Source organism: Shewanella sp. GD04112, from assembly GCF_029835735.1.
Lineage (GTDB): Bacteria > Pseudomonadota > Gammaproteobacteria > Enterobacterales > Shewanellaceae > Shewanella.
Genome location: NZ_JAOEAL010000001.1, coordinates 3,226,648 through 3,284,318, shown reverse-complemented (window position 1 = coordinate 3,284,318; position 57,671 = coordinate 3,226,648). Strand labels below are relative to the sequence as shown.

48 protein-coding genes and 1 pseudogene (2 of these 49 only partly in view) are annotated in these 57,671 nt (G+C 49.1%); 31 read left to right on the top strand and 18 right to left on the bottom strand.

Annotation, left to right across the window (positions count from 1 at the left end; genetic code table 11):
• A protein-coding gene (locus N7386_RS14600; protein WP_279769330.1) for a YdcF family protein crosses the window boundary here: on the top strand, positions 1 to 635 show its 3' portion. It extends 64 nt beyond the left edge of the window; only the last 635 of its 699 coding nucleotides appear in the window; its start codon lies beyond the left edge, outside the window; the stop codon is at positions 633 to 635.
• A gap of 4 nt (positions 636 to 639) precedes the next feature.
• Positions 640 to 1,335 (top strand): DUF2982 domain-containing protein, encoded by a 696-nt coding sequence (locus tag N7386_RS14595; RefSeq protein WP_279769328.1) that lies wholly within the window; start codon positions 640 to 642, stop codon positions 1,333 to 1,335.
• Between the two features lie 92 nt (positions 1,336 to 1,427).
• On the opposite strand, the gene N7386_RS14590 is transcribed toward N7386_RS14595, so the two are convergent.
• The 6 genes from N7386_RS14590 to galU form a co-directional block, all read right to left on the bottom strand.
• Entirely contained in the window at positions 1,428 to 3,716 is a 2,289-nt protein-coding gene (locus N7386_RS14590; RefSeq protein WP_089067430.1) for an OmcA/MtrC family decaheme c-type cytochrome, read from the bottom strand.
• Between the two features lie 490 nt (positions 3,717 to 4,206).
• On the bottom strand, positions 4,207 to 5,211 hold the full coding sequence (locus N7386_RS14585) for a LysR family transcriptional regulator (protein ID WP_279769325.1): 1,005 nt from the start codon (positions 5,209 to 5,211) through the stop codon (positions 4,207 to 4,209).
• Positions 5,212 to 5,515: 304 nt separating this feature from the next.
• The gene (locus N7386_RS14580; RefSeq protein WP_086902391.1) at positions 5,516 to 5,956 is read right to left on the bottom strand and encodes a polymer-forming cytoskeletal protein; all 441 of its coding nucleotides are present in this window, start codon (positions 5,954 to 5,956) and stop codon (positions 5,516 to 5,518) included.
• 93 nt (positions 5,957 to 6,049) lie between these two features.
• The gene (napF, locus tag N7386_RS14575; RefSeq protein ID WP_086902392.1) at positions 6,050 to 6,535 is read right to left on the bottom strand and encodes a ferredoxin-type protein NapF; all 486 of its coding nucleotides are present in this window, start codon (positions 6,533 to 6,535) and stop codon (positions 6,050 to 6,052) included.
• Between the two features lie 73 nt (positions 6,536 to 6,608).
• Positions 6,609 to 7,622 carry a UDP-glucose 4-epimerase GalE gene (gene galE / locus N7386_RS14570; protein WP_086902393.1) on the bottom strand — a complete coding sequence of 338 codons (1,014 nt, stop codon included), beginning with the start codon at positions 7,620 to 7,622 and terminating at the stop codon, positions 6,609 to 6,611.
• A complete protein-coding gene (gene galU, locus N7386_RS14565; RefSeq protein ID WP_011717661.1) occupies positions 7,622 to 8,530 on the bottom strand; it encodes a UTP--glucose-1-phosphate uridylyltransferase GalU in 909 nt (302 codons plus the stop codon). Before galU ends, galE begins: the two co-directional genes overlap by 1 nt.
• 322 nt (positions 8,531 to 8,852) lie before the next feature.
• Here galU and phhA point away from each other — a divergent pair, with 322 nt between their 5' ends.
• From phhA to ompW, 7 genes are all read left to right on the top strand, one after another.
• Positions 8,853 to 9,668: a phenylalanine 4-monooxygenase gene (gene phhA / locus N7386_RS14560; RefSeq protein ID WP_126511617.1), complete on the top strand. Its 816-nt coding sequence runs from the start codon at positions 8,853 to 8,855 to the stop codon at positions 9,666 to 9,668.
• Positions 9,669 to 9,749: 81 nt separating this feature from the next.
• Positions 9,750 to 10,088, top strand: coding sequence for a 4a-hydroxytetrahydrobiopterin dehydratase (locus N7386_RS14555; protein WP_069454624.1), 339 nt, complete (start codon positions 9,750 to 9,752; stop codon positions 10,086 to 10,088).
• Positions 10,089 to 10,363: 275 nt separating this feature from the next.
• Positions 10,364 to 11,902, top strand: coding sequence for a transcriptional regulator TyrR (gene tyrR / locus N7386_RS14550; RefSeq protein ID WP_011717658.1), 1,539 nt, complete (start codon positions 10,364 to 10,366; stop codon positions 11,900 to 11,902).
• A gap of 337 nt (positions 11,903 to 12,239) precedes the next feature.
• Positions 12,240 to 13,226: a fumarylacetoacetate hydrolase family protein gene (locus N7386_RS14545; RefSeq protein ID WP_011717657.1), complete on the top strand. Its 987-nt coding sequence runs from the start codon at positions 12,240 to 12,242 to the stop codon at positions 13,224 to 13,226.
• 84 nt (positions 13,227 to 13,310) lie between these two features.
• Entirely contained in the window at positions 13,311 to 13,961 is a 651-nt protein-coding gene (gene maiA / locus N7386_RS14540; protein WP_086902396.1) for a maleylacetoacetate isomerase, read from the top strand.
• 300 nt (positions 13,962 to 14,261) lie between these two features.
• Positions 14,262 to 14,849, top strand: a complete 588-nt coding sequence (locus N7386_RS14535) for a nucleotidyltransferase family protein (protein ID WP_126511614.1) — start codon at positions 14,262 to 14,264, stop codon at positions 14,847 to 14,849.
• A gap of 458 nt (positions 14,850 to 15,307) precedes the next feature.
• Positions 15,308 to 15,964: an outer membrane protein OmpW gene (gene ompW, locus N7386_RS14530; RefSeq protein WP_164717871.1), complete on the top strand. Its 657-nt coding sequence runs from the start codon at positions 15,308 to 15,310 to the stop codon at positions 15,962 to 15,964.
• Between the two features lie 84 nt (positions 15,965 to 16,048).
• Here the strand turns inward: ompW and N7386_RS14525 are convergent, their stop codons facing one another.
• Positions 16,049 to 16,792: an SDR family NAD(P)-dependent oxidoreductase gene (locus N7386_RS14525; RefSeq protein WP_086902424.1), complete on the bottom strand. Its 744-nt coding sequence runs from the start codon at positions 16,790 to 16,792 to the stop codon at positions 16,049 to 16,051.
• A 117-nt stretch (positions 16,793 to 16,909) separates the two neighbouring features.
• On the opposite strand from N7386_RS14525, the gene N7386_RS14520 reads away from it, so the two are divergent.
• The 11 genes from N7386_RS14520 to N7386_RS14470 all read left to right on the top strand — a co-directional run bounded on the left by N7386_RS14520 (position 16,910) and on the right by N7386_RS14470 (position 29,203).
• Positions 16,910 to 17,344, top strand: a complete 435-nt coding sequence (locus N7386_RS14520; RefSeq protein WP_086902399.1) for a YbaY family lipoprotein — start codon at positions 16,910 to 16,912, stop codon at positions 17,342 to 17,344.
• A gap of 69 nt (positions 17,345 to 17,413) precedes the next feature.
• Positions 17,414 to 18,355, top strand: a complete 942-nt coding sequence (metA, locus tag N7386_RS14515) for a homoserine O-succinyltransferase (RefSeq protein WP_086902400.1) — start codon at positions 17,414 to 17,416, stop codon at positions 18,353 to 18,355.
• A 391-nt stretch (positions 18,356 to 18,746) separates the two neighbouring features.
• Complete coding sequence (locus tag N7386_RS14510; protein ID WP_086902401.1) at positions 18,747 to 19,937, top strand: acetyl-CoA C-acyltransferase; 1,191 nt, start codon at positions 18,747 to 18,749, stop codon at positions 19,935 to 19,937.
• 135 nt (positions 19,938 to 20,072) lie between these two features.
• Positions 20,073 to 21,572, top strand: a complete 1,500-nt coding sequence (locus tag N7386_RS14505) for a CoA-acylating methylmalonate-semialdehyde dehydrogenase (protein ID WP_086902402.1) — start codon at positions 20,073 to 20,075, stop codon at positions 21,570 to 21,572.
• A 162-nt stretch (positions 21,573 to 21,734) separates the two neighbouring features.
• Positions 21,735 to 22,892: an acyl-CoA dehydrogenase family protein gene (locus N7386_RS14500; RefSeq protein ID WP_279769313.1), complete on the top strand. Its 1,158-nt coding sequence runs from the start codon at positions 21,735 to 21,737 to the stop codon at positions 22,890 to 22,892.
• 64 nt (positions 22,893 to 22,956) lie between these two features.
• Positions 22,957 to 23,730: an enoyl-CoA hydratase gene (locus tag N7386_RS14495; RefSeq protein WP_279769311.1), complete on the top strand. Its 774-nt coding sequence runs from the start codon at positions 22,957 to 22,959 to the stop codon at positions 23,728 to 23,730.
• Entirely contained in the window at positions 23,730 to 24,881 is a 1,152-nt protein-coding gene (locus N7386_RS14490) for an enoyl-CoA hydratase/isomerase family protein (RefSeq protein WP_279769309.1), read from the top strand. The genes N7386_RS14495 and N7386_RS14490 overlap by 1 nt, the downstream gene beginning before the upstream one ends.
• A 100-nt stretch (positions 24,882 to 24,981) precedes the next feature.
• A complete protein-coding gene (gene mmsB / locus N7386_RS14485) occupies positions 24,982 to 25,884 on the top strand; it encodes a 3-hydroxyisobutyrate dehydrogenase (RefSeq protein ID WP_086902405.1) in 903 nt (300 codons plus the stop codon).
• Between the two features lie 19 nt (positions 25,885 to 25,903).
• Complete coding sequence (locus N7386_RS14480) at positions 25,904 to 26,662, top strand: SDR family oxidoreductase (RefSeq protein ID WP_011717645.1); 759 nt, start codon at positions 25,904 to 25,906, stop codon at positions 26,660 to 26,662.
• A gap of 207 nt (positions 26,663 to 26,869) precedes the next feature.
• Complete coding sequence (locus N7386_RS14475) at positions 26,870 to 27,112, top strand: hypothetical protein (protein ID WP_086902407.1); 243 nt, start codon at positions 26,870 to 26,872, stop codon at positions 27,110 to 27,112.
• A gap of 57 nt (positions 27,113 to 27,169) precedes the next feature.
• On the top strand, positions 27,170 to 29,203 hold the full coding sequence (locus N7386_RS14470; protein WP_279769306.1) for a prolyl oligopeptidase family serine peptidase: 2,034 nt from the start codon (positions 27,170 to 27,172) through the stop codon (positions 29,201 to 29,203).
• A gap of 100 nt (positions 29,204 to 29,303) precedes the next feature.
• Here N7386_RS14470 and N7386_RS14465 read toward each other — a convergent pair whose 3' ends face one another.
• Complete coding sequence (locus N7386_RS14465; protein WP_086902409.1) at positions 29,304 to 29,693, bottom strand: Cu(I)-responsive transcriptional regulator; 390 nt, start codon at positions 29,691 to 29,693, stop codon at positions 29,304 to 29,306.
• A gap of 137 nt (positions 29,694 to 29,830) precedes the next feature.
• Here N7386_RS14465 and N7386_RS14460 point away from each other — a divergent pair, with 137 nt between their 5' ends.
• Positions 29,831 to 32,107, top strand: a complete 2,277-nt coding sequence (locus N7386_RS14460) for a heavy metal translocating P-type ATPase (RefSeq protein ID WP_279769303.1) — start codon at positions 29,831 to 29,833, stop codon at positions 32,105 to 32,107.
• Positions 32,108 to 32,590: 483 nt separating this feature from the next.
• Positions 32,591 to 34,183 (top strand): ABC-F family ATPase, encoded by a 1,593-nt coding sequence (locus tag N7386_RS14455; RefSeq protein ID WP_083757913.1) that lies wholly within the window; start codon positions 32,591 to 32,593, stop codon positions 34,181 to 34,183.
• Between the two features lie 134 nt (positions 34,184 to 34,317).
• Here the strand turns inward: N7386_RS14455 and N7386_RS14450 are convergent, their stop codons facing one another.
• The 7 genes and pseudogenes from N7386_RS14450 to N7386_RS14420 all read right to left on the bottom strand — a co-directional run bounded on the left by N7386_RS14450 (position 34,318) and on the right by N7386_RS14420 (position 45,756).
• Positions 34,318 to 35,214 carry a DMT family transporter gene (locus N7386_RS14450; RefSeq protein ID WP_279769301.1) on the bottom strand — a complete coding sequence of 299 codons (897 nt, stop codon included), beginning with the start codon at positions 35,212 to 35,214 and terminating at the stop codon, positions 34,318 to 34,320.
• 176 nt (positions 35,215 to 35,390) lie between these two features.
• Positions 35,391 to 38,081, bottom strand: coding sequence for an FAD-binding protein (locus N7386_RS14445; protein ID WP_249555856.1), 2,691 nt, complete (start codon positions 38,079 to 38,081; stop codon positions 35,391 to 35,393).
• A gap of 60 nt (positions 38,082 to 38,141) precedes the next feature.
• Positions 38,142 to 39,161, bottom strand: a complete 1,020-nt coding sequence (locus tag N7386_RS14440) for a diguanylate cyclase (RefSeq protein ID WP_249555855.1) — start codon at positions 39,159 to 39,161, stop codon at positions 38,142 to 38,144.
• 335 nt (positions 39,162 to 39,496) lie between these two features.
• Positions 39,497 to 39,874, bottom strand: coding sequence for a DP-EP family protein (locus N7386_RS14435; RefSeq protein ID WP_249555854.1), 378 nt, complete (start codon positions 39,872 to 39,874; stop codon positions 39,497 to 39,499).
• A 17-nt stretch (positions 39,875 to 39,891) separates the two neighbouring features.
• A pseudogene (locus N7386_RS14430) lies at positions 39,892 to 43,142 on the bottom strand (winged helix-turn-helix domain-containing protein).
• A 417-nt stretch (positions 43,143 to 43,559) separates the two neighbouring features.
• Positions 43,560 to 44,888 (bottom strand): DUF4785 domain-containing protein, encoded by a 1,329-nt coding sequence (locus tag N7386_RS14425; protein WP_249555852.1) that lies wholly within the window; start codon positions 44,886 to 44,888, stop codon positions 43,560 to 43,562.
• A 10-nt stretch (positions 44,889 to 44,898) separates the two neighbouring features.
• Positions 44,899 to 45,756 (bottom strand): hypothetical protein, encoded by an 858-nt coding sequence (locus N7386_RS14420; protein WP_088210687.1) that lies wholly within the window; start codon positions 45,754 to 45,756, stop codon positions 44,899 to 44,901.
• Positions 45,757 to 46,255: 499 nt separating this feature from the next.
• Here N7386_RS14420 and N7386_RS14415 point away from each other — a divergent pair, with 499 nt between their 5' ends.
• The 7 genes from N7386_RS14415 (at position 46,256) to N7386_RS14385 (ending at position 53,223) form a co-directional block, all read left to right on the top strand.
• The gene (locus N7386_RS14415; RefSeq protein ID WP_023267442.1) at positions 46,256 to 46,603 is read left to right on the top strand and encodes a hypothetical protein; all 348 of its coding nucleotides are present in this window, start codon (positions 46,256 to 46,258) and stop codon (positions 46,601 to 46,603) included.
• A gap of 175 nt (positions 46,604 to 46,778) precedes the next feature.
• Complete coding sequence (locus tag N7386_RS14410) at positions 46,779 to 47,477, top strand: TetR/AcrR family transcriptional regulator (RefSeq protein WP_055646968.1); 699 nt, start codon at positions 46,779 to 46,781, stop codon at positions 47,475 to 47,477.
• Complete coding sequence (locus N7386_RS14405; protein WP_279771039.1) at positions 47,477 to 48,490, top strand: HlyD family efflux transporter periplasmic adaptor subunit; 1,014 nt, start codon at positions 47,477 to 47,479, stop codon at positions 48,488 to 48,490. The genes N7386_RS14410 and N7386_RS14405 overlap by 1 nt, the downstream gene beginning before the upstream one ends.
• Before the next feature lie 95 nt (positions 48,491 to 48,585).
• Entirely contained in the window at positions 48,586 to 49,527 is a 942-nt protein-coding gene (locus N7386_RS14400; RefSeq protein WP_279771037.1) for an ABC transporter ATP-binding protein, read from the top strand.
• Positions 49,517 to 50,638: an ABC transporter permease gene (locus tag N7386_RS14395; protein WP_011626661.1), complete on the top strand. Its 1,122-nt coding sequence runs from the start codon at positions 49,517 to 49,519 to the stop codon at positions 50,636 to 50,638. The genes N7386_RS14400 and N7386_RS14395 overlap by 11 nt, the downstream gene beginning before the upstream one ends.
• A gap of 237 nt (positions 50,639 to 50,875) precedes the next feature.
• Positions 50,876 to 52,162: an acetyl-CoA hydrolase/transferase C-terminal domain-containing protein gene (locus tag N7386_RS14390; protein WP_279769292.1), complete on the top strand. Its 1,287-nt coding sequence runs from the start codon at positions 50,876 to 50,878 to the stop codon at positions 52,160 to 52,162.
• A 230-nt stretch (positions 52,163 to 52,392) separates the two neighbouring features.
• Complete coding sequence (locus N7386_RS14385) at positions 52,393 to 53,223, top strand: SseB family protein (protein ID WP_279769290.1); 831 nt, start codon at positions 52,393 to 52,395, stop codon at positions 53,221 to 53,223.
• Positions 53,224 to 53,291: 68 nt separating this feature from the next.
• On the opposite strand, the gene N7386_RS14380 is transcribed toward N7386_RS14385, so the two are convergent.
• Positions 53,292 to 54,857 carry a S8 family serine peptidase gene (locus N7386_RS14380; RefSeq protein WP_279769285.1) on the bottom strand — a complete coding sequence of 522 codons (1,566 nt, stop codon included), beginning with the start codon at positions 54,855 to 54,857 and terminating at the stop codon, positions 53,292 to 53,294.
• 369 nt (positions 54,858 to 55,226) lie between these two features.
• On the opposite strand from N7386_RS14380, the gene N7386_RS14375 reads away from it, so the two are divergent.
• A complete protein-coding gene (locus N7386_RS14375; RefSeq protein WP_279769283.1) occupies positions 55,227 to 55,700 on the top strand; it encodes an NTF2 fold immunity protein in 474 nt (157 codons plus the stop codon).
• Between the two features lie 165 nt (positions 55,701 to 55,865).
• On the top strand, positions 55,866 to 56,342 hold the full coding sequence (locus tag N7386_RS14370) for a DUF4303 domain-containing protein (RefSeq protein WP_279769281.1): 477 nt from the start codon (positions 55,866 to 55,868) through the stop codon (positions 56,340 to 56,342).
• Positions 56,343 to 56,388: 46 nt separating this feature from the next.
• Here N7386_RS14370 and N7386_RS14365 read toward each other — a convergent pair whose 3' ends face one another.
• Both N7386_RS14365 and N7386_RS14360 read right to left on the bottom strand, forming a co-directional pair.
• Positions 56,389 to 56,880: a hypothetical protein gene (locus tag N7386_RS14365; RefSeq protein WP_279769279.1), complete on the bottom strand. Its 492-nt coding sequence runs from the start codon at positions 56,878 to 56,880 to the stop codon at positions 56,389 to 56,391.
• A 395-nt stretch (positions 56,881 to 57,275) separates the two neighbouring features.
• Positions 57,276 to 57,671, bottom strand: partial view of a DUF1415 domain-containing protein gene (locus N7386_RS14360; protein ID WP_279769277.1) — the 3' portion only. The gene runs 153 nt beyond the window's last position; 396 of the gene's 549 nt are visible here — the last part of the coding sequence; the start codon falls outside the window, past its right edge; the stop codon is at positions 57,276 to 57,278.

Sequence of the window (57,671 nt, the reverse complement as noted above, 5' to 3'; positions counted from 1 at the left end):
TAGCAAAGTGGGCGATTGGCGGTGCGTTTTCGCTGCTCTTAGTGCTCAGCAGTCAATTGAGTGTCGACTATCTCGTTAAACCGCTCGAGACTCAATATCCCATTAATTCCACGCCTATTGCGGGTACCTGTGTGGTCATGGTGTTGGGGTCAGCACACTCGGATATCCCAGGTGCTACTGCGGTACAATCTTTGTCTGCGGTCGCCTTAGCGCGGTTAACGGAAGGGCTAAGGCAACTCCAATTAGGTCAAGATTGCATTTTAGTGGTCAGTGGTTGGGAGGGTGAGCTAACGCAGCATCCCCATGCCGAAGTGATGGCCAAGGCGGCGGTTGAACTCGGCGTTGATGCGTCACGTATCGTTCAATTGCCTCTGCCGCGCGACACAATTGAAGAGGCGCACTATTTTAAAGAACACTTCGGTAATCAAGCTGTACGATTAGTGACCTCGGCTTCCCATATGCCAAGGTCGATGGCGATTTTTAGCGGTCAAGGATTAACGGCGAGCGCCGCACCGACGGATTTTAGAGCCAGAGACGGTTTCTACTGGCGCTTGACTGCGGATAACTTGCTCGCTTCGCAACGGGCGATACATGAATACATAGGCCGTTTATGGCTCTGGATTAAACAGGAATAAAAATATGACGCTAGAGTCCGATGTTGTCTCGGTTCGCCCGCTCTCAAAACGTAATGGTGTAACCTTAACGATTGTGGGCGCCAGTGCCTTTGTCTTAGGCTTTGGCCTATTTGTACTACTTCCTGAGCTATTTGCCGTGGGCTTAGTGTTTTTCAGCCTAGGTGCGATTGCGTTGATATTGGGCTTGGCGAAGGTCTATGAACCTGAGACCACCTTGAGCATGGATGAGCTGGGACTGATCTATTTTCATCGCCGCGGTAAAGTTGCAATAAACTGGAGCAACATTCAACGGGTAGATATTCCTCGAGTTACTCAGGGTGTTGATACTATTGAGCTTTCCTATATTGGCATTAAGCTCAAGCAGCTAAATCCGATCCTCGATAATATTTCATTGCGCCTTGCGGCGGGTTTATTGACTGAGCAGCGGCCGTTATTGGTGACTGCAGCCTCACAGCAGGAAGATTTGGCGACCTTAGAAACCTATCTTGGCGCCGAATTTAGCCCGCTCGTTATCGAGGGAGACCGTTACCGCGGCGTGTTGGCGATGTTTGGTCATCGCTGCGTGATGCTCAATACTCATCTTGGCTACCATCTCTATATTCCCCACGACAGTTTAGACCGTGACCCGAGAGAATTTATTAAGCTCTTAAGGCAACGTATCGCACAAAGTGCGACTCAAGTTGATGCCACAACTCATTAAAAGTACCGATAAAAAAGGGGCTCCGAAGGAGCCCCAATAAGTTGCAGAGAGGAAGTTCGGGTTGTGCAGGGGGCAACCCGGAGGTACTAGTACTAGTGTGCTACCTCTGCGTGTACCTTATCTATGCCATAGGTTTTACCTTCAGCATGGCAGGTCGCGCATGATTCTACTGGTAGGTTAGGATCAGTTACTGCATCCGCTTCTACAATCGCACCATTACTTCTAAAGTGAGCCACTGCTGCTGCATCTGAGTGAGCGTGACAGGTGCGGCAGGATTCAGCCACAGGGCTAATGTAGTTGCTGCCCACTTTGATAGAACGTTTGCCAGAAGTTAAGCCACCATCAGCTGCGAACAGCGTTGCACCATCTTTGTGACAGGCTGAACATGCGGTTTCAGGTGATGGATAACCTTCAAGTTCGCCAGCTGCATTGCGGAAGATGCCTTCGACAACACCAAAGTTACCACTGTGGAAACGGTGAGCCACGGTGAACAGATCTTTGTTGTTGAAGGTTACATCAGGGTTAACGACTAACTTACCATCTTCGCCTTTGTAGCCTGTTGCACCATGGCCAGAAGCGCCAGTGGTATCGTTGTGACAGTTCATACATTGATCGAAGGTGTAAACCCCGTGTCTGTAGCCTTTCGCATAGTCCAAGCTGCCATGACAAGCGTTACATTTTGCTTCTTCAACGGTAATCCGTGCTGGATCCTTCATACGAGCTACGGCTGGAGTGCCACCGCTTAAGTTGAAGAATTTAACCGCAGAAATGTTACCTACAGGGCTAGTTGGGCCATATTCAAGTCCGTCGGTATTACAGCTCACCGCTTTACCTGCTTTCGCACAGAAGTTGGCTTCAGAACCAACATAGATAGTGCCAGTTGCTTGTGCATCTGGAATATCTTTCACGAAGGTTAATACACCACCTGATAGGGTACCGTTTTCCAGTTTCAGACTGATGGCTGTAGGTTTAACATCGCGCCATGAGTACACAGTACCATCTGTAGCGACATTACCTAGCAGCAGACCGTTTGCCGCAAACATACCTGTTGGGTTGCTGGTGGCATTGTAGGTTTTTAGGCTAGTACCATCGGCAATAGGTGCGCCATTGAGTGTGACATTGGCTTTCAATGTCAGAGTTTGCATACCTAATGTTGCTGAAGTACCTAGCGTTGCACTGGTAAAGTCGACCGTCATTAATGGGCCGTATTCAGCACGTTTACCGACACTGTGAACCGCTTCTGGCGTTAAGCTACCGCTGCCATGGCAGGATTTACATTGAGTGTCATCGGCTTGAGCTAAACCAAATTCTGAGTGGTTTTCACCGGTTGCGAAGTTGACATTGATATGACAACCCACGCAAGCCTGAGCATAGATATTGGTGTTATAGCTTGGTGCACCATCGTGACAGGATTTGCATTCTTTCAAGTCTGATGGGAAACCAATTTCACCGAAGTATTCTTTCGCTTCGCCAGACAGGTAGTCTGCATTGTGTTCACCGGCATGGATACGGTGGATCATCGGCGCGAAATCGAATACCCAACCTTCTGCGAGTTGCGCATCGCTTGGGACTTGGTCTGGGTTATGGCAGGTTACGCAGTTTTTAACGTCTTGGTAGTTGTGGTGGGCTTCAATCTTAGCGATATGGCCGTCCACTTCACCGTGACAGTTTTTACATGCAGCGCTCGATACTGTGTCTTTGCCTGATGCGGCAAGCTCATCGGTGGCAGGGATAAAATCAACAGGTACCGAGAGCACTTTATCTGACAAGGCTACGCCAGCCGTGTTGACAATGTTGTAAGCGCGAACGAAGACTCTGTGCACCGCATTTGGATTATCGTTTGGATTGATGATGGGCGCAGCGCCATCATAGGTCCAAGTGGCAGTGTAAGTGCCTGGGTTTTCGGTATCTTCGGTTAAGGTACACGCATTCTTAGTGCCGTTTAGGCCATTGAGTGTACAAGTTAATGAGCTGCCCGCATTGTTTGCCATGGCATTGTTTTGCCACTGAATGGGAGCGCCTGTACCCGAGGTGTTTTCATTCGCCGTTAATGAATAAAGAGCAATTTTGTCGAGTCCCATAAAGGGCACATCTTTGCCAGAGCTTTTTCCGGTTAAGGTGAATTTGACACTAAAGCCTTCGCTGCTAGTGACTTTAATGTCTGCAGGGCTGAGGGTAAATTTCAGATCGGTTATAGATTCAGCGGTTTTAGCAAACGAGCCAGCGGGTAAACCAGGTGTGCCAGGCGTACCTGGCGTTCCAGGAGTACCTGGTGTGCCGGGGGCACCATCTTGCCCGTCTTTGCCGTCCCCGCAGGCGGTTAAACATAAGGCACTAGTGAGTGCTAGTGCCAGTAGAGATTTATTGTAGTTTTTCATCATCGCGTCCCTTTTTCTTTCTATAAGACTGCGTGTGCAGTGACTCTACTATAGGTCGATTCACCTACTTATAAAGTGGTATTTATAAGTTTGTATCCGATATGTGAACGATGATTTAACACAGCAAAACGGCAATTCTATATTGTGAAATTGAATATTTCTCAATTTAGAATTCGATGCTAAAAACATGAGCTGCGCAGCAAAATTTTGTTTTTATTTTGAGTGATTTAATCGGATTAATTTTCGATTAATTTTCACGGAGGAGACTGTTGAAACTTGTATGTATGGCTTTTTATGACTCTCGGTAAGAAGTACAAAAGAGTCAAGAACACCGCATTTTTCGAGCTGGGCGATTAGGGCATGTGGGGTAAAATCCGGCTCGAAATGCCGTTAGTTAACAGTCGATGCATTTGGTTAACATCGAATGGTTAACAGTAAAAAGCGTCCATGCTTTAGGGTGTTGGGTTCTATCTGAATTGCTATTTTGTAAGCGCTATTGAGCCGCGTGTGGGCTAGCAGCTTGTGGTGCCTGTGCGGTCAGTGCGGTTAATAATGAACTGACCACTAATTCACATTGATTTTGACTATAGCGCCTGTGGCTGCGGGGCTTTTCGATGAGAAAATACTGCGGCGGCATAAGAGTGTCATGCAGGCGCTGCTGCTCAGAAACGGGCAGCGGCGCCAACTTCAATCCAGGCATATGTTTGGCGGTATGCATATCGATACTCGAGCAGAAGGCGACGCTCTGCATGGTGAGTAAATGGGCGTACCATTCTTCCCGATCGATCACCCTTTCAATCGATGGCAACAGCAGCCCTTGGCGTTGGCAAAACAGTTCGAGTGGGTCAATTCGGCTATTGAATCCTTTAAGTTCGAGGCACAAAAAGGCATAGCGGCAGATTTGTTCTAAGCTGATTTCCAGTTGGCTTTCCCACAGGGGATGCTGCTTTGAGGCCACCACATAGACATTGGAAATACAGCCTAAGCGGGAGACGCTGAGCTCCTTAGTGTCGGTCTGCTCTATGGTGATGCCAAAGTCTAATTCTCCTGCGTGGATTAACTCAGGACTGTTTTCCTGCCATTTATGTAACCTAACTTGGCCTAGTTCACTTATCGCCTCGGGTGTACTGAGCTGCGGCGCTAAAAAGCTTAATAATCCATTACTTGCGGCGATATGTAGCGGCCGCTCAACATGATTAGCCGCATTTTGAATTTGTAGTGCCGATTGCTCTAGGTAGTACACCGAATCAGTAAATTGGCAAATGGCGACATACAAACTTTCGGCGAGGGGCGTCGGTTTCAAGCCCTGTTGACGGCGATAAAACAGCTCATCGTTAAAGGTGAGACGAAGCGCATTCAGGCAGCGGCTAATTTTAGGCGCCGACACATTGAGCGCCTTGGCGGCACTATTTGCGTGTCCGTTATAAAAAATGCTTTTAAATACCAATAAGGTGAAGACATCCAGTTCGCAGATTTGTTTTAGTAATGGGTTGCTCATTTGGTCTCGCCTTGTATGAGTCTTAGTCTGCAATGGCCCTGTGCTCCTATTCGCAAGACACATGGGGACACTTTGTTAAGCGGCAGAAATCATGCACGAAATGCATTGCTGGTAGGCTAGGTTAGCAGTTGCCGTACGGCGTAACTGTGATCTTACTCGTTAAATTAACAATTACTTAACGATTGTTTGCTCAAGTGGACAATGATGGCGGTGCTGACCGCGCTGACTTGCCAGTAAAAGTCTTTACTTGGTTAAAGGGTCATCATCTCGATTGGCTGTGAGCACTCATTAGCGAAGGAGAGCGTTATTCCTGCTCGGGCGACAATGTCGGCACAGGGGTGATTCGCGTGCTGCTTGAGGCTGCAGACGGCAGGCTATGGGCATGGATAGTCTGATGGTCTTCTTTAATCCTTAATCCAATAAACTGACCCCCTTCACTGATCTGCATCGAGGTGCAAGCCACATCGCCATCGACAATACCATGGGCTTGGATGACTAAGCGCTCGCAAATCAGGCGACCTTTAAAATAGCCATCGATAATCAGCTCGCGGCATTTGACCTCGCAGTGGAGGTTTCCTGTGCGCTCAACAATGACATTGGCCTGCGATAAGATTTGCCCTTGTACGTCACCGCCTATCAATACATCTCCGGCAAATTCGATATTGCCCGTAAGCTTAGTCCCTTCGGCGATAAAACTCAGTGCTGGGGAAGCGCTTCGGGTAAAGGTAAATTTTTTGCCAAACATGGTAATAGGAAACCTAGGTAATTGGAGAAGGGTTAGAGCGCGAGATAGTAACCTAAATACGCCGTGAAGCCCAGTAACACTCACGGCATAAGGTTATTCTACAGGCTTAATACTGATGGCTTGGCTCGGGCAGGGGGCGACACAGGCTCCACAGCCCGTGCAGAGTGCTGTATCAATTTTCGGCATTGGGGCATTACCCACGCTTAAGGTAAAACCAATGGCGCGAGGCTCACAGGCATCTTTACAACTTTGGCACCAAATACCCTGATATGTTAAGCAGTTATCTTGTACTACGGCTTTGTGTTGCCATGGGGATTGGTTCAGATCAAAGAGCTGTTCTTCCGGACAGACGCTGGCACATTGGCGACAAAAAGTGCACTCATTGTCCTTAAAGGAGACTTCGGGAAAGCCGCCATCTCCCTTGAAGATAATCTTAGTTTCACAGGCGTTGATACAGGCTGAGCATCGGGTACAGATGTCAGTAAACTCAATGCCTTCACGTACCCAAGGCGGTCGAATTGCCGAGGATTTACGGCGGCTAAAGAGATTACGGCGGCTGTGATTGATGCTTTCTGTCATAGGTATTACTGAGTTTAATTGTGATAAGGGATAATAAAAATGGCTTGGGAGTTACCACAAGCCATTTAGATGATTAGCCTTTATAACCATTTGGATTGGTAGATTGCCAATGCCAACTGCTGTTCGCCATATCCTCTAGGCTGTGAGTCGCCTGCCAGCCCAGATCGGTTTTAGCATGATCTGGGTTTGCATAACAGGCGGCAATGTCACCCGGACGGCGCGGAGCAATTTGATAGGCAATCGACTTACCACAAGCCTTTTCAAAGGCCTTGACCATATCGAGCACACTGTAGCCTTGGCCTGTGCCTAGGTTATAGGTGACAAGTCCTGGTTTGGTGGCCAGTTTTTCAAGGGCCTTGAGGTGTCCAAGGGCTAAATCCACCACATGGATATAGTCGCGAACGCCTGTACCATCGTGGGTTGGGTAATCATTACCAAACACACTTAACGCTTCGCGTTTACCGACCGCAACCTGCGCGATAAATGGCATCAAGTTATTTGGAATATCGTTAGGATCTTCGCCAATCAAGCCGCTGGCATGGGCGCCAACAGGGTTGAAGTAACGTAAACGGGCGATATTCCAACTCGGATCGCTATGGTGTAAATCCGCCAGTATATGCTCCACCATCAATTTAGACTGACCGTATGGGTTAGTGGCACCCGTTGGAAAATCTTCGGTAATCGGCAGGCTGGCAGGGTCGCCATACACAGTAGCAGAAGAACTAAAGACGAGATTTTTCACCTTAAACTCTGCCATCACTTGGCAAAGAATTAAGGTGCCAGTCACGTTATTCTCATAGTATTTCAGCGGTTTAGTAACTGACTCGCCAACGGCTTTTAATCCTGCAAAATGGATAACGGCATCGATGTTATGGTCGCTAAAGACTTTCTGCAGTAAGGCCTTATTGAGAATATCGCCTTGGTAAAAGGTGACCGATTTACCGGTAATGCGCTCGACACGGTTAAGGGCTTCGATGCTTGAATTAGACAGATTGTCTAAAACAATCACTTCGTTCCCCGCATTGAGTAATTCCACTACGGTATGAGTGCCGATATAACCGGCGCCTCCGGTCACTAAAATCGTCATTATTTAATTCCTTTTACTACTGTTTTTAAATATTGAGCAAAATCTTCACCGATTTCGCTGTGGCGCAGGGCGTATTCTACGTTAGCGCGCATATAGCCTTGCTTGTTACCGCAATCATGACTCTTACCTTGCATGTAGTAAGCGTTTACGGTTTCTTGCTTCATTAACATTGCAATGGCGTCAGTTAATTGGATTTCATCACCCGCGCCTGCTGGGGTTTTAGCGAGCAGTGGCCAAATGGCTGCGGGCAATACGTAACGACCCACTACGGCTAAGTTAGACGGTGCTTCGTCAACCGGTGGTTTTTCAACGAGTTCGACCAATGGCTCTGATTCGCCAGGCTGTAGATCGTGGCCATTCACATCCGCAATACCGTATTGGTTCACTAGATGATGTGGCACGCCTTCAACCATGATTTGGCCCACTTGGGTTTCATCAAACAGGCTCACCATGGCGGCCAAGTTGTCGGTTTTCAGGTTGCAGCTGGCATCATCGATAATCACATCCGGCAGTAACACGGCGAAAGGCGCATCACCGACGACGGATTTCGCACATAAAATCGCATGACCTAAGCCTTTGGCTTGGGATTGGCGCACGCTGATCACAGTCACGTCTTTCGGGCAAATGGATTGTACCGCTTCGAGTAATTGACGCTTCACGCGGCGCTCTAATTGCGCCTCTAATTCAAAACTGGTGTCGAAATGGTTTTCGATAGAGTTTTTACTGGCGTGGGTCACGAGGACAATTTCTTTGATCCCCGCATCAATGGCTTCACTAACCACATATTGGATCAATGGTTTATCAACAACAGGCAGCATTTCCTTAGGAATTGCTTTGGTCGCAGGAAGCATACGAGTGCCAAGTCCAGCGACGGGAATAACGGCTTTACGAATTTGATGTTGTTTCATTGCGAACCTTCAGATTAAGGAGAGGCGGTTATTGGGCAATATTGTAAATGACCCACGCAGAAAAGCCATTTGCAAACACCGAAATTTGTCGGTTTTTCTGCATATTATCAGTCTATCGTCGTCATTTTTGAGCGGCAGTGTCAAGGTTTGCTACCGGTCTAACTCAGATCCGGTTTGGAATGACCAAGGATTTAATCGCCTTGTAATATTTGCTTTACGTTTGCGTCACATTGTCGCATGAACAATAAACTGTGAGGGAGTTAACAAAAATCGAGGCTTAGATCACTATGGAGGCATTAGCGTCAGCCATGAAGTGAATTTTATGACTAAAGAGATAGCGCACACTGCGCCCTATGTTGCGCGAAGTGCAGATGATTCTGGGTTTATCCATTACCCGCAGGAAGAACATGATATTTGGAGCCAATTGTATGCTCGCCAAGCGGTAAACCTACCGGGGCGTGCCTGTAAGGAATATCTCCAAGGGCTCGATGCCTTGGCGATGCCGAAGGACCGCATTCCACAATTGGCTGAGATTGATAAAGTCTTGCAGGCCACGACTGGATGGAAAACCGCGGCCGTACCAGCTTTGATTTCCTTTGGCCGCTTCTTTGAGCTATTGGCCAACAAGGAATTTCCAGTTGCGACCTTTATTCGTCGCAAGGAAGAGTTTGATTATCTGCAAGAGCCGGATATTTTCCATGAGATCTTTGGCCATTGCCCCTTGCTGACCAATCCTTCTTTCGCCCATTTTTCCCATATCTATGGTCAATTGGGCTTAAATGCCAGCAAGGAAGACCGCGTCTTTTTGGCGCGCCTGTATTGGTTTACCGTCGAGTTTGGCTTGCTCAAACCTCAAGATGGCGCATTGTGTATCTACGGCGGCGGTATTTTAAGCTCTCCCGGCGAAACCTTGTATGCCATGGAAAGCCAAGTGCCGGAGCGTAAGCCCTTCGATCTCTTAGATGTGCTACGCACGCCTTACCGTATCGATATTATGCAGCCGATTTATTATGTGATTGAACATATTGATATGCTGGATGAAATAGCCAAGATGGACATCATGGCCTATGTGGCTAAGGCGCGTCAGTTAGGCTTATTTGCCCCTAAGTATCCGCCCAAGACCAAGAAAGCCAGCTAATGGCTGACCACTAAAAACGAATTGAATAAAGCGTAATAATTGCAACGGATTGATCCCCTAATGTTGCCAAGAGGAGTATGTATGACAGCGTTAACCCAAATGAAATGTGAAGCTTGCCAAGCCGATGCGCCGAAAGTGACCGATGCAGAATTGGCCGAACTTATCCGCATGATCCCCGATTGGGGCGTGCAAGTGCGTGATGGCATCATGCAACTGGAACGGGTTTACAAGTTTAAAAACTTTAAGTTAGCGATGGCGTTTACCAATAAGTTAGCGGATCTGGCCGAAGAAGAATTCCACCACCCAGGCATTTTAACCGAGTGGGGCAAGGTGACTGTGACTTGGTGGTCACACTCAATCAAGGGGCTGCATAAGAATGACTTCATCATGGCAGCCAAGACCGACCAGTTGTTAGATTAAAAAATTCAATTTTAAAATCAGCGCTTTAATTGTATTTAGGCGCTGATTTTTTCTTCCTGTTACAAATACGCTGTAAACTAGACTTGCCACTTTGAGCGTAACCTTCTAACGTATACACGCCCAGCTACTTATCCTGCCTTTTACGTTTGCGTAAACTATAGAGGCATCATCAAACGAATGTCTTACGAGGCCAAGCCTAAGGGCATTAACCTCGAGATAATAGCTCTGCACGGTTTATCCCAAAATTCGAATCAAAATAGGGAATATCAGTCATTATGCGCTTGGAAGTTAGCTGTCAAGATCGCGTGGGTTTAGCGAAAGACATCTTAGTCGTGTTAGAACGTTATGGCATTAATCTCATCGCCATCGATGCCAGTAACCAGGGCTTTCTCTACCTGCAATTTGCCGAGGTCAGTTTTGATACCTTAAGTGCCTTGATGCCGCAGATCCGCAAAGTGGAGAGTGTTCACGATGTGCGAACTGTGTCGTTTATGCCTTCGGAGCAGGAACACTACGCCTTAAAAACCCTACTCAAAACCCTCCCTGACTCAGTGTTCTCCATCGACGTGAAGGCGCGCATTCGTATCGTCAACGAGTCGGCGCTACTCAACATGGGCATGGGGGAGCACGAAGTGCTCGATGAGTCCTTAAACCATTGGGTGCAAGGGTTTAACTTCAGCCGTTGGCTCAGTGAGAGCCAAGTGTTGCCGCAGGCGGCGCGGGTCAATATCGGCCAAAACGAATATTTGGCCGAAATGTTACCGATTTACTTACCCGATGAGGATGATAAGACCATCCTTGTGGGCGCTGTGGTCTCGCTTAAATCGCCGGCGCGGGTCGGTAAACAATTCAATGCACTGCAAAATCAAACCGCGGGCTTTGAAAATGTGTTAGCCAGCAGTGACAAGATGAAAGAAGTGCTGAAACAAGCTCGCCGTATGGCGCAGCTCGACGCGCCGCTATTAATCACTGGCGAGACTGGCACGGGAAAAGAGCTGATGGCCAGAGCCAGCCATGATGCCAGCATGCGCCGCGAAAAACCCTTTATCGCCATTAACTGTGCGGCACTGCCCGATAGCGCCGCCGAAGAGGAACTCTTTGGTTACGTCAGCCAAGGCAAAGTGATTAAGCGCGGCTTTTTTGAAGAAGCGAAGGGCGGCACTGTGTTCCTCGATGAAGTGGCCGAAATGTCAAAGGCGGCACAGGTTAAACTGCTGCGGTTATTACAGGATGGCACCTTTAGACGCATTGGTGGCGACGAAGAAGTTCGCGCCGATGTGCGGATCATCTGCTCGACCCAGAAAAACTTAGCCGAGTTGTGTCAAACCGGTGAGTTTAGGGAAGATTTGTACTATCGCATCCATGTGCTGAGCTACCATATTCCATCACTGCGTGAGCGCAAAGTCGATATCATTCCGCTGACGGAGATGTTCCTCGAGCACTACAGTCAGCAACTCTCTAGTCCAGTGAGACGAATTTCGGCCCAATGCCGCGATCATCTCTTAACCTACGCTTGGCCGGGTAACGTGCGTCAGCTTAAGAATGCGGTCTTCAGGGCGGTATCTATGTGGGACGGTTCGGGCGAGTTGACCGTTGAGCAGCTTAAGTTGCCATCCTACGCCGAAGGTTTTGGCTATTTCGATAATGCTTTTGAAGGCAATCTCGATGACGCGATGAAACAATTTGAGGCCAGCTTGCTGCGCCGCTTATATCCAGCTTACCCCAGTACTCGCCAATTGGCGAAAAAATTAGGGGTGTCCCACACGGCCATCGCCAACAAACTCAGGGAATACAAGATAGCCAAGCCAAAGTAATCTTGCTTTAAGCTTAGGATGTAACAGTATCGTTCCACTTTGTTGCCGACTTTTTCACCATATCGTTCTGCGAAATAGTGACAAGCGGCAGCAGGGTATGAAACGTAATGATTAGTTTACAAAATGTGAAATGATAGGGTGAAATGTGATTTTGCTCACGCTATAGGAATCCGCCGTCGCTTCGGGTATTTCTACGCGCAGCAAACCCTAACGCCGAGTCAAAAAAGGCTAGATTGCCCGCACTCGTTGTCACCCATTCCCGTTAGCTGAGCGTATCGGCTAACCATAAATAGATAAAAAGCGCAGTACGCCGAGCCGTAGAAGCACAGGAGCAGATATGAAACTTGCCAGTTATAACAATGGTCGCCGTGATGGCCAGCTGATGTTAGTGAGCCGCGATCTTACTCAAACGGTTGCCGTACCCGCGATTGCCCACACGATGCAACAATTACTCGATGGTTGGGATCTGCTCAAGCCACAATTGCAAGAGCTGTATGATGCGCTGAACGAAGGCAAATTACCGAACGCGCAAGCCTTCGATGAAGCCAAATGTTTATCACCTTTGCCACGTGCGTACCAGTGGGCTGATGGTAGCGCCTATGTCAACCATGTGGAATTAGTCCGTAAGGCGCGCGGTGCTGAAATGCCTGAAACCTTCTGGACCGATCCGCTGTTTTACCAAGGCGGCTCTGACAGCTTTATCGCGCCAAAGGCGGATATCCCGCTGGCGAGTGAAGACTGGGGCATCGATTTCGAATCAGAAATCGCTGTGATCACCGATGATGTGCCTATGGGGGTGAGCGTTGAAAATGCTACCGCGCACATTAAGCTGTTGATGTTAGTGAACGATGTGTCACTGCGTAACCTGATCCCCGCAGAGCTGGCCAAAGGGTTTGGTTTCTTCCAATCCAAACCTTCGAGCAGCTTCTCTCCTGTCGCCATCACGCCAGATGAATTAGGCCACCGCTGGGAAGATTCAAAGGTGCATTTACCGCTTATCACCCATTTGAATGGCGAACTATTCGGCCGCCCGAATGCGGGTGTGGATATGACCTTTAACTTCAGTCAGTTAGTTTCTCATGTTGCTAAAACCCGTCCATTAGGCGCGGGCGCGATTATCGGTTCGGGTACGATTTCTAACTATGACCGTAGTGCCGGCTCAAGCTGTTTGGCCGAGAAACGTATGCTCGAAGTGATCGCCGACGGCAAAGCAAGCACGCCGTTTATGCGTTTTGGTGACACAGTGCGCATCGAAATGCTTGATGATAATGGCGCCTCTATTTTTGGTTCTATCGATCAAAAAGTGGTTGAGTACAAGGCGTAAGGCTTTTGTGTTTACACAGTGACAGATAATATTGACGGGGCTTTTAGCCCCGTTTTTTTCAGGATGACATAAGGACAGAGTGAGATGAAACTATACGGTTATTGGCGCTCTAGCGCCGCCTATCGTGTGCGTATTGCCCTCAATCTTAAAGGCGTGAGCGCCGAGCAGTTGTCGGTGCATTTAGTGCGTGATGGTGGCGAGCAGCACAAGGCGGATTATATCGCCCTAAACCCACAGGAGCTGGTGCCGACCTTAGTGGTCGATGATGAGCAGGATGGTGATGCCTTATCTCAATCCCTCGCCATTATCGAGTATTTGGACGAGCTTTATCCGAAGACGCCGCTACTGCCTGCATCGGCACTTGAACGTGCCCATGTGCGCGCCATGGCGTTAACCATCGCCTGTGAAATTCATCCACTCAATAACCTGCGGGTATTGCAGTATTTAACTCAGAAGCTGAACGTCGACGAAGAAGCCAAAACCGCTTGGTATCACCATTGGGTGGCGAGTGGGTTCGCGGCGCTCGAAACTCAACTTGCGCGCCATAGTGGCCGTTATTGTTTTGGTGACAAAGTGACGCTGGCGGATCTGTGTTTAGTGCCACAGGTGTACAACGCCCAGCGTTTCAATGTGGATTTAACGCCGTACCCCAATATCATGCGGGTATGGGCTGAATGTAATCTGTTGCCAGCCTTTGCGGATGCGGCGCCAGAGCGCCAAGCCGACGCGGTTTAAGCCATTTTGTGGTGAGTATCGTTTGTCCAAGATAAGGTTAAGCTTATCGCCATACTAACCTAGATGATAAGACTCATTTTATGAGTCTTATCATAGCGATGGCGTTGATATGGTGGTTATTGGAAGATGATTTTCAATAAATGAATAGGTGATTGGCTTTTTTGTCATTAAGTGGTTAAGTGCAGTATTGCTAATAACGATCTCTAATAGCGATTTCAATAACGATGACAAATGGCATAAATCGACGGCCAGTGATCGTCCATTCTTATGTGCTAGCCAAGATAGCCGCGGATTTTAGGCATGACTGAAACGGAATTAGCTGCAGTATTACGCACATGGCTAAGCCAAGATAAGCATCGGATGAGAGTACTTGAATTGGCGCAGCAATGCGCCCAAGTGCATAGCTTGCCGCAGTGGTGCTTGGCGGCGGGGTTTGTCCGCAATTTGGTGTGGGACAAATTGCATGATATTCAGCAGCGTCCGTTAAACGATATCGATCTGATTTACTATTGCCCCTTGGATACTCGTCCCGAGCGGGATAGGGCGATAGAAGCATACCTGCAAACTCTGGCGCCAGAGTTACCTTGGTCGGTAAAAAATCAGGCGCGCATGCACCTTAAGAATCACGACAACCCCTATCAATCGACACAGGATGCGATGTCTTATTGGCCAGAACAGGAAACTGCCGTCGCCGTGTACCTTGCACCAATGCCTAGCCCATCCACTTCCGTCATCGATAGCTTACAGCTTATCGCTCCCTTCGGTTTAACCTCATTATTTGCCTTGCAGTTAACCCATAATCCCAAGCGCGCGTTGGCGGTGTTTGAGCAGCGCCTTGCCGCAAAGGGTTGGTTTTCGCAATATCCGCGGCTGACTTTGGCCGAGTAAGAGCATCAGTCGTTAACGTCAGACTCCTTCACCCGTTAGTGACTCAAACCTATATCAAGCTCACCAGATAAACGAGTTTGAGTGTGATGACTCCTGGCTTGATTGAAGTCTGTGTCGAGTTTTTTCCTCCCTATTTTTATGCCTGCTTGTACCTCAATAGGCTGAGTTTTTCTTAAAACCGATGTAAACATTTTGTAAGCGGCGCGATGACGCAATTACTCCTTGTGGAGGTATTTAGCTGTGGCTAATGAATGCGGTAAGTCACAAAAAATGAACTGGCATTATCAATAAATGTTTAGATAGCGTGACACGGATCCCATGGTTTATACCTCAAAATAAGTATCACCACTTAATCTTGATTTGGATCAATAAGGTAAACGAATTTATCTGGCAGTGTAGGCGTCAATTGTTAAGGATGTAATGTAAAACAAAAACCTATGTTGTACATATGGAGTATGATGATGAATAAAACTACTGTTTCTACACTGATCGCCGCCACCCTGTTAGCCGCTGGTTTCTCTGCTTCTGTTTCTGCTCATCAAGCGGGCGATATCATTGTTCGTGCTGGTGCTGTGACTGTTGCGCCAAATGAGTCAAGCGCTAACGTGTTAACTTTAGGTGAATTTTCAGTCGATAATGATACGCAGCTAGGCTTGAACTTCGGTTATATGTTGACCGACAACTTCGGTATCGAATTATTAGCGGCAACACCTTTTAGCCACTCTGTTTCATTACCTGCACCTGGCGTTGGTGAAATTGCGGAAACTAAGCAGTTACCACCGACCTTAGTGGCTCAATATTATTTTGGTGATGCTCAATCTAAATTGCGTCCATATGTAGGCGTTGGCGTAAACTACACTAACTTTTTCGACAATGATTTTAATGCACATGGTAAATCACTCGGTTTGAGTAATTTAAGTATGAGTACTTCTTGGGGCTTAGCGGCACAAGTGGGTTTAGATTACCAAGTGAATAAAAACTGGTTAGTTAACGCTTCAGTTTGGTATGCACAAATTAGTACCGACGTGAAATTCACCGCGGGCACTGATCAATACGTATTCGAAACCGATATTAACCCATGGGTTTATATGGTCAGTGTGGGTTACACTTTCTAATCATCTGATTTTAAAGTAACAAAAAAGGAGCCAGTGGCTCCTTTTTTGTTTTCGCAGTTTTATAAAGCTAAACGCGGCATTACACTACTTTTTAGCCTTTTTCGGCTTCCAGTGGCGCGTGTTGTAGATAAACTCTGGCAGCAATTTCGTGAGCCAAGCCACTAAGCGCCAACGCTTGGTCACATACACGCGGCGTTTACCCTGCTGCATGGCCTTAATGATCTGCGCCGCCACTTGCGGGAGTGGGGCAAGCCATAGCGTACTTTGCTGCATGGCGGCCTTATCCAGTAAACCGAGTTGGATGTCGGTAATGGTAATGGGCAACTTAAGCCGCTGGGCATGCATGCTTAAGCCTTCCAAATAGTTTTGCGCAAAGGCTTTAGAGGCATGGTAAGCCACACTTGGGCCGCCGCGCAGACCAGCAATCGAGTTGATGGCGGCAAGTTGGCCATAACCCTGCTCGCGAAATAATCTAAATGCCGTATTGCAGATAGCGGCAAAGCCCCGCACATTGACATCGATAATGTCCTGCTCTGGTAGCCATGGCAGCTCTGGATCGTAGCTATTGAGTCCGGTATTCACTAAGACTAAGTGGGCGCCACCTAAGTCGTGCCAAACGCTTTCGAGTTGCTTGATGATGGCGCTTGGCTGCTCAATTTGCAGTGAAAAGACCTGAACTTTAGTGGGCAGGGTCGAGGCAAATTCGCGGAGTGATTCGACATCTTGGGCAAAAAGGGCTAATTCAACCTGCTGATCGGCCAATTGTTTGGCAAGTTCGCGGCTTAAATGTGAGCTAGCGCCCACAATTATCGCAGTTGCTTGGGTCATAAATTTTTCGGCAACGAAATGGTGGCTTATCATAGGAAGATATGCCCAGCATGACAAGATTTATAGCTTGGGCGTATAGACATCCAGAAGTCTTTATGTATGATTAGGAGAAATGAAATGAGACAAGGGTTAAGGATTGGCGGACTGACATCTGCATGGCAAAAATTAGCGGCTATGGTGTTACTCGCCGTCACCACGGTGATTTCAGGTTGTGCCACACCTAATGCGATTGTCGAGATTAAAGGTGAGGCCATGTACCGCGAACGTATCGCATTGCCCGCCGATGCCAAGTTGATAGTGCAGTTGCTTGATGTCTCTAAGATGGATGTGCCCGCCGTAGTCATGGCAGAGCGCGTTTCCCAAGGGGCGAAAACCCCAACGCCGTTTAGTTTTTCGATGGGGCGTGATCAGTTTGAAGCGGGGCATACCTATGCCATTGGGGCAAGGATAATGCTCGGTGATAAGTTATTGTTTATTAATACTCAAGCCTATCATGTCGACCTCAATTCGACTGAGCCTATGACGATACTGCTTGAGAAAGTCGGTCGCTAATTTGTTTGCTCTTTGATGAGTGGCATACGCGCGCCGGAACCTTTGATTGTTGAATAGAAGAGGCGCGGTATGCCAGTTAAAATTCCAGATCATCTGCCTGCAGCAGGGATTTTAGAATCTGAAAATATTTTCGTCATGTCCGAAACCCGGGCAGCCAATCAGGATATCAGACCGATGAAGGTGCTGATCCTGAATCTGATGCCCAATAAAATCGAGACAGAAACCCAGCTTCTACGCCTATTAGGCAACACGCCATTGCAGGTGGATGTGGATTTACTGCGCATTCACGATAAAGAGTCAAAGCACACCTCAATCGATCATATGAACACCTTCTACCGTGACTTTGAGGATGTGCGCCATAAAAACTACGACGGTCTGATCATCACGGGCGCGCCCCTTGGGCAAATCGATTTCGAAGAGGTCACTTACTGGGATCATATCCGCGAGATTATCGATTGGTCACAGCAGCATGTGACCTCAGTGCTCTTCCTCTGCTGGGCAGCTCATGCGGGGCTTTACCATCTCTATGGTTTAAATCGGAAAATCCTGCAGCAAAAGCGTTCTGGGGTGTTTGTGCATCGCCGCACCTGCCAACATTTCCCATTGCTGCGCGGATTCGATGATGAGTTCTTTGCGCCGCATTCCCGCTTTGCCGAGATGGATATCGAGGAGCTTAAACAACACACTGAGCTACAAGTACTGGCGGAATCCGATGAGGCAGGGGCTTACTTAGTTCTTAGTCGTAACAATCGTAACCTGTTTGTGATGGGTCATCCCGAATACCAAAAATCTACCTTAAACGATGAATATCATCGGGATTTGGCGCAGGGATTAAATCCCAATGTGCCGCAAAACTATTATCGTAATGACGATCCTAAGGCCGATGCCATTGCTCGTTGGCACAGTCATGGCAGCCTGCTCGTCAGCAACTGGCTCAACTATTACGTTTACCAATTAACGCCCTATGACTTAAGCGATATGTCGGCCGTCACGCCGTGGGAATCGCAATAATTCCCTCTACGCATTCGGCTTAGCACTGTTTTAGCGTTTGTTTTGGCGTTTATTTTACTGCTCTCTTAAATCGAGTGGCTTTGGCTAACCTAAGGCCACTCTGCTTTTCAAACTGTGTTCGCTATATCGTTTTGTAAGCTTTTTTATCCCGCTACTTTTACCTCGGTTTAAATTGGTAATGGGCTTGGCAACTTCTGCCTCATAGCATTCACGCTGTATTTCACTCCCTTGACTGTAAATCCTGACTGACAATTTTTGTGGAATTTTCTCGACACATTAGACCAAGGAATACTTGCTTTACGTTCGCGTAAACGTCAGAGTGGTTTCATTGTCATTATTTATCCGCCGCTGGCGAGTGTTACCGCCAAGGCACATTTAGCTTGGAGTCCCCATGAGTACTGAACAATTTAACCAAGAGATCGTTATTGTTGCCGCTAAACGCACCCCAATGGGTGGCTTTCAAGGCAGTTTGTCTGGCGTAACGTCTCCGAGCTTAGCGGCCACAGCCATCAAAGCCCTGTTAGCTGACACCCAAGTAGCGCCTGATAAGGTCGATGAAGTGTTAATGGGCTGCGTATTGCCAGCGGGTCTGGGTCAAGCGCCAGCGCGTCAGGCGACCTTAGGGGCAGGTTTACCTCTGTCTGTGGGTGCTACGACCGTAAACAAAGTTTGTGGCTCTGGGATGAAAACCGTAATGCTTGCCCACGATTTACTCAAAGCGGGCAGTGCTAAGTTGGTGGTTGCTGGCGGTATGGAAAGCATGAGCCAAGCCCCTTACTTGCTAGATAAAGCGCGCTCAGGCATGCGTATGGGCCATGGCAAGGTCTTAGATCATATGTTCCTCGACGGTTTAGAAGATGCCTACACTGGCGGCGCCATGGGCACATTCGCCCAGAAAACCGCCGATGAATACGGCTTAACCCGCGAGCAAATGGATGCTTTTGCCCTAAGCTCACTGGAAAAAGCCAACGCGGCTATTAACTCTGGCGCCTTCAAGGCGGAGATTGTGCCCGTCACAGTAAGCGATCGCCGTGGTGATGTGACTATCGATACCGATGAGCAGCCAGGTAACGCTCGCCCTGAAAAAATCCCTGCACTGCGCCCAGCCTTTGCTAAAGACGGCACTATTACTGCGGCAAACTCAAGCTCAATTTCCGATGGTGCAGCGGCGCTGATGCTAACCACCCGCGCCAATGCCGAGCAGTTAGGCTTAACAGTGCTCGCCACCATCAAGGGCCACACCACCCATGCCCAGGAGCCATCACTCTTTACCACTGCGCCTGTTGGCGCTATGGCAAAACTGCTGAGCAATGTGGGCTGGTCTAAGGATGAGGTTGATCTGTTCGAAATCAACGAAGCCTTTGCCATGGTGACTATGCTGGCGGTTTCTGAATTAGGTTTAGACATGGCCAAAGTGAACGTGAATGGCGGCGCCTGCGCCTTAGGTCATCCTATCGGTTGCTCGGGCGCCCGTTTGCTGGTGACCTTAATTCATGCACTTAAAGCCCGTGGGCTTAAGCGCGGCGTAGCCTCACTCTGTATCGGTGGCGGTGAAGCGACCGCTATGGCAATCGAAGTCTAATCAAAGGCTTAATCGCGAATAACGGCAAAACAATCAACAAGACCAAGACTGAGCTGGCAAGGGCAAACATCCCGCTGAGGATAAACATAATATCGCACCGCCAGCTCGACCCTAAACAAGGAAAAGGATTGCAACATGACCACACAAGTTAAGCATTACATCGATGGCGAATTCACCACAGGCACAGGTACATCACAAATCGTGGTGACCAATCCCGCCAATAACGAGCCAATCGCCCTTATCAACAGCGCTACGGCCGATGAAGTGCACGCGGCCATTGCCAGTGCCAAGGCGGCTTTTAAGACGTGGAAAGAAGTGCCAGTATCTGAGCGTGCCCGTGTCATGTTGCGCTACCAACACTTACTTAAAGAACACCACGACGAACTGGCGACTATCCTTGCCAAAGAAACTGGCAAAACCTTTGAAGATGCCAAGGGCGATGTGTGGCGCGGAATTGAAGTGGCAGAACATGCCTGCAACATTGCCTCATTACTGATGGGCGAAACCGTTGAGAACGTCGCACGTTCAATCGATACCTACAGCTACACTCAGCCTCTGGGTGTGTGTGCGGGCATCACGCCATTTAACTTCCCAGCGATGATCCCGCTGTGGATGTTCCCTCTGGCGATTGCCTGCGGTAACACTTTTATCCTTAAGCCATCAGAGCAAGACCCAATGACGCCGCAGCGCTTAGTTGAGCTGTTTGTCGAAGCGGGCGCGCCAAAGGGCGTATTACAGCTGGTGCATGGCGATAAAACGGCGGTCGATATCCTGCTGGCAGACCCTGCGGTGAAAGCCATTTCCTTCGTCGGCTCTGTGGCTGTTGGTCAATATATCTACAAAACCGGTACCGATAACTTAAAACGCGTGCAAGCTTTTGCTGGGGCAAAAAACCACTGCGTGATCATGCCTGATGCGAATAAGCAGCAAGTCATCAACAACCTAGTGGGCGCATCGGTTGGCGCTGCGGGTCAACGCTGTATGGCGATTTCGGTCGCGGTATTTGTCGGCGCGGCTAAAGAGTGGATCCCTGAGCTTAAAGAAGCCTTAGCTAAGGTTCGCCCAGGTTTATGGGACGATAAAGAAGCCGGTTACGGCCCGCTGATCAGCCCTGCCGCTAAAGCGCGCGTGCTCAAACTTATCGCCCAAGGTAAGGAAGAAGGCGCAGAGTGTTTACTCGATGGCAGCCACTTTAGCGTGGCAGGTTTCGAGTCAGGTAACTGGGTAGGACCGACCATGTTCACTAAGGTCACGACCGATATGAGCATCTACAAAGAAGAAATCTTTGGCCCTGTGCTTTGCTGTATGGAGTCGGATTCATTAGAAGATGCTATCGAACTGGTTAACGCCAGCCCTTACGGTAATGGTACCTCTATCTTTACCGCAAGTGGCGCCGCCGCCCGTAAATATCAACACGAAATCGAAGTTGGCCAAGTCGGTATCAACGTGCCTATCCCTGTGCCATTACCTTTCTTCTCGTTCACGGGTTGGAAGGGCAGCTTCTACGGCGACCAACACGCTTATGGTAAGCAAGCGGTACGTTTCTACACTGAAACTAAGACCATTACCTCCCGCTGGTTCGAGTCGGACATTGCCGTGGCCGCAGGTCCAAATATGAGCATTAACTTGCGCTAAGCGGTTTAAAAACAGTTTCAACGCATTGTGAAACAGCAGGTTTTTCAGTCTAAACGTGGCGCCAGTTGGCGCCCATTGATGATAAGTCTGCCGATAAATTCACTGTGTATTACGCAAAAGATATTGACGAAAGAAATGGCCAAAGAGTCATAGGAGAGCCAAATGGATTTTAATTTCAACGAAGACCAACGCCAATTTGCCGATCTGGCCCGCCAGTTCGCGGCGGATGAACTCGCCCCCTTCGCCGCCAAATGGGACGAAGAACATCATTTCCCTAAGGATGTGATCCAAAAAGCCGGTGAGCTGGGTTTCTGCTCCCTGTATTCCCCCGAATCGGAAGGTGGTATGGGGCTGTCGCGTTTAGATGCCTCGATTATTTTCGAAGAGCTGGCAAAGGGCTGTACAGCCACCACCGCCATGCTGACGATTCACAATATGGCCACTTGGATGGTCACCACTTGGGGTACTGAGGCTCTGCGTCAAGCTTGGTCTGAGCCCTTGACCACGGGCCAAATGCTAGCGTCTTACTGCTTAACTGAACCAGGTGCTGGCTCTGATGCGGCTTCACTGCAAACCAAAGCGGTGCGTGAGGGTGATGAATACGTAGTCTCTGGCTCTAAGATGTTTATCTCGGGCGCAGGTTCAACCGAGCTTTTAGTCGTAATGTGCCGCACTGGCCAAGCTGGGCCAAAGGGTATTTCAGCCATTGCCATTCCTGCCGACAGTGAAGGCATTATCTATGGCAAGGCCGAAGATAAGATGGGCTGGAACGCGCAGCCTACGCGCTTAGTTACCTTCGATAACGTGCGTGTGCCCGTTGCGCACCTGCTCGGTGAAGAAGGCCAAGGCTTTACCTTTGCGATGAAAGGCTTAGACGGTGGTCGTATCAATATCGCCACTTGCTCTGTCGGTACGGCGCAGGCGGCTTTAGAGCGTGCAACGCAGTACATGAATGAACGTCAGCAATTTGGTAAGCCGCTGGCAGCCTTCCAAGCGCTGCAATTTAAGCTCGCCGATATGGCGACCGAATTAGTGGCCGCGCGGCAAATGGTGCGTCTGGCCGCCTTTAAACTCGACAGTGGCGACCCAGAAGCGACCGCCTATTGTGCGATGGCGAAGCGTTTTGCCACCGATGTGGGCTTCCAAGTTTGCGATGCTGCGCTGCAAATTCATGGCGGATATGGTTATATCAGAGAGTACCCCTTAGAGCGTCACTTCCGTGATGTTCGCGTACACCAGATTTTAGAGGGCACTAACGAAATTATGCGCCTCATTATCGCCCGTCGTTTACTCGACGAAAATGCCGGACAAATCCTTTAAGCTGTCCTGATGGGACTGTAGGATTTGGCGATAACAGATTGGAAATATAAGGGAGCCGAAACAGATGGAATATTTAGTTGAGCGTATCGAAGGCCACACGGCCATTCTGACGATGAACAATCCGCCAGCCAACACTTGGACCGCCCAAAGTTTGCAGGCGCTCAAGGCCAAAGTGCTGGAGCTTAATGCCAATAAGGACATTTATGCGCTGGTGTTAACTGGCGAGGGCAACAAGTTTTTCTCCGCGGGTGCCGATTTAAAACTGTTTAGCGACGGTGATAAGGGCAATGCGGCGAGCATGGCAAAACACTTTGGCGAAGCATTTGAAACCTTAAGCCAGTTCCGCGGCGTGTCGATTGCCGCCATTAACGGTTATGCCATGGGCGGCGGCTTAGAAGTCGCGCTGGCCTGTGATATTCGTATTGCCGAAACCCAAGCCGTGATGGCGCTGCCTGAGGCCACTGTTGGCCTGCTGCCCTGTGCGGGCGGCACCCAAAATCTGACCGCTTTAGTGGGCGAAGGTTGGGCGAAGCGGATGATCCTCTGCGGTGAGCGGGTGAATGCCGCCCAAGCGCTGAATTTGCGTTTAGTCGAGGAAGTGGTCGAAACGGGTGAAGCCTTAAATGCGGCGATTGCACTGGCCGCTAAAGTAGCGAATCAGAGCCCAAGCAGCGTCACCGCCTGTAAGACACTCATCCAAGCTGGGCGTAAAATGCCACGCAGCCAAGCCTTACCGATAGAGCGTGAACTGTTCGTCGGATTGTTCGATACTGAAGATCAGGCCGAAGGCGTGAACGCGTTTTTGGAAAAACGTAAAGCTGATTGGAAGAACCGCTAATGACACATTTAGTAGATAAGGCTGCACACACGTCCACCACACAAAATGTGGTTTTTCAAACCTTAGCCACCGCCTCGGGTAAATTAGTTGGGGTAGTGACGCTCAATGTTGAAAAAGCCCTCAACGCCTTGGATCTCGATATGGTTCGAGCCATGACGGTGCAGCTCAATTTGTGGAAAAAAGATCCGTTAATCGCCTGTGTGGTACTCGATGGCAGCGGAGAAAAGGCGTTTTGTGCGGGTGGCGATGTGCGGGCGTTATATCACGCGTCTGTAGCCGCTAAGGGACAAGTGACTGAGGTCGCTAAAGTCTTCTTCGAAGAAGAATATCGTCTCGATTATCTACTGCATACCTATGGTAAACCTGTATTGGTATGGGGCGATGGCATAGTAATGGGCGGTGGTCTGGGCCTGATGGCGGGCGCGAGTCATAGAGTGGTGACAGAAACCTCTCGTATCGCCATGCCTGAAGTCACCATCGGGCTTTATCCCGATGTGGGCGGCAGTTACTTCCTCAACCGTATGCCGGGTAAAATGGGGCTGTTTTTAGGGCTTACAGCCTATCAAATGAACGCCGCCGATGCCTGTTACGTTGGCCTTGCCGATCATTATCTGAATCGTGATGACAAAGAACTGATGTTCGATGCCATGGCGACCCTCGATTGGAGCGATACGCCAGCACTGAACCATCAAAGACTCGACTCGATGATTAACGAGCTATCGAACCAAGTGGACATCCCTAAGGGCGATAGTTTACTGGCCGAGAGCCAGGAGATGATCGATAGACTGATGGCGGGCAGTTTGACGGATATCGTCAGCCGTATGTCAACCTTAAGCACCGAAGAAGCTTGGTTAAATAAAGCCTGCGCGACCATGCTCGCGGGCAGTACTATCAGTTGGCATTTGGCGTATATCCAAACCCAACTCGGCACCAAACTCAGCCTAGCACAATGTTTTAAATGGGAATTAACCGTCAGCGTGAACACCTGCGCTAAGGGCGATTTCTGTGAAGGCGTACGGGCACTGCTGATCGATAAAGACAGACAACCCAAATGGCAATTTGCCGATGTGCAATCTGTGCCAAATAGCGTTATCGAGGACATTTTGACCTCACCTTGGGGAGAAGAACATCCCTTAAGCCAATTAAGCTAAGCCAATCGATGGCAGGCAGAGCGAGTGCTTTGCCTGCCATTTTTGTCTGGAATAACAACTATCTGGAATTATAAAAACACCAGAACACAGGAGTGATGGCATGAGTACAGTAGCATTTATCGGTTTAGGTAATATGGGCGGCCCAATGGCGGCCAATTTATTAAAAGCGGGCATGACGGTACGTGTTTTCGACTTAGTGCCAGCCGCCATGCAAGCCTTGGCCGACCAAGGCGCTTTAGTGTCGAGCACGGCATGCGGCGCAGCGGCGGGGGCCAATGTGGTGATCACTATGCTGCCTGCGGGTAAGCATGTTAGAAATTTATATTTAGGTAATGGCAGCGAGAAAGGCCTACTCGACGTAGTCGCTGGCGATACTTTGTTGATTGATTGCTCGACCATTGATGCCCAAAGCGCCCAATTGGTGGCGGCCGAAGCGGCTAAGAGTGGTATCGAATTTATCGATGCGCCAGTATCGGGCGGTACGGCGGGCGCGGCGGCAGGCACCTTGACCTTTATCTGTGGTGGCTCGGACATCGCCTTCGAACGCGCGCAGCCAGTGCTTAACGCTATGGGCAAGAATATCTTCCATGCGGGCGGCGCAGGAGCCGGTCAGGTCGCTAAAATCTGCAACAACATGCTGCTATCTGTGTTGATGGTGGGTACTTCCGAGGCGCTGCAAATGGGGGTTGACCATGGTCTCGACCCTAAAGTGCTATCGGACATTATGAAGGTCAGCAGCGGCGGTAACTGGACGTTAGAGAAGTACAATCCTTGCCCAGGCGTAATGGAGAATGTGCCTTCTTCTAAGGGCTATCAGGGCGGCTTTATGGTAGATTTGATGGTTAAAGATCTCGGCCTCTCTCAAGAAGCTGCATTATTGAGCAATTCGAGTACACCCATGGGCTCACTCGCACGCAGCTTGTATGTGAATCATGCAAGACAAGGCAATGGTCGCCGAGACTTCTCCAGTATTTTTGAACAATTTGCACCACTTAAAAAATAGATAAACAAGGGATAACCAGATGGATTTAAAAGATAAGGTTGTCGTCATCACTGGCGGCGCGGGTGGTTTAGGCTTAGCAATGGCGCACAATTTTGCGCAGGCGGGCGCTAAGTTGGCGCTGATCGATGTTGATCAAGAAAAACTCGAGCGCGCCTGCGCCGATTTAGGCTCAGCCACCGAAGTCCAAGGTTATGCGTTAGATATTACTGACGAAGAAGACGTGGTCGCAGGTTTTGCTTACATATTGGAAGATTTCGGCAAAATCAACGTATTAGTGAATAACGCCGGCATCCTGCGCGATGGCATGTTAGTTAAAGCTAAAGACGGCAAAGTGACTGACCGTATGTCATTCGACCAATTCCAATCGGTGATCAATGTTAACCTTACTGGCACCTTCCTCTGTGGCCGTGAGGCGGCTGCGGCGATGATCGAATCGGGTCAAGCTGGTGTGATTGTCAACATTTCTAGCCTCGCCAAAGCGGGTAACGTAGGTCAATCTAACTACGCAGCCTCTAAAGCGGGTGTGGCGGCCATGTCTGTGGGTTGGGCAAAAGAGTTAGCCCGTTACAATATCCGTAGCGCAGCGGTAGCACCAGGGGTGATTGCCACTGAAATGACCGCGGCGATGAAGCCAGAAGCGCTTGAGCGATTAGAGAAGCTTGTGCCCGTTGGCCGTTTAGGCCAAGCGGAGGAGATAGCTTCTACCGTACGCTTTATCATTGAAAACGATTATGTAAATGGTCGTGTCTTTGAAGTGGATGGCGGTATCCGTCTGTAATATGGTATCTTATTGATATTAAACAAAACCGAGCATTTGCTCGGTTTTTTATTGGGTAAAGATTTGTGTGTGGCAGACGATTTTAGCGCCGTGCAAAGGTGGATCGGAGTTGACATTTACTGGCTATCCTTCAACAATCGCACTCCACTTTTTTTACATAACTTTACAAATAGGGTTGACATTATAGTGATGGAGTTGATTATCTGAATGTCATGGCAGGATAAGGCCCTTTGGCTTGAAAAAATCACTAAGCGCATGATGCTGATAGTCGGTGTCTTGGGTGTGATAGTGATCTACGGCGGCTTCTTCTTTCTTCTTTTCACAGGTCGTTCGGTCGCGGTGATCCCGTGGTTTTTTCTGCTGTCACCTTGGATTTGTATTTATTTTGGTCTCACGCAAGTGCAGCAGGCCAATGTCATCAAGTGGTTTATCAGAAAAGTTAAAAAATAAGCCCAAAAGGGCAGTAGCATATTTCGGTTTGTTCAGTTGGCAAACTTGGGGAATACAATGGGGTTAGGACGCTATTTACCATATCTGCTGAGTGCAGTTTTGCTGCTGGGCGGGTGTGAGCGTACGGATACACACGATTCAAGTGCCAAGGAAAATGGCGATATTAAAGTTGCACCCTATGGCAGCTGGCAATCGCCCTTGTCTGCGGCTTCGGTGTTTGAGCAGGCCGATGATATTGCCGAGTTGCAAAGCGTGGGTGACGCGATTTATTTTGCCGAATCCAGTGGCAGCGCTCAGGGCAAAGTTGGCATTAAACGCCTCGATGACCTTGGCAAAGTGACCGAAGTGGTTCCCCCTGATTTTAATGTCAGATCTACCGTGCATGAGTATGGCGGCGCAGCATTCTTAGGAATAGGCCAGAGCTTGTTTGCCACCAAATTGCAGGATCAGCTGTTTTACCGTTTCGCCCCGAATCAACCGCCATTACCGTTAACCCCCAATGGCACCCGCCATGCCGATTGCGTGGCGTATCCCAAGGGCTCGCGGATTATTTGTGTGCGTGAAGACCACCGTCAGGGCGGCGAACCTAAAGCCAGCCTAGTGACCATCAATCTTAACTTTGCCGGTGAAGGCGATACCTTTGTCACTGGCCATGACTTTATTTCTTCCCCCACGATTTCCCCCGATAACACGCAATTGGCGTGGATCACTTGGGAACATCCCTATATGCCTTGGGATAACAGCGTGCTTTGGCTTGGGGATCTTGACCGTAAGGGTCAGTTAAAAAATATTCGTAAAGTGAATACGCCCAAGGATTCTTCGGTGACTCAGCCCTTATTCGGCCCCGACGGTAACTTATATGTGGTGTCCGATCTCAGTAACTGGTGGAACATCTACCGCGTGACGCCACAAAAAACTTTAGTGCCTGTGCTGAGTAAAAATGCCGAGTTTGCCGTACCCGATTGGCGTTTAGGCAATCATAACTACGCCTTCGAAAATGCCTCGACCTTGATAGCCAGCTATGTCGAAGGCAATCGAGCGGCATTGCTGCGTATGCACTTAGATACGGGATTGACCGAATCCCTTGCCGTTGATTTTGCTGAGATTACTCAGGTGGTGAAGGGCGAAGATGGGGTTTATTTTGTCGGCGCTAAGGCGACGCCAGAGAAGGGTATTTATCGAGTTGTCGGCCGTGGTACTGAGTTAGTCTATGCGCCTGCGCTGCCGAATCTTGACCCGAATTACGTATCGCGGGCGAAAAATATCGCCTTCGCGACGGGTAAAAATCAGCAGGCCTATGGTTATTTTTATGGTCCGGTGAATCCCAATTACATCGCGCCCCACGACACCAGGCCGCCGCTTATCGTGATGTTACATGGCGGGCCGACGGCGCGCGCTTCACTTGCCTATCGCAGTGAGATCCAATTCTGGACCAGCCGTGGCTTTGCCGTGTTGGATTTAAACTTCCGTGGCAGCAGTGGCTTTGGCCGCGCCTATCGCCAGAGCCTGTATGGCAAATGGGGGGAAAGCGATGTGGAAGATGCCGTCAATGCAGCTAAGTATTTAGTGGCTAAGGGCTGGGTCGATGCCAATAAACTGGCGATTCGCGGGATCAGCGCTGGCGGTTTAACCGTCATGTCCTCCTTGGCGTTTTATGATGTGTTTCAAGCGGGCGTGAGCTATGAGGGGATCAGCGATTTTGAGCAGCTCGCTAAGGGCACACATAAGTTTGAATCGGGCTATTTAGATCAGCTTATCGGTCCCTATCCCGAGATGAAGCAACGCTATCGCGAGTTATCGCCACTCAATCACTTAGATGGCTTGAATGAACCCCTGCTGATTTTCCAAGGCTTGAGAAACAAGATAGTGCCAACGGCGCAGTCGCGGCAAATTTATGAGGCGCTGAAGGCCAAAGGCGTGCCTACGGCCTATATCGACTATGGTGATGATTCCGACGAGGGGCGAACGCCTGAGCATAAAGCCGCCGGCTTAGAAACCGAGTTAGCCTTTTATGGCCAAGTGTTTCACTTTACCCCAGCGGGTAAATTACCCACATTCGCCCTCGATAATGTGATGGGGCTGAAGCATTAAAGCCTTGGTGATAACGCCTCTTAGCTCGCGATAACCCTATAAAAAAGCCTGCATCCAAGCAGGCTTTTTTATGGCTGGGTTGATGCAGATGATTAAGCATTTAGTGCTGGTGGTTAAGGCTATCAATAATCGCGCAGTGGGGCTGGTCGCCACCTTGGCACTCGCTGACCATTTGCTGTAACTGGCTTCGAAGATTCTGCAATTTACCAATTTGCTCCTCAACATAGGCCAAATGGTTGCGGGTGAGTTGCTTCACCTCTTCGGCATTGCGGCTGTCGTTATTGCGAAGGCCAAGCAGGAGTTTGCAATCCTCGAGACTAAAACCTAAGTCGCGGCACTGGTGGACAAATTTCAGCGATTCGATATCCCGATGGCGATAGACCCTGTATCCCGCCTCGTTACGCTCGCCGCAGACAAGGCCGATATCGTGGTAATAGCGTATGCTTTTAACGCTTAACCCTGTGTGCTTCGCGACTTCACCAATTTTCATACTGACCTCAGTTCTTATCTGTTCTAAAAACTCATGCAGACAAGTGTGATACTTGCCACAAAAACACCCTTGACTCTCCCGTGATGGGAGACTTTATCTTAACCCTATAGCAGTTAAGTTCAAGTGAGGGATCTTCCATGTCGCAGATAAAACTCTATGTCGCCACCATGAATTGTGCAGGGTGTGTGGCCAAAATTGAAAAGGCCTTTGCGGCCGAGCCGAATGTGAGTGCCCGTATCAATCTCGCCGATAAACAAGTGACTGTGGATGGCAAGATGAGCAGCGATGCGGCGCTGGCAGTCATGGATAAGGCGGGTTATCCCGCCCAGTTGATTGTGGACGCAAAGGCGGCCGCTGAGGAAAAACGGGTCGAAGATGCGGCGGAGTATCGCCTGCGGATGCGTCAGGCCATCGCCGCGCTCGCTGTTGGTATCCCTATGATGTTATGGGGATTACTGGGCGGCGAAATGATGATTAATAGCCCTAGCATGCAGCTTGGCTGGGGCATTATGGGCTTAGTTACCCTAGCACTTTTAGTCGGTACCGGGCGCCATTTCTATCAGGGAATGTGGCGCGCGCTTAAAGCCAAAACCACCAATATGGATACCTTAATCGTGTTAGGTACGAGTACGGCATGGCTCTATTCCATGCTGGTGGTGCTTATCCCGAGTGCGTTTCCAATGGACACACGCCACGTGTACTTTGAGGCGAGCGTGATGATCTTAGGCTTAATTAACTTAGGCCACGCCCTAGAACTCAAAGCTCGGGGCAAGACCAGCGAAGCGGTGCAGCGCTTGCTCGGCCTGCAATCTTCTACCGCGATTCGTATTGGCGACAATGGCGATGAAGAGGTGGAAATCGACCAGCTAAAACTGGGGGATAAACTCAGACTTCGCCCCGGCGACAGGGTCGCACTCGATGGCGTAGTGGAGTCCGGCCAGTCATTACTCGACGAGGCCATGCTGACGGGGGAGCCTATTCCTGTGCCTAAGCATGTTGGGGATAATCTCAGTGCGGGGACTGTCAATGGTAACGGCAGTTTAGTCTATCGGGTGACCGCAGGGCAGCAGGATACGCGCCTTGCCAAAATCATCGCACTGGTGCAGGAGGCGCAAACCTCTAAGATGCCGATTGGCCGTCTGGCCGATAAAATTTCGGCGGTGTTTGTGCCAACAGTTGTCGTCATCGCCTTATTCGCGGCGGCAATTTGGTATCTTGTTGGGCCAGAACCCGCGCTCAGCCATGCACTTGTGGTGCTCACCAGCGTGCTGATCATTGCCTGTCCCTGCGCCTTAGGGTTAGCCACACCTATGTCTATCATGGTGTCCGTTGGCCGCGCCGCTCAAATGGGCGTATTGGTTAAAAATGGGGAAGCACTGCAAAGCGCCAGCAAGGTCGATTGTGTGGTGCTGGATAAAACCGGCACTGTGACTCAGGGCAAACCCCAAGTGACTGATATCCATTGGATTGAGGGTAATGGCCAAGCTTCCAAAGACCAAGCGCTTAGTGATGAAGACAAGCGCGAACTACTTGGCGCTATCGCCAGTCTTGAGCAGCATTCGGAGCATCCGCTGGCCAGCGCAATGGTTAGTTATGTTAAGCAAGCCTCGATTCCATTGCCCGTGACCGAGATTTTTACTAATCATCAAGGTAAGGGCATTGAAGGACGAGTCGATGGCGCTGACTTTTTAGTGGGTAATCAAGCCCTAATGGCAGCATTTGATGTGCAGTCAGCGGAGGGCGTGACAGGCAGCCACTCAGGCTTTGCGGTAGAAGCCGCCGCGCAATTTACCAAACAGGGCAAGACAGCGATTTATGTCGCCAAGGCGGGCAAGTTAGTGGCCACTATCGCCATTGCCGATCCGATCAAGGCAGACGCTAAAGCAGCGATTAGCGCGATACGTTTACAGGGGATTCGCGTAGTGCTGCTGACCGGAGATAATCCGCAAACGGCGCAGGCGGTGGCAGCTCAAGTGGGCATAGAGGAAGTGATTGCGGGCGTATTGCCCGAGCAAAAGCAGCAGCATATTAAAGCCTTACAACAGCAAGGCCATGTGGTTGCCATGGTGGGGGACGGTATCAACGATGCACCCGCCCTGATGAGCGCCGATGTGGGGATCGCCATGGGATCGGGCACTGAGGTGGCGATCGAAAGCGCGGATATGACTCTGCTGTCCCATCAGCTGATAGTGATTGCTAACTTATTGGCACTTTCCCGCGCGACCATTCGCAATATTAAGCAGAACTTGTTTGGGGCCTTTATCTACAACAGTTTAGGTATTCCTGTGGCGGCGGGTGTCTTATATCCGCTCACGGGTATGCTGTTAAGCCCTGTGATTGCCGGGGCGGCGATGGCGCTGTCTTCCCTAACTGTGGTCACCAATGCGAATCGGTTAAGACAGCAAAAGTTATAACGCTTGCGCTCGCATGAGTGATAACACTTTGCCTCGTTAAATCGTGAGGCAGTAAGTAAGCACTCCCGATACAGCCCGCATTTTGCGGGCTGTATTGTTTGAACATAAATCTCAGCCTCTGTCCCCGCCCAAACTCAAGCACATACCTCAGCCCAAACGTTACATTCGACTCGCTAATCACTTGAGTGGATTCATCCTGCTGTCATCCAATTCTATTAGCTTGAATCATTCGGTAAAAATGTTGCTGAAATAAGCCGTTAGCTTAGATTCATATCAGCACTTAAATAAGCCTTCTAGCCCGTTATTTTGCTTGACGATTCGCGGCTAAGTGGGCCTTTTTAGTTGATAATTTAGCCCAAACTGCTATAGTGCCACGTTTATTTTTACCCCCTCAGGTTAGACAACTTGGCTTTTGCAAATAGGTTTATACTTAGTTGCCTTGCCAGACGTCCGGCCAACCTAAACTCGATTTGGAAGTTCATTTTGATCACTACAGCGAATATCACCATGCAGTTTGGCTCTAAGCCACTGTTTGAAAACATCTCAGTTAAATTCGGCGGCGGTAACCGTTACGGTCTTATCGGTGCGAACGGCTGCGGTAAATCAACCTTCATGAAGATCCTTTGCGGTGATCTAGAGCCGAGCAGCGGTAACGTATCTTTAGACGTCAACGAGCGTCTGGGTAAGTTAAGCCAGAACCAATTCGGTTATGAGGAATTCACCCTCATCGACACAGTGATCATGGGCCACCGTGAACTGTGGAAGGTGAAGCAAGAGCGTGACCGTATTTATTCTCTGCCAGAAATGAGCGAAGAAGACGGCATTGCCGTGGCAAACCTTGAGATGGAATTTGCCGAAATGGACGGTTATACCGCCGAATCTCGCGCGGGTGAGCTCTTGCTCGGTGTCGGTATTGGTATCGAAAGCCATTTCGGTCTGATGTCTGAAATCGCTCCAGGTTTAAAACTGCGGGTGTTATTGGCGCAGGCGCTGTTCTCAGATCCAGACGTACTGCTGCTCGACGAACCCACCAACAACTTGGACATCGACACTATCCGCTGGTTACAGGACGTACTGAACCAACGCGACAGCACCATGATCATCATTTCGCACGACCGTTACTTCTTAAACTCAGTTTGTACCCATATGGCAGACTTAGACTACGGTGAACTGCGCGTTTACCCAGGTAACTACGACGAATACATGCAAGCGGCCTCTCAGGCCCGTGAGCGTCTGCTGGCCGACAACGCTAAGAAGAAAGCGCAAATCTCTGAATTGCAAACCTTCGTGGCGCGCTTCTCTGCCAACGCTTCTAAGGCAAAACAAGCGACTTCACGCGCGCGTCAAATCGATAAGATCAAGCTGGAAGAAGTTAAAGCCTCTAGCCGCGTTAACCCATTCATTCGTTTCGATCAGGAAAAGAAACTGTTCCGTAATGCATTAGTGGTTGAAAACTTAGCCAAAGGTTACGACACGCCGCTGTTTAAAGACTTAAACCTTATCGTCGAAGTGGGTGAGCGTATCGCCATCCTCGGTGAGAACGGTGTGGGTAAAACCACACTACTGCGTACCTTAATCCATGATATTCCTCAGGATGAAGGTCTGATCCAATGGTCTGAAAACAGCAACATCGGTTACTACGCGCAGGACCATGAATCAGATTTCGAAAACGATATGACCCTGTTCGAATGGATGAGCCAATGGCGTAAACCAGAGGACGACGACCAAGCGGTTCGTGGTATTTTAGGCCGTATGCTGTTTAGCGCCGACGACATCAAAAAGTCAGTTAAAGTGCTGTCGGGTGGTGAAAAGGGTCGTATGTTATTTGGTAAGCTCATCATGCAAAAACCAAATATCCTGATGCTCGACGAACCAACCAACCACATGGATATGGAATCGATCGAATCATTAAACAACGCGCTGGAAAAATACGAAGGCACCTTGCTGTTCGTGAGCCACGACCGCGCATTCGTATCGTCACTGGCCAACCGTATCCTTGAAATCACTCCGAACGGCGTGAATGACTTCAAGGGCACCTACGATGAGTTCCTCGTGAGCAAAGGCATCGAAGGCTAATTAATTGTTTTAAATAGCCTTAAGTGATCAGATAAAAAACGCCGCTTATTAGCGGCGTTTTTATTGCTGAGGTTTGAATTGTGCGCTTAACTTTGTGTTTAACTTCACCTTTAACTATGCGCTTAACTGTACGTTTAAGTCGGGCAATCCTTTAAGGTTTTGCTGGTCGTGTGGCGCTGGCTTAAGTAGCCCTGTGCCATGCCCGCCAGCATAATCAGTGTTACCCCCAGCATTTGCTGTGTTGTGAGCGCCTCATCAAATAACCTCCAAGCCAGTGCGACCACCACCACAGGTTCGACGTAAGAAAGGGTGCCATAGGTGACCGAAGGTAATTGAGCGAGGGCTTTTACTGCAAACAGAATGGCTAAAAAGCCCGGAAAGAAGCCAATCGCCAGCAGCCAAGCAAATTGATCCAGACTCGGCACTAAGGGCGTCGTTAACACTAAGGGCAGTAAGCATAGGGCGCCGACACTGAGCTGGACTAAGGTGCTTTGATAGGGCGAGGCGGCGCTCGGTTTACGGTTGATTAAGATAAAGCCGCAATAGGTCAGCAATGCGAGCAGGGCATAAAAATACCCCATAATTTCATTGTCATAGAGTGACTGACTCGAGGTCACAGGCAGCATCAGCATAAAACCCATCAAGGCGAGCACCACTGTGGCGATGCTAGAGCGCTTAAGTCTTTCGTGAAACACAAAATGGGCAAAGAGTGACGCCAGCACAGGGGCGAGATAGATAATCATGATCACCGTTGCCATTTGGGTGTATTCGATGGCCTCGATATAAAAAGCCATAAATCCCGCCAACATAGCGCCATTGATCAAGGTGCGCTTGCTCGGTTTGTGGCGAATTTGCCGTCCTTTACCCGTTAACAGCATATAGGCCATTAAAAACAGCGCGCCGAGTAGCAGGCGGTAAAAGGTAATATGTTCGGCGGGCAGGGCGGCAAAACGGGCGAATACGCCAATGGTGCCCATCAGGCTCGCGGCCAGCAGGGCAAGCACTATGGCCAGTGCGGGTGGCGGTGTCATGTATCACCTTTAATGCAAATAATTCAACGACGAAGGAAGCTGAGTTTGCCTTAAAATTGCCGCCTAGGCGAGCGCTATTGCGAACGCCGTGTTGGTGTGGTGTTGCAAAGATCCTGACCGCCCCACACCAGCAGAGATTGATGAGTTGACTGCGCTAGCAAGACATCAATCCTCTGCTACACAATCGATTTGCGCGAGCGAAAATGATTCAAGGGATCTTGGCAATAACTGGCCTTAACCTGCTGCAACATTTGATAATTTTGCCCAAAGTAGCGTGCGGTAGGGATGGTATTGTCCTTAAAGCTGATAAAGGCGCCTGAGCTATTGGCAATGCTGGCATCGCGGCAGGTGTCTATCCAGTCGAGCGCTTTATTCACTCGGGGATACACAGAGTTCACCTGCATTAAGGCTTGCTCTTGGAGTTCGCTGTTCCACCATGCCTGATACTGAATAATGTAGGCCTGCTCCTTGTAAGGGAAGGCGCTCTGGCTTTTTTGCACTTCACCAAGCGTGCGATAAAAATCGCCGGCAATGGCACTTAGGGTGACATAGGTAAACAAGCCTAATTGCCGATTGCCATCAATCAGTTGAGATGAGGTGAGGCTGTCGATAAGCGCGATATGCCCCTGTTTTAGCCCCTGTGCATGGGCCAAGCGCGATGTCACCCTATGGGGCGCGGGCTTGAGCAAATCCTGCGAATGTTGGCGCTGATTTTTATACAGCTGTATATCCGTATCATTAAGCAGTTCGGCCATTCTATGGTTTAAGACGGGTTGTAAATCCCGAATGGCTTCGCGGTTCCAGCTCTCCATCAATTCATCGCCATAGGATTGGCTTAAGCCGCCCATGGCCGCCATTTGCACTCTTTTGGGTTTTAAGCCGACCTCACTAAACTGGGTCTTGATAAAGTGCGCAAGGCTTGCTGGATTTCCCTCCCAATAGCCGTACATAATGCAGTTATGTTTAGCCTCTTGGGGATTCTGCACGCCAGTGTTTAATGGCGGTTTTACCCCAGGCAATACGGTGGGTTTGGCTTGAATTTTAAGGTTGGTGCCCAGCAAACACGGCAAATTATCGGCCAGAATAATCTGCTCCCAACGCTCCAATAATCTTAAGGTTGGGGTGGTTTCTCGTAGCTGTTGGCTATCCTGCTGATACGGGTTCCATTCCAGTTCAAATTTCAGCAGGCTTGGGGGCAGGGCAAAGGTTTGAATAAAAAAACGAGTGACAATACCGTAGCTTAAACCGCCTCCGCCCTTGAGCGCCCAGAGGAGTTCGGGCTTATTGGCCGCCGACACCACTTGGGTTTCACCTACGCCCAACACTATTTCCGCCTGCATTAGGCTTTCGCAGCACATGCCGTATTTACGACACCAAGGTCCCCAACCGCCGCCCATAATAAAGCCCGCTAAGGCATGGGAGGCGCTGGTGCTGTGGGGCAGCATTAAGCCCTTTTGCGCCAGATAACTGGTTAAGGCTTGCATAGTGCAACCTGGCCCAACGGCGACAATGCCGCTGATGGGGTCGAGTTCGATGCTGTTCATCAAGGAGAGGTCGATCACTATGCTATTGGTCTCGCCACTTTCCCCTTCGTGATCATGGCCGCTAGAACGCACACTAATGGCTAAGTGATAATCGACCGCCGTCTTGTAGACCAGTTTGACCTCTTGGCTGGTGCGGCATTTGATGATGGCGAGGGGCCTTTTTTGCAAGCGTCGATTAAACAGTTGGCAGGCATTTTCGTAGGCCAGCATCTGTTGTCCCGTGCTTACCCAAAAATCCTGCTCGGCATAATACTGGCCATCGGTAATGATATTGTCGCTGGCAATGTGGCTGCGCACTTCGTTAATAAAACGCATAAAATGCTTGGCTTGGCGGGTGACCACATTTTCGCTGATACGGATCTCGGCCGTTAATCGGTTTGAAGTTGATTGGCTGATAAAGCAATCAAATTCCAGTTCATTGCTCAGCTGTAAATCAATCTGTGAACGATGGGGCGTGAGGGATTTTAAAATATCAAAGCTCAGTTTAATATCGGTGCTTTCTTTGGCTTGATAGTTCGCCTTGTAAATAAAATGTGGCCAGTTATTACTGCTGGATTCAATCATGTATGCGCAGCGTTCATGGGCGGGGATAATACTCGGTAGCTGCTTGTTAAAGTTATTGCTGTTTAAGTTCTGCTTACTAAAATTATATTCGGTATCATTAAAAATAATCAGCATGACTTCCTGTCTTGCCAATTGAGCTGGCATTAAGTTGAGAGTCTGCTTTGAATGTTGTTTGGGATAAATATATAGGTTGCTGTCAATCAGCGCCGCTTGTTGCTGTGGATGTAAATAACAATCTAAAATTTCAGTATTGGTTAAACAGGTTTCAATCAAATTAATATTAACGATTTCTCCATCGAAAGTCGCAGCAGCCTGTTTTTCGGTTTTTAATTTAGCCTCATCCGTTAAGGGCGTTGTATGCTGCTGTAAATGGATTTGATCGCCATCGATAAAACAGCTTAATTCATGGTATTGATAAGTGATAGATAATAAATGCCAATAACCATCATTTAAGCCGCCTAAGGTGGATATAGTGTCAATCTGTAATAACTGGCTGTTTACTCGAATATCGATATGCCCAAGTGGCGTTATTTGTACCGTAAAACAGGGATTATTGGCTTGGTTGCAATATTGAAATACCGTCCCGCCCTGTTGAGTGTTAACCCAAGCTTGGAAGGTAAACACATCTAGGGTCTGACTGAGAGAAAATGGCGTTAAGGAAAGTGAATTCATTGAGGCTGCTGTCTCTTGACCCTGTGCTTGAGCCACAGTGTTAGTCGAGGTATCCGAAGTGTTATGGGGTGTATTCGGCGTTTTCATGGGCAACATCCTTGTTTAATTTCATTCCCTTACGATTGCTTACGCTGCAATCACCACTGCCTACAGAGAGGCGTTTATCCGGTCACGACCATCGGCCTTAGCGCGGTAAAGCGCGGTATCGGCGGCGCACACCATGGCGAGTGAAGTACGGAATTGGCCATTAACTTCGCTGGCAATCCCTTGGCTGGCACTTACCGAGACATAATCCCTAAGCCCTTGGTCAGTAAAGCGAATATTATTAATTCCTTGCTGAATTTTTTGCGCTATGGTCAGCGCCATTTTGGCATTGTGATTAGGCAGGATCAGCGCAAACTCCTCGCCGCCGTAACGGGCCGCAAGACCGATGTCGATAGGCACAATATTGGCGATTACTTTGGCGATTTTTCTAAGGCATTCATCACCTTGGATATGACCAAACTGGTCATTGAACACCTTAAAATAATCCACATCGATAATGACTACGCTGATGGGGCGCAGTTTAGCTGTGCATTCTTCCCATTGCTGTTGCAGCATTTCATCAAAATAGCGACGGTTCGCCAGTTGGGTGAGGGAGTCGGTGGCGGCCAACTTACGCAGCTTGAGGTTTTCCGCCTTATGTTGAGTTAAATCGTGCATCACCATCACAAACACGGGTTCATGGCTGGGAATATAAGAGATAGACAATTCAACATCTTTGGCCTTGCCAGAGGCGCAGATCAGCGTGGTTTCCTGCGCAGGGTGCTGCACGGGGTGACCACAATTAGTGCCTAGTTGCACATCGTGGCTCAGGAGATTGTCATAGCGCGCTTGATGATGTTCGGTCAAAAAATTGCGCCAGTCTTGGCCCTTTAAACTCGCCTGCGGGCAATCGAGCAGCTCGGCACTACGTTGATTGCACGAACGGATAAAGCCATTGGCATTCACTAGGATCACTGGCTCGGTTAAATGTTGAATAAAGAGTTCAATGGTCTCGAGGGAAGAATGCTCGAAAAAGTTCAGCGGTAGCTCGGCAGCCTTTGCATGCTGAGTTGCGGCCAATGCAGCATCATCGACAATGGATAAGGCGGGTTGTTGGCGTGCCAGTTTCGGTGAGTTTGTCATTGTTATCTTTCTCCGTGAACTTTAATCATCTGCGCTAGGCGCTTTTCTGAGGATGACTTTATTCTGGTGGAAGAAAAGATACCTTCTGCTTACCTTCTGGTTTAACTTGTTGTTTATAAATGAATAAAAAATTAGCTTCCGAATGGTTTAGGGCAATCTTCACGTCGACTTGGTGCGATTTATATCGTATAAAGGTGAATTAATGCGCAAGTTTGCGAAGCAGAATTGGTTAAAAGTAGAGGGAATTGGCTAGCTAAGGCGTTTGGCTGTGGCAAGCAGAGGGAGTGTGGAAGAGGAAAAAAGGGGACTGCTCAGCAGTCCCATTTCAATGGAGATTAGTTTTCAGGACGGTTAACCACTTCTGGATCAGGACTCAATAACATTAGTGTGTTTGTCGTGTTTGTTAATACAAACTGAAACTTTGTTGTACCAGCTGTGTGGTCCAAATCTACAAGTTGTACTAACTGTCCATCACTACTAATTGTTACGGCGTCAATAATTTCATCAAAAGGAGTGATGAAACCAACGCCAGCAAATTTTAATCCTTTTCCAGTATTATCCACTAATTGATAAGTGATAGTGCTTGCCTCTGTAATTGTTACATCACCTTGGCACGGCTCACCAGTCGTGTCGACATAGGTAAAAACGGGTTCATTATTATCTAAGTTAACAATCACTTTGATAAAGTGAGCGTGACCTTGTACATTTTGCATTTCTTACTCCTTTTTGATTAAAATTCAAGATTATTAATTTTTGATTTAGTAAGAATCTCAATTAATTCTATTCCTGTGTTTTTATCGTTTAAGCATTTCAATGATTTTATATATGGGATTGTGATTCCTGGACTTTTGTTTTTACTTACAAAAGGTGTTAGTAAGGACTTTATATCTTTACATACTTCAATGTAATTATCGTTTTCATTTAAGTTTTTCAATGAAGATGCTTCTATTAATAAGCTTTCTGAAAATGGTGTGATATTGTCTTGAGAGTTGGAGCTAGATTCTTGTAAGGACATGAAAATAGCCTTTGCTTTTTTAGAAAGGCCTAGACTGCTTTTGTAATTTTTTATTTTTTCCATGTGCTTTGCAAGAGCTAGATAGTATTTTGCTAATAATTCTTTATCCTTTTTTGAAGCTGTTTCGTTGATTTTTATTTGTTCAATTAAACGTTCGAGTTTAAGCTTTTCATCTTGATTAAAGTCACCATAACCAAGGCTTATTAGATTTAAGTATGAATAATTTTTCTGCATTTTAATTATTCTATTTTCGGAGTCTTTGTCTGATGCTTTTTTTATAGTTAAAAAACTAAGTTTAGCCTTTTCAACTGCTAGTTCAGTATCATTTCTATAATTAATCAAAGTTGATGATAGCTGATAGCTACTTGAAAGCCTTTCAAGAAGATAGGGTTGTTGCTCTAATTTTTCATTCGAAAGTTCAGTTTGTATTTTTTCATGAATATTAATTGCAGAAGTAACTTCACCTAATGAGGTTAAGGCACTGGCTAACCAAGACCGTGCATTTACTACATCAGATAAAAGTTGAGTATTACGAGGATCTGTTTCTAGAGCAGTAAGTTTTAATGTCAGAGACTCCTGAAATCCATTCTTTGCTTCAACGAATTGTTGTCGTTGCATAGAAAGCGAACCTAGGGAGTTATATGCATATGACAGTTCCATCAATGCATCCTTATCATCCGGCGCTAAGGAATACATCTTTTGACTGTATTGCAAATACAGTTCAAAAAAGGGTTCGACCGATTCCCACTTTCTATCATCGTATTCAATCTGCCCCAACCAGAAGGCGTTGGCGCCTAAGGTTTTTAGCAGGGCTAAGTTTTCGGGCTGCAATTCGAGCAGCGGCAGCATTTTTTCCTGTGCGGCGAGTAGGGCGCTGCGGGCTTCATCGATTTTATTACGTGAATAGGCGACTTCGCCCATGGCCTCTAAGGTTTGCCCATGCTGGAAGCGGGCATCGAAGCTTAAGTACTTCTCATCGTCTTGGCTGGAGAAATCCGTGAAATATTCCAATGCCTTATTACTGATGCCGTCGAGTAAGTCCATCCGGCCGATGCCGCGCATCTTATCGGCGAAGTCACCCACCATAAACCCGAGCAGATCTTCGGCGGCGAGGCGTTTTTGCTGGGCCAGCTTTTCGGCTTCGATACTGCGAACACTCATAATGACTGAGGTTAAGGTGAGTACGCACAGCAGGGCGACGGTAACGCGCCTCGTCCAGCGCAGCATAGTGGCGCGTTTGCTGGAGGCGGCAATAAAGTCGGTTTCCCGCTCGTCTAAGTCAAATAAGGGGTTTTGCCTAAGGCTTTGGGCCTCTTTTAAGGGTTTTCCCTCGGCCAGCAAATAGGCGCTGTGTTTGGCTTCGCTGAGCCAGCGTTGAGATAAATGCTGTAGTCGGCTCTTAATGCTAAGGCTGTCGTTATGCTCGCTGATCCACGCCGTCGCCCTTGGCCAGCGGCGCAGCAGGGCTTCGTGGGCGATGCTAAAACAGGGCTCACCATTTTGCAGATGGGACACAAATAAGCGGCTGTCGACCATGGCTTGCACCAGGGCGGTTTCGGCCGCACTTTGCAACTGTGACCAGCGGGCGGTGCGGCTGGTGATGGATTTTTCATCCTCACGCAGGGTGACTAACAGGGATAAAATCCGTGGCAGACTGGCTTTTTCGGCCTCGGTTAAATGGGAGATGGCCTGCTCGGCATTTTTACCAATAGCGCCTTCGATACCGCCCAAGGTGCGATACACAGAGACCAATAGCTTGTCGTCGTCGCTGCGTTGTAAGTACAGCGCCTGCAAGGTGTATTGCAGCATAGGCAGCGCATCTGGGTTGCTGGCGGCATCGCTACAGAGCATTTCATCGAGCGGCATGGCGGTGTCGCTATCGATTTCCCAGGCTAAATTGGCGGCAACGGCTGGCAGGCGGATCATCTGCAACAACTCGGTGCGAGTGGGCGGTGCTAAGTCGAAATGTGCGCCACGCGCTTTGCCCGCCATCAGACTGGGGTAATTGACTAGCAGCGGATAAAAATCGTTGCGACAGGCACTTAGAATCAACACTGCATGGGAAGTGGCAAGACGCTCTAACAGCTCGATAAAGGCGCTGCGCTCGGCGTCGCTAAACAGCGGCGATGATAATAATACCTCTAATCTGTCGATAAATAAGGCAAAGCGCGGTGTAGCATAGGTCTGATTTTTAAGGCTTTGTTTACACGTATCGACAATGCTTTGTGGATCTTGCTCAAGCTTGGTGGCAAGGGTATCGGCGCTCATTCCCTCAAATACAGGGCTGTCGTTTAGCTCCCAGTCGAGCATGGCGCTGGCCAAATCGGTGAGCAGTTGTCCCTTGCTGACATCGGCAAAATCGAGGCTGCTGTAGGCCACAACCCCAACGCCATTAAAGCCATTGGCGGCCATGAGGTTAGGCAATACACCTGCATTAATTAAGGAGGATTTACCGCTACCACTGGGGCCTAAAATTAAGCAGAAGGCGCGGCCAAATTGGATTTGTTGACTAATGCGATTCAGCAGCGTGCTAATTTGCTCGCTGCGGCCGAAGAATACGTCGGCATAGTTGGCGCTGTAGGCTTGCAGGCCCGGAAACGGCGAGCCGCCTTGCCAAGTCTGTGGCGTGGCGCTGGCCTCATGGCCGACGGGAAAGCGAACCTCGGCTAAGGTGCGATAGCCACGTTTGCGAATGGTCTCAATATAACGGGATTCGGTGGCGCTATCGCCAAGTGCTCGACGTAACTGGTTGATAATCTTGTGCAGTGGATTGTCGCCCGTGTCGACCCCCGGCCAACAATGGCTAACAATTTCGTCGCTGCTGACCACTTCACCGGCGTTCCGGCAGAGAAACAACAATACATCCATCGCCTTAGGTTCAAGTTGTTTAACTTGTTTACCAAGGAGTAGGCTGTTGGCGCTGGGATTGACTTGCCATTCACCAAAAAAAATGTGCTGTCACTCATAGGATTTCCATTGCTTGAGCATCGACTAAGGCGGGGGAATCGCGGTGCCATTAGCCATTGTTATTTTTATAGGTAGCGCGTATTGAACATTGAGTGTCATCAATTTGCATGACGTCAAAACATTGACATTATGCCTAGACACTTTGTTATTTAAAAGGAATAACCTTCGGTAATCAATGTAAATTTTATATCGTCATTGTGACGATATTGCGTCCTGAGGCACCTGCTTTATCACTCATTTGTGATCTCATGCGGCATTTTGGAAACCTTTGTTAGGAATTTGTCTTGTGCTTTTCTGTCTGGCTTTAACTGAGGCTGATTGCATCAAGCTAAAAAAGAGTGCCCGGGTGGGCACTCAAAACGGTTGGGAAGGGAGAAGTGAAAAATGAAAAGTGAATTAGCGGCTAAACACAGTCGTTAGCGGCTAAGTACCAGTGCGTTGGCCTGAAAACTTAACCGCGCCATTTGCCCTTGGTCTTGCAGCTCAAGCTCGTTGAGTTCAAAGGGCGGTTGCAGACCCGAGGCTTGGATAAGTGTTGGGTCAAACATCAGCTTGAGTTTGGGGGATTCGGGCGTTAACCAAGTCGCCGCTTGGGTGCGCATAATCGCCACTTTTTGGCCTTCGGTACTGGTGCCCGTGAGCACGCCACTCAAACCAAAGCGTCCCGCCTCGGCGACATTTAGCTCAAAGTTGACTTGATTCGGCACGCCTTTGTCCCAAACGGTCAATACTTCGGGCTTGATGCTGGCCGAATTCACATAGGACTTAAAGGCGGTTTTCACCGTACGCTGCACTGGGCGGCCATCGACCTGAGTCTGGACTGTGACTTCGATTTCACTCAGCCCCGCATTGCTGCTGGCAAGGGGCAAGTCTGCGGGCACTAAAGCCTGCCATTCATCCCCCTGTTTCACCATTGCCAGCGCTTGCTCTGTGCCATCGGCTTGTTTGAGTTTGGCCTGAGGCGCAAATTGATTATCGCTTTGGCTTAAGGCGAGTTTTACCCCAACCGCTTGGGCATCGGCCGCAATCGCGCTGGGTGCCTTGATGCTCAGTTGATAGGGCGAGCCTTTTTCCTTCACGTTGACCAGATAGTTGGCCTTAGCGACCAAGGGCTGGCTGACTTGTAGGCGATATTCTCCGGCCGTGGCCTTTTCAGACATTTGCAGTGCGCTGGAGTCATCGGCGAGTCCCGCACTGGCTAAGGCTTCGGCGCTTACCAGCGACTTAACCAAAGATTCCGTTGCTTGCGGGCTGGCGTTTTTCCCCTGCGGCGTGTGGCCTATCCGCTGAATTTGCACTCGCTCGGGGGCAACGGCATCGGCATGCATTAAGGCGCCTGTGCTGACATCGCCGCGGGGCGCAATCCGCACTAAGCTACCCGCTTGGCTTAAGTTGAGTTGCACGCCGGCATTCAGCTCGGCGCCGGTGACATTAAGCCAATACTCATCACTCTGGCTTGCCTGCTCAAGCACGGGCTGACTGGCTTGGTATTCGCCGTAGAGCGGGGTGATAAAGCTGACATAATCGGTACTGGTGTTAATCGGCGCGAGGGTTGGCGCGGCGATATTGATATCGACAAGATCGCTATCCGTTGGCGCTGATAAGGTTAAGCCCTTGGCATACATTGGGCTGGTTTCTTTTTGTGGCTCAGGCGTGGTCGATTCATCCTGACAGGCACCGAGCAGGCCAGCGAAGATGACCAAGCTGACCGCTTTGCTTAAGGTGCGGAGTGTCAATGGTTGCATAGTTAGCTCCTTAAATATGGTTGCGGATCAGCGTGTCTAAGTTAAAACAGGCACGGCGACTCTGCTGATGGCTTAGCGGTTCTTGGCCTCGGGTCTTTTGTTTATCGGTAAACCAGACTGTGCCTGCGGCTTTTTGGGAGCTGCAATTTAAGAAGCCGTCGGAGCAGCTATCGAGCCAGTTTTGGGTGGTTTCGAGGGCGACCTGATATTGATAGCCAGCGCAGTAGCTGTCGCTGTCCCAAATGGCGGAATCCACATCCGAGCCGACAACCACCTCGAAGGGTTTACCTAAACTCGGGCGACCAGCTGTGCCATAGAGCAAGGTGTTGTTGTAGTTTGCCATCCAGCCGACTTGCTGTTGTTTGACCGCATTGCTGCCATAGCCTAAGAGCCAACCTAGGCTGGTTTCGAACACATTGCCCTGATTGACCGCATCGGCCAGCGGCGTGCCGCCACTCGATGGCGCAAGGGCGATGACTCTGGAGGTGGCGTTGATCACCGCAGGATAACGGCTGTCCCAGGTGGGGTTGGATAAAATCCAGCGCACCACATTGCCGCCATTGGAGTGGGTGAGCAGGATTAAATCATCAATATTTTTCGCTTGAATAAAGCTATTAAGCTGAGTGGCAAGGCAGCCTGCGGCCGTTTCTTCCCACATATATTGGTCGAAGTCACAGTTGATGACAGTGTAATTATTGGGGACGGGGATCCCTTGGCGCACCGAGTTAACAAACTCCGATGTCCAATAGTCGGCTAACGCATTGGTTTGATGCCCAGTTCCGTGGACAAAGGCGATACCCGTTGCAGCAAATACCGCGGGGCTGACAGCTAACAGACCCAAGAGCATTAAGGTGTTTTTTATCTTCATGGGTGTTTCTCATCTTTTAGTGATTGAGCACGGCCTTGCAGTCCATTGCTAACGGCCATTGAGTGTCGGGTGAATGGCGTTAAGTCGCAGCGTTCGGCATGGCAAGCGTTTGTCAGGTTTAAATCAATACGGCGAAACCTTGGGAATGGAAGCCTAAAACACATCACCGCTTTGGCTTTAGCATCGGGGCTAAACTGGCCCGACTTCCACTCTGGGTTATTAACCTAGTCGCAACATTTTCTGCTGGCAAGCAAAAATTCACTATACAATTTAATGACATAGCGACAATCTTTTGACTGTGTTTTAATAGGGTGGATGGACACGCTAATTACTTGATCAGTAAACGCTAATAAAACGCATGGCGTATTAAGCTGTTTAAATTTGCCTAAAGCTGTGGGAAATTATTTTTATTAACACTGATAGGCTAATCAGTTTATTGTTCTGTATATCAAGATGTTTACACTTTTAGGAGGCGCTTTTGGCTATTACACAACAGGAAATGAGCCGCTGTTTAACCGAGTTGCATTGTCGCAGCAATTTTTCGGTGAAGAGCATTACCGAATATATGTTGCCGGAAACCAAGGAAGCTTTTTATCTGCATATGGAGGGCAAAACCGCGCAGCTGATTATTCGCCCGGCCTTTGAGGTATTTTCCAGCGAGTTAGCCACCTTAGCGGGCGTACATGCCAAGTATGACTATTACCATAATGCGGAAATGACGCGTTTTCCTAAGCGCTTACATAAAAGCCTTAACGAAACCCACTACGGATTGGCGTTTAGTTTCGATACCCTTGAAGCTGTGCAGCAATTTATCGCACGTTTAAGCGCCATCGTTAAAGGGACTTAGGATTTCATTAAAGCTAAATATCAGCCTTAAAATTGGTTTTAACCGTCTGATATCTTAGGCTTAAGCCTTTTAGGTTAAATTCCTCAATTTTAATCAAAATGAGGAATTTAACTGCTGCCTTTTCCAGCAGCTTTTCAGTATATTCATCAGTAGATGAATTCTGCTGGAGTGGCTTATGTCGCTTATTCCCCGTCGACCAAGAGGTGTGGTTCCCTTTGCCGCCCAACCTGGGCAGTCCATGACTGCGGGTCGCCCGAAAGGCAACTCTGATGCGCGTCAACGGCTGATCGCCGCCGCGGTGACGCTCTTTAGTGAACGCAGTTATCCCACTGTTTCTACCCGTGAAATTGCCCGTGAAGCCGAAGTGGATGCGGCGCTTATCCGCTATTATTTTGGCTCTAAAGCTGGCTTATTCGAGCAGATGGTACGGGAAACCCTCGAGCCTGTGATTGGGCGTTTGCGTGAAATTTCCAGCGCTCAAGCACCCAATGATATAGGTGAACTGATGCAAACCTATTATCGGGTGATGGCACCTAATCCCGGATTACCCCGATTAATAGTTCGTGTGTTGCAGGAAGGCGATGGCACCGAGGCCTATCGAATTATGTTGTCGGTGTTTGAGCAAATTCTGTCCCTCTCGCGCCAATGGGTCGAGTCGGCATTAGTGAATGCGGGATTACTCAAAGAAGGGCTCGACCCCAATTTAGTGCGCCTGAGTTTTATCAGTTTGATGGTGTTTCCGCTGATCGCGCCCCCGGTTTTAATGCGTCAGTTTGGCCTGTTTAGTGCCAATGCTGCGGATTTACAACGCTTAGCATTGCACAATATGCAGGTGTTTACCCAGGGTGTATTACGTGAACCTAGGAGTGAATGATGATTTTAACCAATAGGTTAACAGTGATGTCGGTTATGGCGCGGCGACTTTCCCCTCAAAGATGGGGCAAGATGTTGGCGAATCTTTTGGGCGCGGCATTGTTGCTGCAATTGACGGCCTGCGGCGATGAATCGCCCCGCGTGCTGGGCACAGTCGAGCGCGACAGGTTAACCCTCACCGCCCCCGTGGGGGAGCTGATTAATCGGATTAATGTGGTCGAAGGCCAGCAAGTGCAGGCGGGGGAAGTGTTACTCGAGCTGGACAGCACAGCCGCTCAGGCGCGCCTTGGCCAGCGTCAGGCCGAGCTTAAACAGGCGCAGGCCAAGCTGGAAGAAGCCGTGACGGGGGCTCGCTCGGAAGACATAGATAAAGCCCGCGCGGCCCTCGATGGCGCCAATGCCAGCGTGAAAGAGGCGCGGCAAAATTTTGAGCGTACGCAACAGTTATTTAAGACTAAAGTGCTCAGCCAAGCGGACTTAGATGCGGCGCGCGCGGCGCGTGATACCAGCCTTGCCAAGCAGGCCGAAGCCGAGCAGAGCCTTAGACTGCTGCAAAACGGCACCCGTAGTGAGCAACTCGAGCAAGCCAGAGCCGCAGTCGAGGCGGCCATGGCTGGCGTGGCGCAGGAGCAAAAAGCCCTCAAGGATTTAAGCCTCGTAGCGGCGAAACCCGCAGTGGTGGATACCTTGCCTTGGCGGGTGGGCGACAGGGTGGCCGCAGGTAGTCAACTCATTGGTTTATTAGCAATTGAACATCCCTATGTGCGGGTATATCTGCCAGCAACTTGGCTCGATAGGGTTAAGGCGGGGAGCCAAGTGAAGATCCTTGTCGATGGCCGCACCCAGCCTATTGCAGGCACTGTGCGTAATATTCGCAGTCAACCGGCTTACACTCCTTTTTATGCGTTAAATGAGCGTGATAGGGCGAGACTGATGTATCTCACCGATATTGATATTGCGCCAGAGGGAGAGGATTTACCCACGGGAATGGCCCTTGAGGTACTGCTGCCATGAGTGCTCAACAGGCTTGCGCAGGGGGATCCGTCGCTGGGACATCAGCGGCAGAAATATCAAGCGCGGCTTCTGAGTTTGCTATCGAAACCCGTGGTATGACCCGTGCCTTTGGCGGCATCAATGCGGTCGAAAATCTCGATTTAGCTATCCCTAAGGGCACGATTTATGGTTTTTTAGGCCCCAATGGTTGCGGCAAATCGACCTCCATTCGGATGTTGACTGGGCTGCTGAGTCCAACCTCGGGGGATATTCGGGTACTGGGGGAAACCTTGCCCGGCGCCGAGGAAAAACTGCGCCGCCGCATTGGCTATATGACGCAAAAATTCTCCCTCTACGACAACCTGTCGGTGCGGGAAAACCTCGAGTTTGTGGCGCAAATTTATGGGCTAAATCGCCGCCAAACCAAGGCGCGTTTGGCCGAGCTATTAAGCCTTTACGATTTGGCGGGGCGCGAGAAGCAAATGGCGGGTTCCATGAGTGGTGGGCAAAAGCAGCGTTTAGCCTTGGCCGCCGCGACCTTGCATCACCCCGAGCTGTTATTTCTCGATGAGCCGACATCGGCGGTCGACCCTGAAAATCGCCGCGAGTTTTGGGAACGGCTGTTCGATCTCTGCGCCCAAGGCACCACGATTTTAGTCTCGACCCACTATATGGATGAGGCCGAGCGTTGCCATGGTCTGGCGATTTTAGAGCGCGGGATAAAACGCGCCGACGGCTCGCCGCAACAACTCATGGCGGCCATGGGCGCGCGGGTCGTTGAAGTGTCGGGTGAGGATTTACGCAAGCTTAAACAGTCACTTATCAGCGACGCCAACGTGTTATCGGCGGCGCAGATTGGCAGTCGTTTACGGGTATTAGTGCAAAGTTCGATTGCAGATCCGCTGGCTTGGTTAAGCCCAAGGGTTGCGGGGCGAGCACTGACCGAAGTGCGCCCAAGCCTTGAGGATGTGTTTGTCACCTGCACGGGAGGGCGTGCCCAGCTAACGCCGCCAAACGGCATTCAGGCCACGACAGTGGAGGCTCAAGATGCTACGTAGAATTTGGGCCGTGGTGGTCAAAGAACTCAGGCAGTTATCGCGGGATCGCATGACCTTCGGCATGATAGTGATGATCCCCTTAGTGCAGTTGATGTTGTTTGGTTATGCTATCAATACCGATGCGCGCCATTTGCCCGCAGGTTTAGTGAATTTAAGCGACTCCGCCTATAGCCGCGCCTTGGTCAAGGCGGTAGAAGCGACTCAAGTAGTTGATTTTAAACATCGCTATTTGAGCGCCGCCGAAGCGGATGCAGCCATTACTCGGGGCGAAGTGAAAGCTGTGTTGTATTTAGGCGCCGATCTCGACGAGCGTTTAGTGCGGCATCCCGCCTTTGCGGGGCAGGCCTATTTTGCCGAGCCTGTGGGTCAATGGTTAGTGGATGGCTCGGATACCGTGGTCGCCTCCACCATTCGCAGTTTAAGGCAAATGCCGTTGGATGAAATTGCGGGCAGGGCGGTCAAATCGAATCCCCCCAGTTTTGAGGTGGTGCAATACTTTAACCCTGAGCAGCGTTCTGTGGTGAATATCGTCCCCGGCCTCTTGGGGGTGATTTTGACTATGACCATGGTGATGTTTACCTCGGCCGCGATTGTGCGCGAGCGTGAGCAGGGCAATATGGAGTTTTTAATCACCACACCAGTGCGACCGCTCGAGCTAATGCTAGGTAAAATAACGCCTTATGTATTAGTGGGCTTTGTGCAACTGGCCATTATTCTTACCGCTGGACATTTGCTGTTTGCCGTGCCGATTCGTGGTGGCTTGGATTCGATTGCGCTGGCGGCCATGCTGTTTATCTGCGCCAGTTTGACCTTAGGCCTAGTGATTTCGACCATAGCGAAAACCCAGTTACAGTCGATGCAGATGACGGTGTTTATCCTGCTGCCGTCGATTCTGTTGTCGGGCTTTATGTTCCCCTACGAGGCCATGCCCGTGGCGGCGCAGTGGATTGCCGAGGCGTTACCCGCGACGCACTTTATGCGCATGTCCCGCGCGATTGTGTTGAGGGATGCCGAGGTGAGTGACTTGCAATTTGATGCGCTGTGGATGATTGGCTTTACCTGCCTAGGCCTGCTGGTGGCCAGTCTGCGATTCTCCAAACGTTTGGATTAAGGCTCTCGCTTTGGGCGCGAGTTTTGACTTAACGCAAAGTATTGGTAAAGAATCGGACTAAGTCGTTGAAATGGATGTTAGTTACTTTAGAACTCGCTTACACTGCTGCTAATAAAATGTTCCTTTGTTGTATTGGCTTTGCGGATCCCTTGGGGGAGCGGAGATGCAAAGCGTGTTGCATATCTTCACCACAAGATGCGCAAAGGAATGGGGATCAGCTAAGCGAAGGAATTCTGTATGCCTGCGATTGTGTGTCAAAGTGCCCTTGAAGCGGTATCGCTCATTCAAAGTGGCGAAACCCTGTGGACCCATTCCATGGGGGCGACCCCCAGAGTCTTATTAGATGCGCTGGCAAAACATGCGCTCACCCTTGAAAATCTCACCTTATTACAGCTACATACCGAAGGCGCCGAGTCCTTAAGTCACCCGAGTTTACAGGGGCATTTGCGCCATCGCTGTTTCTTCGGCGGGGTGCCGACTCGGCCATTATTGCAAAGTGGTGATGCCGACTATGTGCCGATTTTCCTCTCGGAAGTGCCTAAATTGTTCCGCAGCGGCGAGCAAAAAATCGATACCGCGATTATCCAAGTGTCGCCGCCCGATAAACATGGCATGTGTTCCTTAGGGATTTCGGTGGAAGCCACCTTAGCCGCCTGCCAAGTGGCGGGTAAAATCATCGCCCATATTAACCCGCAAATGCCCCGCACCCACGGCGATGGTTTTATCCATATCGACCGTTTCGCCGCTGTGTATGAACAGAGCGCCAGTTTACCCATCCATGCCTTTGCCACCGGCGATGCAGTGAGTTTGGCGATAGGTAAAAATGTGGCCGAATTAGTGCGTGATGGCGATTGTTTGCAGATGGGCATTGGCGCGATTCCCGATGCTGTATTGTCTTGCCTGACCGAGCACAAAGACTTAGGCGTGCATACCGAGCTATTTTCCGACGGGATTTTGCAGCTGGTCGAAAAGGGCGTAATTAACAACAGCAAGAAACGTTTTTACCCCGGAAAACTGGTCACAGGTTTCGCCTTAGGTAGCCAGAAGTTATACGACTATGTGGATGATAATCCTGCGGTCATTTTTATGGATATCGAGCAAGTCAACGACACCTCTATTATCCGTAAAAACCCCAATGTGATGGCGATTAACTCGGCATTACAGGTCGACCTTTCTGGCCAAGTTTGCGCCGATTCGATAGGCACTAAGATTTATTCGGGTGTTGGCGGGCAGATGGACTTTATTCGCGGCGCTGGGTTATCCGAAGGCGGCCGCTCAGTGATTGCCTTGCCAAGTACCGCCTCGGGCGGCAAGATTTCCCGCATTGCTCCTGTGTTATCGCCCGGCGCAGGGGTGGTGACGACGCGTGCCCATGTGCATTACATAGTGACCGAGTATGGCGCGGCGAACCTGCGTGGCCGCTCCCTGCGCGAGCGGGCGCAGGCGCTGATCAATATCGCCCATCCGGATTTTCGTGAGCAGCTTTGCCGCGATGCCTTCGAGGTGTGGGGATTAAGTCTGTAACCCTATCAATTAGTTACTCCTGAGTGCCGAGTTTGCGACTGCGCAGGCTCGGTACAATGCTAAGTGCCTGCTCTGATTCCAATTGTGGGATGTTTTGCTCGATTCGACGCCCTCAATGTTTTACCATGCCCACGCGATTTAATCAGGTCAGTGTGAATCGAATGGCTAAAAATTATTTTTAGCTCTTTGATAGTAAAGGACTGAACCGCTTAATAACAGGAAGTTTGCCAATGTTGTACACCCTAGAAGCGACAACCCCACTCGAACAAATTTTTGTGAAGGCCCTCCAAGACAATCTCTATGCGGCCGAATTTTATCAACAACTTAGCCAATCAACCCTGTTTATCTTGAGTGAGAGTAGCACTGAGGCGCCCGAGGCGGGTGAAGGTGCGATGGCGATCGGCATCACTCAGTGGTATGTCCCCCTCGAGGATGGCAGTGATCATCCTTTTACGCCGATTTTCACATCTCAAACCGCCGTCGATAAGGCCATCGAATTGATGAAGAGCGAAGGCACTGCGCACCATGGGGTGATGACGCTCGATGCCGAGACACTGTTCCAAGTACTGCTGCAATCGGGGAGCGATATGGCGCTGAATCCTAACAGCAATATGTCGAAATCCTTGGATGCACACGAAGTGCGCTTGATGTTGTCATCGCAGCTTGAGCTGGTGGAGCACAGGGGCGCACTCTCGTTATTTGGTAATATCGAGCCCCATGAGTATCCCCATTTCGCCCAGCTCAAAGGGTTATTGTCGAACTATAAAACCGTCGAGAAGGCCTATCTGCTGGAATCGTCACGCTTGGACTTTATTCGTAGTACTTCGGACCATGCCTTAAGCCTAGTGATCCAGTTACCCGCTGAAAACTCAGAGGATATTAATCGTATTCGTGGCGATGTGAAGTTGCTCGAACGTCAACTGGGGCAGGACAGCTGGCCTATCAAAGTGCACCATTTACATGGCGACAGCGTCGAGCCTATCGCGACATTTTGCCAAGCCAAGAGCGCGCCTTTTTACAGTCGTTCACTGCTGACCAGTATCAAAGGTTGGTTTAAGTAATCTTCCAATAGACAATAAAAAACCAGCACAAGTGCTGGTTTTTTTACAGGGATTATCTTAGCTAAATACTATTTGCCAGAGCAGCCATAGGTGGTGAGGTAAGCATCGGCCGCTTTCGCGTTGACGATACCATAACCGAAGTAGTTATCCTTACCTACAGTACCCGCATCCATTGCCGTTGCTTTGAGTGCATTACGGATTTGTGTGCCGGTACATTGTGAATGGTTAGACCATACCAATGCCGCCATGCCCGATACTGCTGGTGTGGCCATTGAAGTACCGCTCATAAAGCCGTAGTCAACCGAATCGATTGAAACCGTTGCGTTTTGGGCAGCAAGTAGGCTAGCTCTATCTTCAAACGCTGCGCCAACGGCAGGAATGGTGGTGGCGTTGGTATCACCCAAAGTGCCGTAGAGCATGCCCGCCACGTTGTTGATAACGATTGCGCCCACACCGCCTGAGTTTTCACAGTTAAGCACTTTATCGTGGAAGGAAATCACACCGCGATCGATAACACAAATCTTACCGTTCGCGCCAGAATCCACTGCCTGAGCCGTGCCCATAAAGTAGGTGTTACCCGTGGCTGAACCTGGGTTTTCCATTGCTGATGAGGCGACTGTCGCGCCATCGGCTGTTAAGGTTGAGGCCGTTGCCATGCCTGCAGGGTAGGTTGATAGGGTATCGACACCACCTGCGGTCACTTCAACACAGATGCCATCATCGTTGACGGCTTTTTTACCACGACCGCTCACGCAGCTTGGGTATTGGGAGAAGTCGGCAATCTTATTGTTGGCATCGTTAGCACCGATCATCATCACCGATGGATAACCCGCTGGATAAGAGCGCACTGAGTTACCGTCGTTACCCGCAGCCGCGACCACTAAACCACCGGCCGCAGTAAAGGCGTCGAAGGCATTCTTTTCGGTATTGTTGGCTGCGCCGCCACCTAAGCTCATGCTGATGATCTTAGCGCCAGCATTGCTACATTTGTTGGCTGCATAGGCTAAGTCAGAGGAGTAACCCCAGCCCGAGGCGTTGAATACTTTTACGATATGCATAGGTACGCCAGGCGCCATACCGACTACACCGATATTGTTGTCTGCCGCACCAATGGTACCCGCTACGTGGGTGCCGTGTGGGCCACCGTTCTGATTCCAGTTACCCGTACCAGAGTCATTATCGCCGGTGATGTTGTTCCAGTTAAAGTCTGGGTTTGAGCTATCTAAACCCGAGTCAATAATACACACCTTCATGCCCGCATTTGGGTTAAAGGTTACTTCGTTGGCATGGGATTGATATACCGCATAGGGCGTGACTTGCTGGGTCATTGGATTGCCCGCATCGTCGTTAAATAGTGCCATTGGATGACGGCGAACGTCTTCTTCAATCAGGGTGATATGTGGGTTGTTTAGCAGGCCTTTTACTTGGGCGAGATCTTTGCCAGTAAAAGTCGCAGCGATAAATTCATCCCCTTCAAGGTTGATTTCTGCGCCCAATTTTTTGGCCAGTGCTTTAACTATGCCTTTATGACCCGCTTCGACTTGAATGACATAACGATTGTCGTCGGCATGGGCTTGGGCAATAACGCCCACAGATAAGGCAATAACGGCACTGGCGATTTTGGTTAATTTCATTGTGCTTGCTCCATTTGTTATCAAGGTTGTAAGACCTAAGCGACACGGAGCATCTACTTGTGCTCCTATGGACAGACGGGCGTCTGCTGACTTAGGTGATTTCAACCTAACACAGGAATTTATTTTTAACAAACAAATAACAAAAGTAGCAATTTGTAAACATTTTGAGCTGTAAACAAAGAATGACAATCATGGCTGCGTTAACAGCCAAGCTATGTAGGGGAGAATATGCTGGCTAATTCATCCTAAGCTAATGAATTATCATTATGTTTTTTTATTGATGTGATAGAGAGCAAGGCTTGTGACCGACAGGCCGTTTGATTATAGTGTCCGCCGTAAGTATTCCTAGGAGAGGACGAGATAATCGACATGGATGACATTGAATTAAAAGCGTATTTAACACAGCGTGTGTTATCTTTCAGCCAAAGTTGGAATGAGATCGAAAATAATCTTTACGCCAAACTGCAAGCAGAGGAAGAAGCCTTAAGAAAGGCATTACCCGAAACTGAGTTCCATTATGCTGAGCGGAGTGATTGGTTTGCACTGCTCAATGAACAAATCTCCCCCTTATTCGATGGGTTTTGTACCGATAAGCCCCGTGTTTACGGCGGTAAAGTTCGCAACTGCTTTGGTTTTCCTTCAAAGTTTAATGGTTGTGACCATCCCCTTGAGCTGCTCGTTAACTTAAAACATAAGAGCAGAGCCGAAATTTATATCAAAACCAACACTCACTTCGAAGATGAGTATCTGTTTATCGTCCTTAAAAAGGCCGATGAATGGCGTATCGATAGCTATAAAAACCGTCGCTATGGCAATGAAAAATGGAGCGCACAAATCCTGTAATTGGGTTTCATCTTCATGCTCTAATCGTAAAATGTGGCACAAACGTCGAGCAGATAAGGCCGGCTTAAGCTGAGCGATACGACGTAACTTCAAAGGATATTTTTTAGGTGGACAATCTCTATGCCCTTAGACCATCAGCTCATTGCACGGATCACAGCCGAGATAATGCGGTTTACAACAGTGGAGGTTGAACGGTTTTTATTAAGCCATCCAGATAAAACCTTTTATGCCTTTGCCTTCGATACAAATGCAGAATACGCAGAGTTAAATCTTTGTTTTAATACTGAATTGGATTTCCAGCGTTGCTTAGCCTATTACCAGTCAGGGAAATGGACTACGTCATACCAAAACCCTGAAGCCATCCAAGAGCTTAAGTTCAATACGGGTGACTGGGAGTATCAATGTGTGAGTACCCTTTATGTGCTTTCAGAGGGCGAGTTGCAAGCCATTCAACAGCGCTTACCCGAGGATGACTTTAGCGAGTGGGAAGCCATAGTGGGGCAAATACGTTTGATATTTTCCGAATGCCTACAACTGTTTACCCAGACGGAAGTGTATCAAGCGATACCTAAGACCGATGACTTTATCGCCTTTAGTATCGACCATGATGAAGATGTTGCGATATGCTGGCCGATAGAGTGAAATGAACTGAATAGCATTCCCCTTGTTGAGTCATCACTAGACTACTTTAAGCGTAGATTCTGATCTCCAATTGCTCGATGATCTGGCTCCCTTGTTCGAAGCCCACATGATGAACAATTTCCGTTTTAATTAACTCAACATAATTTGGTTGGATATTGCAGTCATCATCAAAAAGGGCATCGCCTGCGTGGGTGATGAGTGTTGCTAAGGCATTAAAGCAGCGAGACATTTGGGCTAAATCGGTAAAAAGCTGGCGGGGCGCCCAACCGCCCATTCCATGGCGAGCGAAAAGAATGTGCCCATCCTTTAAATGATAAATTAAGGGATCGCCATGGGAGCTTGCCAGTACTAACCAATTATCATCCCAAGCAGGTTCCCGCGCTTGGGTGATACCGTGCCAGCGATAACCCATTTGAAAATCGATTAGGTCTTCAAATCTTGGAAATTCGAATAGGGCGAAACCTATATCGAGTTGCCGTGATTCAGGAATACCAGAGCTAAACCATGGCTTTAATGCTGGTGGGATTATCAAGTCCATGAGATTAAGATTCCAGAGTATTGAAACTGAAGCAACTAATGATGCTTCAGTTTCTCAAGTCATTCTATTTTGAGGAATGACAAAGGCACTGTGGTCCTGTCTGTAGGCCTACGTAACACGCAAAAGTTTCGCAGGCATAACTGTAAGAGGATGCAATTATTACCGCAGTAGCTAAACCCAAAATAACTTTCTTTGTATTTTTCATTGGCGTTAGTCCTTTAATTATCCAAATAAATTTTTAATGATAACTTTGCCTAAAGTCAGTTAATGACCCATGTAGTACGCATGTTAATTGTTTGGTTTGTTTTTGTTAATCCCCTGGGTGTGATTTCATGCTTTTTACTGATGAGAAATGGTACTTTGAATTTAAGTGGATCATTCAAGAAATAATTAGACTATTTCCCCATGCACTCTGCGAGTAATTTAATAAAAAACTCGCTGCCTTTACGCTCACAAAATTGAATATTTCGCTCGGGAATCGATTCGGGGTCGTTGTAGTTAGCAAGGGCTAACTCCATACTGGCCTCGCGAATAATATGTAGGGTTGGATAGGGGGCGCGGTTGGTATAATTGGCGGCCGAGTCCTGTGGTTCATCCTCGAAGCAATAATCGGGATGAAAATGCGCGAGCTGATACACGCCTTCATAATCGTTGTCGAACAAGGCGTCGTTCGCCATATCGACCAGATCGAGGTAAGTGTAAAAGCCCTCAAAACCCCGCGGCAGAATAAACAGCGTCGTTTCGGCTTCGGGATGCGCATCTAGGTATTGGCATTCTTCAATCAGAGCCTT

What these genes read in the sequence shown, in the direction of transcription:
- N7386_RS14595 (WP_279769328.1), top strand. Translation starts at nt 640, where the DNA reads ATGACGCTAGAGTCCGATGTTGTCTCGGTTCGCCCGCTCTCAAAACGT.
- N7386_RS14590 (WP_089067430.1), bottom strand. Translation starts at nt 3,716, where the DNA reads ATGATGAAAAACTACAATAAATCTCTACTGGCACTAGCACTCACTAGT.
- N7386_RS14585 (WP_279769325.1), bottom strand. Translation starts at nt 5,211, where the DNA reads ATGAGCAACCCATTACTAAAACAAATCTGCGAACTGGATGTCTTCACC.
- N7386_RS14580 (WP_086902391.1), bottom strand. Translation starts at nt 5,956, where the DNA reads ATGTTTGGCAAAAAATTTACCTTTACCCGAAGCGCTTCCCCAGCACTG.
- napF (WP_086902392.1), bottom strand. Translation starts at nt 6,535, where the DNA reads ATGACAGAAAGCATCAATCACAGCCGCCGTAATCTCTTTAGCCGCCGT.
- galE (WP_086902393.1), bottom strand. Translation starts at nt 7,622, where the DNA reads ATGACGATTTTAGTGACCGGAGGCGCCGGTTATATCGGCACTCATACC.
- galU (WP_011717661.1), bottom strand. Translation starts at nt 8,530, where the DNA reads ATGAAACAACATCAAATTCGTAAAGCCGTTATTCCCGTCGCTGGACTT.
- phhA (WP_126511617.1), top strand. Translation starts at nt 8,853, where the DNA reads ATGACTAAAGAGATAGCGCACACTGCGCCCTATGTTGCGCGAAGTGCA.
- N7386_RS14555 (WP_069454624.1), top strand. Translation starts at nt 9,750, where the DNA reads ATGACAGCGTTAACCCAAATGAAATGTGAAGCTTGCCAAGCCGATGCG.
- tyrR (WP_011717658.1), top strand. Translation starts at nt 10,364, where the DNA reads ATGCGCTTGGAAGTTAGCTGTCAAGATCGCGTGGGTTTAGCGAAAGAC.
- N7386_RS14545 (WP_011717657.1), top strand. Translation starts at nt 12,240, where the DNA reads ATGAAACTTGCCAGTTATAACAATGGTCGCCGTGATGGCCAGCTGATG.
- maiA (WP_086902396.1), top strand. Translation starts at nt 13,311, where the DNA reads ATGAAACTATACGGTTATTGGCGCTCTAGCGCCGCCTATCGTGTGCGT.
- N7386_RS14535 (WP_126511614.1), top strand. Translation starts at nt 14,262, where the DNA reads ATGACTGAAACGGAATTAGCTGCAGTATTACGCACATGGCTAAGCCAA.
- ompW (WP_164717871.1), top strand. Translation starts at nt 15,308, where the DNA reads ATGATGAATAAAACTACTGTTTCTACACTGATCGCCGCCACCCTGTTA.
- N7386_RS14525 (WP_086902424.1), bottom strand. Translation starts at nt 16,792, where the DNA reads ATGACCCAAGCAACTGCGATAATTGTGGGCGCTAGCTCACATTTAAGC.
- N7386_RS14520 (WP_086902399.1), top strand. Translation starts at nt 16,910, where the DNA reads ATGAGACAAGGGTTAAGGATTGGCGGACTGACATCTGCATGGCAAAAA.
- metA (WP_086902400.1), top strand. Translation starts at nt 17,414, where the DNA reads ATGCCAGTTAAAATTCCAGATCATCTGCCTGCAGCAGGGATTTTAGAA.
- N7386_RS14510 (WP_086902401.1), top strand. Translation starts at nt 18,747, where the DNA reads ATGAGTACTGAACAATTTAACCAAGAGATCGTTATTGTTGCCGCTAAA.
- N7386_RS14505 (WP_086902402.1), top strand. Translation starts at nt 20,073, where the DNA reads ATGACCACACAAGTTAAGCATTACATCGATGGCGAATTCACCACAGGC.
- N7386_RS14500 (WP_279769313.1), top strand. Translation starts at nt 21,735, where the DNA reads ATGGATTTTAATTTCAACGAAGACCAACGCCAATTTGCCGATCTGGCC.
- N7386_RS14495 (WP_279769311.1), top strand. Translation starts at nt 22,957, where the DNA reads ATGGAATATTTAGTTGAGCGTATCGAAGGCCACACGGCCATTCTGACG.
- N7386_RS14490 (WP_279769309.1), top strand. Translation starts at nt 23,730, where the DNA reads ATGACACATTTAGTAGATAAGGCTGCACACACGTCCACCACACAAAAT.
- mmsB (WP_086902405.1), top strand. Translation starts at nt 24,982, where the DNA reads ATGAGTACAGTAGCATTTATCGGTTTAGGTAATATGGGCGGCCCAATG.
- N7386_RS14480 (WP_011717645.1), top strand. Translation starts at nt 25,904, where the DNA reads ATGGATTTAAAAGATAAGGTTGTCGTCATCACTGGCGGCGCGGGTGGT.
- N7386_RS14475 (WP_086902407.1), top strand. Translation starts at nt 26,870, where the DNA reads ATGTCATGGCAGGATAAGGCCCTTTGGCTTGAAAAAATCACTAAGCGC.
- N7386_RS14470 (WP_279769306.1), top strand. Translation starts at nt 27,170, where the DNA reads ATGGGGTTAGGACGCTATTTACCATATCTGCTGAGTGCAGTTTTGCTG.
- N7386_RS14465 (WP_086902409.1), bottom strand. Translation starts at nt 29,693, where the DNA reads ATGAAAATTGGTGAAGTCGCGAAGCACACAGGGTTAAGCGTTAAAAGC.
- N7386_RS14460 (WP_279769303.1), top strand. Translation starts at nt 29,831, where the DNA reads ATGTCGCAGATAAAACTCTATGTCGCCACCATGAATTGTGCAGGGTGT.
- N7386_RS14450 (WP_279769301.1), bottom strand. Translation starts at nt 35,214, where the DNA reads ATGACACCGCCACCCGCACTGGCCATAGTGCTTGCCCTGCTGGCCGCG.
- N7386_RS14445 (WP_249555856.1), bottom strand. Translation starts at nt 38,081, where the DNA reads ATGAAAACGCCGAATACACCCCATAACACTTCGGATACCTCGACTAAC.
- N7386_RS14440 (WP_249555855.1), bottom strand. Translation starts at nt 39,161, where the DNA reads ATGACAAACTCACCGAAACTGGCACGCCAACAACCCGCCTTATCCATT.
- N7386_RS14435 (WP_249555854.1), bottom strand. Translation starts at nt 39,874, where the DNA reads ATGCAAAATGTACAAGGTCACGCTCACTTTATCAAAGTGATTGTTAAC.
- N7386_RS14425 (WP_249555852.1), bottom strand. Translation starts at nt 44,888, where the DNA reads ATGCAACCATTGACACTCCGCACCTTAAGCAAAGCGGTCAGCTTGGTC.
- N7386_RS14420 (WP_088210687.1), bottom strand. Translation starts at nt 45,756, where the DNA reads ATGAAGATAAAAAACACCTTAATGCTCTTGGGTCTGTTAGCTGTCAGC.
- N7386_RS14415 (WP_023267442.1), top strand. Translation starts at nt 46,256, where the DNA reads ATGAGCCGCTGTTTAACCGAGTTGCATTGTCGCAGCAATTTTTCGGTG.
- N7386_RS14410 (WP_055646968.1), top strand. Translation starts at nt 46,779, where the DNA reads ATGTCGCTTATTCCCCGTCGACCAAGAGGTGTGGTTCCCTTTGCCGCC.
- N7386_RS14405 (WP_279771039.1), top strand. Translation starts at nt 47,477, where the DNA reads ATGATTTTAACCAATAGGTTAACAGTGATGTCGGTTATGGCGCGGCGA.
- N7386_RS14400 (WP_279771037.1), top strand. Translation starts at nt 48,586, where the DNA reads ATGACCCGTGCCTTTGGCGGCATCAATGCGGTCGAAAATCTCGATTTA.
- N7386_RS14395 (WP_011626661.1), top strand. Translation starts at nt 49,517, where the DNA reads ATGCTACGTAGAATTTGGGCCGTGGTGGTCAAAGAACTCAGGCAGTTA.
- N7386_RS14390 (WP_279769292.1), top strand. Translation starts at nt 50,876, where the DNA reads ATGCCTGCGATTGTGTGTCAAAGTGCCCTTGAAGCGGTATCGCTCATT.
- N7386_RS14385 (WP_279769290.1), top strand. Translation starts at nt 52,393, where the DNA reads ATGTTGTACACCCTAGAAGCGACAACCCCACTCGAACAAATTTTTGTG.
- N7386_RS14380 (WP_279769285.1), bottom strand. Translation starts at nt 54,857, where the DNA reads ATGAAATTAACCAAAATCGCCAGTGCCGTTATTGCCTTATCTGTGGGC.
- N7386_RS14375 (WP_279769283.1), top strand. Translation starts at nt 55,227, where the DNA reads ATGGATGACATTGAATTAAAAGCGTATTTAACACAGCGTGTGTTATCT.
- N7386_RS14370 (WP_279769281.1), top strand. Translation starts at nt 55,866, where the DNA reads ATGCGGTTTACAACAGTGGAGGTTGAACGGTTTTTATTAAGCCATCCA.
- N7386_RS14365 (WP_279769279.1), bottom strand. Translation starts at nt 56,880, where the DNA reads ATGGACTTGATAATCCCACCAGCATTAAAGCCATGGTTTAGCTCTGGT.